This is a genomic window from Thiofilum flexile DSM 14609, assembly GCF_000380185.1.
GTDB classification, from domain to species: Bacteria; Pseudomonadota; Gammaproteobacteria; order Thiotrichales; family Thiotrichaceae; genus Thiofilum; species Thiofilum flexile.
This window is the reverse complement of sequence record NZ_KB904748.1, coordinates 1-57,671: the sequence shown is the minus strand read 5'-3', so window position 1 is coordinate 57,671 and position 57,671 is coordinate 1. Positions and strand designations below refer to the sequence as shown.

Sequence of the window (57,671 nt, the reverse complement as noted above, 5' to 3'; positions counted from 1 at the left end):
GCTGAAATGAAGCGCATTTTAGAGGCTAACTGTCCTGATTGCTTCACCCGATAGGCAAAATCTTCGGCTAAGGCTTTATTAAAGAAAATCACCGCCTCGCCAATGGGTAAACCATTCTTAGTCCCACCAAAACACAGTACATCCACCCCCGCTCGCCAAGTGATTTCTGAGGGATGTACGTTGAGCGAGGCCACCGCATTGGCAAAACGAGCGCCATCCATATGGATTTTCAGATGATGACGCTTTGCCATCGCCGCAATCGCCCGCAACTCTTCAACGGTATAAACCGTGCCTACTTCGGTGGATTGAGTGATGGACACCACTTTCGGGCGGGGATAATGAACATCACTACGTTTAGTGACCAACGCATCAATGATTTGTGGGGTTAGTTTGCCATTCTCGCCCTTACCGACCAAAAGTTTAGAGCCATTAGAAAAAAACTCCGGCCCGCCACATTCATCGGTTTCAATATGCGCCAATTCGTGGCAGAGCACAGAATGATAACTTTGACATAAGGACGCTAAAGCTAAGGAATTAGCGGCTGTACCATTAAAAACAAAAAACACTTCACAATCGGTTTGGAAGAGCTCACGCAATTGATTGCAGACTTGCGTGGTCCAACGATCCTCACCATAGGCTAACTCATGCCCGGAAGCATTAGCCTCTAGAAAATACTTTAAGGCTTCGGGACAAGTCCCCGCGTAATTATCCGAGGCGAATTGCTGCGTCATAATACCAATCCTATTGCTAAAAGAACCCCCTCTCAGTCTCCCCCTTGTCAGGGGAAGAAGCAACGCTAGCTCTCTCCACTACAACTAGATAAGTTAAAGAAAAACTAACTCCCTCTCCTGCCAAGGGGAGGGTCGGGGAGGGGTTATTTCTATATGAAAAGAGCAGATCTTTTGAGCAAATACCCTACATTATAGCTTAAGCGGGCAAATAACCCAGCGCTCTTAACATCGGAGTTACCAGTGCCTTGACCTCTGCGACACTTAAGCGACTAGTATCAATGACTTGGGCATCGGCGGCAGCTTTCAAAGGAGCCACCGCACGATTGGCATCACGGTAATCACGCTCGCTAATATCTTTTACCAATTGAGCTAAATCAGCCTCAAGCCCCTGACGCTTTAATTGCTTTAAACGTCGCTCCGCTCGTACCTCTGCACTTGCTGTGAGAAATAACTTCAAGGGTGCATGGGCAAATACGACCGTACCCATATCACGCCCGTCTGCTACCAGTCCGGGCAATTGTTGGAAGGACTGCTGCAAGGCTAATAAGGCTTGACGTACTTGTGGGAGTGCTGCAATTTTGGAGGTAGCACTCGCACAGGTTTCATTGCGTATCGCCTCGCTCACATTTTCACCATTGAGCAAAATCAGCGCTTGCTGGCAATCAATATCCAGGGTGCGAATGGCATCCACCAACGCATCCTCATTATCGAGCGGGATCGCGTGGCGCAACGCATACAGCGCCGCCACCCGATAAATAGCCCCACTATCTAAAAACGCCCAGCCCAAATCGGCTGCTAGCTGGTGGGCAAGAGTTCCCTTACCGACTCCAGCAGGACCATCAATGGTAATAACGGGCGCATTTAGATTGGGTTTATTCATGGCTAGTAATCCTGACACCTGCTTTAGCAGCTAATGACACAAATCCGGGGAATGAGGTATTAACTGTAGCACAATTCGTAATGGTCATGGGAGCACTCGCACGTAATCCAGCCATTGAAAATGCCATTGCAATACGATGATCATGATGACTTTCAATCGTAGCGCTACCTAATTGACCACCTTGGATGATAATTCCATCAGGTGTCGGTTTTGCATCAATACCACAGGCGATTAAACCATCGGCCATCACTTGAATACGATCACTTTCTTTAACTCGTAATTCTTCAGCACCTGTCAATACGGTTTGTCCGGTTGCACAGGAGGCGGCTACGAATAACACAGGGAACTCATCAATGGCTAATGGCACTAGCTCCTCAGGAATCGTGATCCCTTTTAAGGGCGCATAACGCACACGAATATCAGCCACCGGCTCGCCCCCGACTTCGCGCTCATTGAGTAGGGTTAAATCCCCGCCCATTAAACGTAAAATATCAATCACACCCGTACGGGTAGGATTTAAGCCCACATGCTCAATAATCAAATCCGAACCCGGTGCAATGCTGGCTCCGACCATGAAAAAGGCTGCCGAGGAAATATCAGAAGGGACATCAATGGTGGTAGCCGTGAGCTTGCCACCGCCTTGCAGGGTAATCTTATTACCCTCGGTTTGCACCGCATAACCAAAACCGCGCAGCATACGTTCGGTATGATCACGCGTCGGTGCAGGCTCAGTGACCGAGGTTGTGCCTTGGGCATAAAGGCCTGCTAATAAAATCGAGGATTTCACCTGAGCGCTCGCCATTGGCATATCATAGTGAATACCTTTGAGGGTTTGACCGCCTTTGACTTGTAAAGGTGGGGTTCCGGCTGCGGTGGTTTCAATCACAGCCCCCATTTGGCTTAAAGGTACTGTGACCCGTTTCATCGGGCGCTTGGATAAGGACACATCACCAATCATCCTAACATCAAACGCCTGCCCTGCCATCAGACCTGACATTAAACGCATAGACGTACCGGAATTACCCATATCTAAAGCATGCGCAGGGGCTTGCAAACCGTGTAAACCGACACCTTGAATGGTAAGTTCACCTTGAGCATTCGGGCCTTGAATCTCCACACCCATAGCACGAAAGGCATTGAGGGTACAAAGGCAATCTTCGCCTTGTAAAAAGCCACTGACATAGGTCGTCCCTTCGGCTAAAGAGCCGAGCATAATGGAGCGGTGCGAAATGGATTTATCGCCGGGCACGCGAATACGTCCGGTTAATGCGCCACCAGGTTGTACCACAAATTGCATAGAGTCACTCATATCTAAAGTCCTGTATTAGTGGGTGCTAAAAGTGGCGCATACGTTAACGGGTATTAGGTGGCTAGTCTAGTCACCCATTCAGGAACTTTCCTTACTGCATTTGGATGACAACCTTACCCTTTGCCCGACCAGAATCAATATAAGCTAGAGCATCATTCGTCGATTCAAACGGAAATACCCGATCCACCACCGGCTTAATGTGACCAGCCTCAACCAACTCGGTAATGGCTTGTAGTTGTGTACCCTCTGCACGCATAAATAGAAAGCTATATTCCACTCCCCGTTTTTTGGCCTGAGAGCGGACACTCGCACTCAAAAATCTTAAAATCCAGCGTATAAAAAAGGAGGCATGGCTACTCTTGCCAAAGGCTGGGTCAGGTGGACCTGAAATCGAAATCAATCGACCACCGCGTCGCAATACACGTAATGATTTTGCGAGTATCTTTTCATTCTGACTATGGAGTACAACATCATAGTCATGCAGCATAGACTCGATATCCTGAGTCTTGTAGTCAATGACCACATCAGCCCCAAGCTGCTTCACCCAATCTATATTGCTACTGCTGGTGGTCGTTGCAACGCTTGCACCTAAATATTTTGCTAGTTGTATTGCTACCGTCCCAACCCCGCCAGAACCAGCTTGTATGAAGATATGCTGACCTTTTGTAAGTTGAGCACGCTCCTTAAGTGCTTGCCATGCTGTTAAAGTAACCAATGGCAAAGAGGCAGCCTCCACCATTGAAATATTCGCAGGTTTATGAGCAAGCGAGTGTTCTTTGACCGCAATCGACTGAGCGAATGTGCCAATATGAAAATCGTCCACACGGGCATAGACCTCATCGCCCACCTTAAAACGACTCACGCGGGATCCGAGTTTTGTCACTACCCCTGCCACATCATGCCCCAGCACCAGTGGCAAGCGGTAGGGCAGAATGAATTTGAACGCGCCATCACGAATCTTGGCATCTAACACATTGACACTAGCTGCATGAATCTGAATGACAACTTCATCATCCTGAGGCTCAGGTTCGGCAATGTCGGTCAGCAGCAATGTGCGCTGTTTGCCGTAACGTTCAAGGATAAAAGCTTGCATATTAGTTATCCATTACTGATTAAAGGTTAGGAGGGTATCCATTCCATTACTCTTCCAAGAACTGGATGGCGTGTTTTAGGAAGCGTTCGGGGTATTGGAATTGTGCGCCGTGTCCTGCATCTGGATAAATTAACAACTGTGCGTTGGGAATATTTTGTGCCAAATGCCACGAATTAATGGTTGGAATCATAATATCGTTCACGCCATTAAGTATGAGTGTTGGTTGTGTCATTGCATTCAAGAAGGCATAGAGGTTTTCACCTGACAAGGGTTGTAGGTAAATAGCAAACGCCTCCATTTGTGCTTGGGCGACCGCAGCAGAGCTTGGTGGATCTTGATCAATGCGTTGATGACGACGCTCCCAAAAGGCGCGACCCGCCTGTTTGGCGTTTTCAGATCGACCAAAAAATAAGTATAGGAAATCGTCTATAGTAGGTACCGGATGGGATGCAACCTCTAATACCTTCGGCTCCATTCTTGGATCCCCCCCGCGCAACCCCGTACCAAGCAGCAATAACTTACGTACAAGCTGCGGATGGCGTAATGCTACCTCTTGCACCTGAACACCACCAATAGAGAAGCCCAACAAATCCACCTGTTGCAAACCCAGCGCTTGGATTACCAATGCAATATCATCCGCCATGTCCTCAATACGATTACGCGGGACACCACTGGATGAGGCAATACCACGGCCGTTATACAGGATAACCTCACGCCCTTCAGCCAGTCCGTCCGTTAGCTGTGGATCCCAATGATCCATACCTGCTCGAAAATGCGGCACTAAAAATAATGGAGGCTGATTGCTCAGGGTATTACCCCAACGACGATAAGCAAATTTGTCGCCACCTACTTCAATAAAGTGTGTAGGAACGGTCAGGTGAGTGTAAGTCATGATCAAAATCCTTATAATTGAGAATAGTCAATTATGATGATGATCATCATCTAAATTGTCAATATGTTATATTATGATCATCATCAATAGAGATGAATAACCAAGTAAGCGACTATGAAAGTTACCAAAGCACAGGCTCAAGCAAACCGGACACGTATCGTCGAAACTGCCTCTACCCTCTTTCGTGAGCATGGGTATGATGGTGTTGGTGTGGCTGATTTAATGGCGGCAGCAGGTCTCACCCACGGCGGATTCTATAAGCACTTTCAATCCAAGACTGATTTAATGGCAGAGGCCGCAACCTGTGGTATATCACAAACGGTGGCCATGACCAAAAACGCTAATCCAGCTACGGTTGTAGAGCAGTATTTATCCAGATTGCACCGTGATACCCCCAGCCAAGGCTGCACAATGGCAGCATTGTGCTCAGACGCAGCGCGTCAACCAGCAGTAGTCAAAGCAGCTTTTGCCTCTGGACTAGAGGACTTGCTTGCGGTACTGACTCCTGATATCACGATGGATGAGGTAGCATTACAAGAGGCTCGCGCTAAAAGTATCAACACATTTGCACATGCACTGGGTGCACTCATATTGTCGCGTTCCTGTCCCGACGACTCACCACTGGCTGATGAAATACTAGAGGTCTGCCGCTCGGCAATTCAGTCAAACTTAGCAGCCTCATCGGAACAATAGTTACTTTCAAAATTTAGGGAGGGATCCAGTTTTCTACGTAATACTCATAGGCTTCAAGAGGATTTTTTATCAAAAAGCCTCTTAGTCAATCACTACACTAGCAATTTAAAAGTAGCAGTATGAGCCGCTTTACGATCAAAGGTAATCGTGTAATCTGCACCTAACTGTTGATGTGTGCGGGCTAATAGATAATCTGAGAAATCCGCATTGCCTTGTACATAATCGTGCCATGCTAAAATGGCAAGATCAGCACATTCAACCTGAAACTCTTGACAGGTTAATAGGGCATGTAAGGCTTGTGCTACTTGCTCGCGTGGGTAGTGATAAGCCCGACTCAGTACCCAAGCCACTTCACACAATACAATCTGACTAATAACACCTAGATTGTTAGTAGACAGTTGTTGCTCAATAAAGGTACTCGCTAAGGGTGATTGTATCGGGTCATCTTGGGTGAGATAGCGCACTATGACATTCGTATCTAAACCAATCATGTACGGGTAGCCTGTGCAATAGCCTCATCCATAGCCTCTAGACTGACGGGCTTTTCAGGTCTAGGTAACATGCCTTTAAGAGTCTTTACGGGACGAGTGACAGGTAGTAGAAACAATCTACCATCATCTCCAAATATAAATTCAATACGATCCCCAGGGCTGAGCTTTAAGGTTTCGCGTGCAGCTTTGGGGATGGTAATTTGCCCTTTAGCGGTGAGCGTGGCTAACATAATCTTACCTACTATAATAATCCTTACTATTTCTTATAGTAGCATAGGTAAGAATGGCAAAGCATCCTGTGCTCAGCCACCCTGTACTACCTCATGCTTACCCTATTCCTTCACCGCACTAGAACGCCATTCGCTGATCCAGTCCTTACGATGCTTAGCAATCTCTTCATTGCTAAAGCCAATTCGTTGCGGTTGAATCAACTCACTAAATACCGGCGGTAACTCAATACCCTCAATTACAGGCAACATCCAATTCGTGACCGGAATAATAGTTTGCGCGTCTTTTGAGACTAAAAAGTTTAAAAACTGGCGGGCTAACTCAGGTTGCTGAGTGGTTTTAGTCATAGCAGCGACTTCGATCTGGGGTACATGCCCCTCGGCAAAAGGTGCGGCTTTATACTGGGTTTTATTTTCACTAATCACATGATAGGCAGGCGAGGTGCTATAGCTTAATACATAATCCGCCCCATCTTTTAAGAAGATACTATACGCATCCCACCACCCCTTAGTTACTGTCGTGGTATGTTGTGCTAATGCCTTCCATGCCTCAGGCGCTTTATCGCCATATACGGCCTTGACCCATAGCATTAAGCCTTGTCCGGGGGTACTCGTGCGCGGGTCTTGATAGATCACACTGGCTTTAGAATCGATTAGCTCTTTTAAGGATTTAACCGGCTCTTTGATCTTGTCGCTATTATAAATAAACGCAAAATAGCCATAGTTATAGGGTACAAAGGTTTTATCTTCCCACTTTAATTCGGGTTTAAAAGCGGGCAAGGTCAGACCATGCTCTTGTAAAATGCCAGTAGCACGAGCCTCCTCGACTAAACCATTATCTAAACCCAATACCACATCGGCTTTCGTACTATCCCCTTCAATCCGTAGGCGATTGAGGATGCTCACGCCATCCTCGACTGCTACAAATTTCAGATCACACTGACATTGTTTTTCAAACTCAGCTTCTAGTTTGGGACCAGGTCCCCATTCTGAAATAAAGGAATCATAGGTATAAACCGTAAGATCTGCCGCTTGAGCGCTAAAGGCCATTAAACTAACAGCCAGAGGAGCAAGAATTTTCATAGGATTTTAACCTTTTACCTATTTTTAGTTACTATAGGCGGATGACTCCACCCCCATCTATTTGGCTGCATACTTGGTTGCAAGCCACACTCTCGGCTCCTTATGTACTACACTCCCTCAGTGGCGGTAGTAGCAATACGCTCTATCGTGTTGAATGTCCCACGCAGTCTTATGTGTTACGGGTCAATGCGCCGAGTACTTTGGCCTTTAGCGTGAATCGCCTGTGTGAGGCTAAAGTACTCGAACTCATTCAGCCCTATCCGTGGGCCGTGCAGATTATTCGTAACGATGTGCCACAGGGGTTATGCCTGATGCAGGCCTATGAGCCAGTCCCTCAAGCGTTGAGTCAAACCGCTCTCCTATCCCTACCCCAGACCTTAGCCGAGCTGCAATCCATCACGATCCCAATCGCTGATGTCACTCTGCTCACAATCGACTACACCCAGCTAACGGCACAATATCAAACCCTGCTAGAACGCTTCCCCTCTCCCCTCGCTCAAGCACTACTTACAGAATGGCGTGAAAAGCTAAGCACTTTACCGCGACTGCCTCCGGTATTAGTCCATCATGATTTACATCTAGGTAATGTCTGCCAAAACACAACACGCGCTCATCCGTTTGTTCTCATTGATTGGGAATATGCAGGGTTAGGTAATGCGTGGTTTGATGCAGTGGCGTTAGTCACCTGGGGTTTAGATCCCCAACACCTTCGCACCCTACCGGCCTTTCAACACGTAACGGCTCAACAATGGCAAGCAGGCTTACAGAGTGCAAAACGGCTGAATCAGGTACTGGCGGAATTATGGTATTGGGCAAGAGGCCATGCGCAGGAGCAATGAGACACGAAAGGGGCGGGTTTCACTCTTTCCTACGCCAGTACTAACTGGATCAGGTTCTACGGGTCTGTCAACACATCTCAGCCAAAGGCTCCCCGAGAGTGGGGGTACTATAGCACCTTAATTGATGATTAGGCACTTATCCACGTAGCAATCGTTTGAAATTTCCCCTATTCAGTGCTCTATCGGTTTCTTGGGTTCCTATAGTTTGATGGCTACCTTGAATCAGAACGCGGCTACACTGCTAATCTGTAGTGATGTCCGCTACAATACAACCATAGACGATGAATAGGATAAACCCATGTTTCCCGTTGAAAACACCATCAGCCGTGAGCAATATCTACTCCAAGAGTCCTACCACACCCAGCGTCATGAGTATTTTCAAGGGCAGATTACTGCTATGGCAGGGGGTACATTTAACCATGCCCAAGTAGCGGGTAATGTTTACGCGCTCTTACGCCAAAAATTGACTGGTAAGTCCTGCCACCCCATGAATAGCGATATGCGTGTTCATACACCCTCTGGATTAGATACCTATCCTGATATTTCAGTTTATTGTGGTCAGCCGGAATTAAGTGATAATAACACCACTTTATTAAACCCTATTATCATTATTGAAGTACTTTCGCCCAGTACACGTGACTATGACCGTGGTGGTAAATTTGCCCACTATCGCTCTATAGCCTCATTACAAGATTATATTCTGATTGATCCTGAACAAGTCATGTTAGAGCATTTTCTTGACATCCTCCCCGACCTAAAGGACGGGGATTCCTGCTGCCAGACGCTCATGTCCGAGCGCGAGAATATTCTTAGCTGCATTGACATCTCTATCATGCGTTGCCCCACACTCAGGGCAAGACCATTCTCTTATTCGTAAGCCTATTCTACCTTTCGGACTGTTGGGGCTAATACAGCCACAACATGAACAAGCTTGGGTAGTGTACGATTCATTGACTTCTAAACACACCCCTGACCGCGCACTCGCTTTGTATTTCAGTTGTGTCTTGAGCATGTACCATCCTGCATCTAATACAGACTTTGCCATTTTAGTTTTAACTAAAGCAGAACTGCTCACATTGCCAATGACGATTAAGCTGTTATCTTTAACGACTTGGGTCGTGAATTGATGGATAGCATCTAAACGACGATTCTTGATTTTGGCATGAATCGCTTTCACCCGTTTTTTCTGTTTAGCTCTTTGAGCTATACCCAGTTTAGATTCCAGTTCTCGATAGAATTGTTTGGATTCAAGCTTTAAGCCATTGCTACAGGTAGCCGTATCTTTAAAACCTAAATCAATGCCCACTTGTCCTTGAGCTATCGACTCTATAACTGGGACTTCTACAACCACATTGAAATACCAACGTCCTCTAGCATCTTGAGAGAATGAACCAGAACGAAACTCATATTGAGCTAATCCATAGCTATCCCATACCTTGAAATAGTGACCTGCATAGCGAACTTGTCCATTCTTCCAAATGGCTGCGCCTTTTTTAAAGGGTATCCAACCTAAGGAACGTTTAGAACCACTCGATATTCTCCAGCGCAATTTGCTTTTCTTGAATTGCTTGCGGGCTTTCTCGTGGGCTTCCGTCACTTCTTGAACTGTTTGAGAGTGAATGAGAAACCCCCGTTCTTTACGTAGAGCTGCTTGAGATTTAGCAAGATCATAAGCGCTCAGGTATACATGAAGCCAACCCATCTCAGGAATCGGTAAATGTGCATAATAGGCCGTTTCTTCATTGGCAGCATTCCAGACCTGATTCACCTCAAAAGCCATACGTTCAAGAATAGGCTTGTGCTTATCCTTGACTCGTACTTTTAGCGTTTTGAGAACCGTCACTAGGGGGGATGTCATGCTACTATTCTAACTCAAGTGAACGACCGAATCATCGGTTTCCAACCGATTCGCCTGATATCCCCGCCGTGAACGGACGGGGTTTTACGGCGAAACTGATAAAATTAACCGTGATGAATGGTACTTTCATATTCATACCCCAATAGACGCTAGAGTGAAATTAGTAACACTAGGTATCGAGCTAGAAATGCTGTTACTTTATAACGGAGTGATGTTTAAAGAGTAGAGCTATGCCAATACTTCAAGTAAAAATTTAATTGACAAAAAGGCTTGCTCCTGCGAATATGTATTTAACAATCAATTGATTTTTATAGTTATGTTGGTATTTCGCTAAATATTTTAGTTGGAAGCATACTTAGTATACAAGCAAGATTGAAATTAGTGTTATTACTCAGCCTATCAAATACAACCCCGTTTTTTTAGGTAACATTTATGAAAAAGATATTTATTATACTTTTATTGTTTTTTTCCTCTAATGCTATAGCAGTTAATTTAATTGAAAATAGAGATATGCAGATTTGTTCTAGTAGTAAAACTCAATCTGCTACACTCTCAGAAAAAACAACCTCAATATATAGCACCTTTGCTTCAGATGAGTTAGTACAAATAATGCATGAATCCCATGTGGGCTGGTGGGAAGTGAGTCCAGAAGTTCTTGGGGATAACTGTGTAAAAAAAGAAGATTGGTACAGACCCAGTTCTGTATCACCACCAGGCAGCATAAGGGTTTTTGCATTAGTCGTTGATAATTGTACATTTAAAAAACCAAAAAACTTTGATCCTCAAAAACCAGTTGCTCAATTTACTTATAGACTTGCATATAAAAAAGAGTTAGGAATAGAAGAACCTCAAAAAATTACTACTACATTTAAATATGGCTATTCTTATGTAATGCCGAATACCGATGGCAAGCGAATAAAAATACCTGATCAAAGAAAAAGACAATGGGGTAAGCTTGAATTAGAGAGGGAACCCTTCTGTTATAATATCTATTTAAAATAATAAGGTAACTCTTGCAATCAATGCAGCACCCTTGTTGAGCCTCAACCATTAAAAAAGCCTCTTGATGGTTAGTGATATCCATTAAGAGGCTTTTTTATGCGTACAGAATTTAGATACATAGAACTGTTGTTCGGTCGATAGTTCAGTTAATCAGCCCCACTTCTTTTTTCACGCGCCGATAAATCTGCTTAACCATTGCCGTTAACCCTATCGACTCTAGGGTAAACGTATCATCTGCATAAAAAGACTCCGCTTGCCAATGGGTACGGCGGCGAAAAATGCGTAAATAGGGCGTATCTTGTGAAACTACCACATACTCTAATAAACTAGTGATCTGGGTATAACCATCAAACTTTTCTTTTAAATCAATGCGTTGAGTTGAGGGTGAAAGTACCTCAATAATTAAGCAGGGGTTATCACGAATATAAGGGTTATCGCCTTTATTCACCTCGCAAGACGCCATAATATCGGGATAATACGCAAAGTGCTCACCTTGTGTTTTACCCACGACTTTCATATCCGACTGCCAAGAACGGCAATGATCAGGTAAGGCATTTTCAATCATGCCATGAAAGGTAGCGGCAACCGTATTATGTAACTCACTGCCGCCAGCCATAGCATAGACTTGACCTGCTATATACTCATAACGCACATCACTCACAGGCTCACCGGCAAGATATTCTTCAAAGGTTAAATACTCTAATTTAGATACCTGTTGCATAGTGAAAATCCCAAAATCTAAAGGGTAATAACGCCCAGTGTAGCATAGCTACCTAGGGTCTAAGCCTTTTTATCCACGAGCCTACGTCTAAAATTTAATCCACTAGTCGCACGCGCAATTCTCTGGCAGGCTTAGCCCCTTCTTCATTTCTATAGGTTGACCTCATGCGTTCTTTGATCATTGGCAGCAGCGGTATTTTAGCACTACTCATGAGCTTAAATGTTTCGGCTCAAGTTTTAATGAGTGGTGAACTCACTGCCACTAAGGTATGCCCAGCGACCCCCTCTATTCGCCAAGCGAATAACCCCGGTAATATTCAACTAGCGGTAGGCTCATCCTATACCGTGATAGCCAAAAATCGCGCGGATAATCCCACGCATTACCTCCTTAAAATAACAGAGTCTACCCCCAATCAGCGTTGGGTCGCTATGGACTGCGGCACGCTAGCGGGTGCTAACCCTTCACCCACGGCACCCGTCCTATCCTCTGCGGCTACCCCCAATACGTCTGCAACGGCAGCCGTATCCGGTCAATATGTTCTAGCCATTAGCTGGCAACCGGCCTTTTGCGAAACCGCCCCCGGCAAAAAAGAATGCAAAAGCCAAACCACCTCACGCTTTGATGCCACCCATTTTACTCTACATGGGCTATGGCCTGATCGTGCGTCTTACTGCAATGTCCCAAAAGACCAGCAGTCAAAAGATAAACAAGGCGATTGGGGCGCACTCACAGCACCCGCATTATCCAGCACACTCAAAACTCAACTCAATCAAGTCATGCCCGGCACACAATCCCTACTCGAAAACCACGAATGGATTAAACACGGTACATGCTATGGTGCTCCAGCGGAGCAGTATTTCACGGACTCGATTAAAGTATTATCCGATATTAACCAAAGCACGGTACAAGCGTTATTTGCCAACAATATTGGGAAAACCGTCACTAGCAGTCAAATCCGCAGCGCATTTGATCAGGCTTTTGGTCAGGGTGTAGGTGAGCGAGTCAAAATTGCCTGTAAAGACGATGGTGGCAGACGCTTAATTACCGAACTCACCCTAGGCTTAAAAGGCTCAATTGTCAGTAGTAATCTAAACACCTTAGCCCTTGCTTCACGCCCAGTGGAGGTCGGTTGCCCTGCAGGGATCGTTGATCCGGTAGGATTACAATGAAATGATTTTAGATAAGGACCTGTAATGTACCAAACACTGATTTCTGTACCCACTTTAGTTGAAAACTTATCCAACCCCGATTGGTTGATACTTGACTGCCGTTTTAGCCTTGCTGATACCGAGCTAGGACGCTTTATGTATGAAGGCAGTCATATTCAAGGGGCTTATTATCTACATTTAGATCATGATTTATCCTCCCCGATTACCCCACTTACTGGGCGTCACCCTATGCCGGATGCCGAGCAATTGAGTGCTAAATTACGGGCTTGTGGCCTGAATAATGACACTCAGGTCGTGGTCTATGATGACAATATTGGAGCCATGGCAGCACGTGCGTGGTGGCTCCTACGTTGGTTAGGTCATGATCAGGTGGCGGTACTCGATGGTGGTTTTGACGCTTGGCAAAAAGCTCAAGCCCCTGTAACGAGCGAGTTACCCGCTCCACGCCAAGGCCATTTTACCGCGCATAGCCGCGCTGATTATAGTGTGGAGGCTAATGCATTAATGCAGCCTAATCATGCTTGGCAATTAGTGGATGCACGCGCCGCCGAACGTTTTCGCGGTGAAAAAGAGCCGATTGATCCCATCGCAGGCCATATTCCTAATGCTTGGAATCGCCCCCTCACGGACAATGTAGCGGGTATCTATTTCAAAGCCCCTGAGGTCTTACGTGCTGAGTGGGAAGCTTTATTAAAAGATACTCCCGTGGAGCAGGTTGTGCATATGTGTGGCTCTGGTGTGACGGCGTGTCATAATCAACTGGCTATGGAGCATGCAGGGCTTACAGGCTCTAAACTCTATCCTGGTTCATGGAGTGAGTGGATTCGTGACCCTGAGCGCCCGATTGCTTTAGGCACAAGTTAACTCTTGTCAAGCTCCCTTACGCTATAGACAATACACTCTTATTCATTGAATGAGGGTGTATCATGTCCTTACGCGATCAACTGCTGAAAAGCGGTCTGGCTAATCAAAAACAAGCCAAAAAAGCTGAAAAAGAAGTCAGCAAACAAAAATACCAAGAAGCCAAAGGCAGCGCTCAGGCTGATGATGAAGTCAAGCGCCTCGCCGAACAAGCCCGTATTGAACAAGCTGAGCGCTCGCGTGAGCTCAATCGCCAACAGCGCGAACAAGCCGAAGCGAAAGCTATTCAAGCTCAAATTCGCCAATTAATTGACCTGAATAAAATCAATACCACAGGTGCTAGCATTTCCTATCAATTTGCCGATAACAATAAAGTCAAAAATATTTATGTCACCCCAACCCTACAAGACCAGCTCATTCATGGCGTGATTGCCATAGTCCGTGCAGGTGAGAGTTATGTACTGATACCCAAACAAGTAAGCGATAAAATCTCCCAGCGTGATCCTTCACATATTGTCTTGCTCAATACCAAAACCCAAAGCCCGATTGCTGAGGAAGAAGATCCCTATGCGGCCTATCAAGTACCGGATGATTTAATGTGGTAACACCTATTACTAAGTTTGCTAAATACCTCAGTACCGTCTTAATCGGTATGAGCCTAGTCGGTTGCGATTGGTGGAGTACGCCCCCTAAATCCGATAATAATACCCAACCTAAAGTCGTCACTTGGTCAGACCTACCGGGCTGGGAGCGCGATGCTTATGAACAAGCATGGCCTGCATTGCTGAATAATTGCCAAGCCATGCAAAAAAGAAAGGTAACGGCTTGGCTCACTATTTGCCAACAAGCGCAAACGCTAAATCCTGATCGAGCCAGTGCTAAAGCCTTTTTTGAGCAGCACTTTCAACCGCAGCAAATAATGAGTAGTGAGGGAAAAACCACCGGATTTATGACCGGATATTATGAGCCATTATTAATGGCGAGCTATATAGCCGATGAACGTTTTAAATACCCTATTTATAAAACGCCAGCTAATTTACTCACCATTGATTTGGGCGAACTTTATCCAGAGCTTAAAGATAAACGCGTGCGCGGGCGCTTAGAGGGTAGCCGTGTTGTACCTTATTATGACCGGGCGGCTATTGAGGGTGACACGAAACCTTTAGCGGGTAATGAAATTCTATGGGCTGATAATCGGGATGATGTTTTTTTCCTCCATATTCAAGGTTCGGGACGAGCGCAATTACCCGATGGTTCGATTATAGGCGTGGGTTATGATAATCAAAATGGGCGTAGTTACTTACCCATTGGCAAAGTATTAATCGAACGTAAATTAGTCGAACGTGAGCATATGAATATGTTTACTTTACGCGCTTGGCTCGATAGCCACCCGGATCAAGCCCAAGAAATTCTTAATCAAAATCCTAGCTATGTGTTTTTTAAACTACGCGAAAATGTAACCCAAGGCCCTATAGGTGCATTAAATGTACCCTTAGTAGCAGAGCGTAGTATCGCCGTTGATCCTAAAACCATTCCTCTGGGCACTTTATTATGGGTGGATAGCCATTACCCCGATAGTAAAACCCCTTTACAAAAACTGGTATTTGCTCAAGATACCGGCGGTGCTATTCGGGGTGAATTACGTGCTGACTTTTTTTACGGTACAGGCGAGCAGGCCGAGCAATGGGCAGGTCGCATGAAACAAAACACCCAATTCTATCAATTAACCCCCCTCCCTATAAAATAATTTAAAACAAAACTATTTTATACCAAAACCATACCATGTTAGCATATTAGCCTATTAAATATTGAGTTTAATAGGTTTGTTGTTTTTATTATTCAGATAACCACATTATCCTTGCTATTTAAATAAGTAAATTAGGCTAATTAATAGCCATAAAACCAATTAATTATTGTCTTAATTAATAAATTAAACATATTATTAATATCATTAAAGCGTAGGTTCCTGCCGAGAGCCTAGGGGGTTATAGAGAGGTTAATTACTATTGACTATCTAACTGATTACAAGGCTATTGATCAAATATTGCGCCTAAGCAAAATTTACTAAAAATTAAAATTATACTCATGTGGAGCAAAAATAATGAGCATAAAAAAAAGCCACTTTGTGAGCTTTCTCTTATTTAAATACTCACAGATCATCATTCTATTGCTATTATTATTTTGTACTCAACTAGCGCAGGCCGCGCTCACATCCAATGTGACCACGCCTTGGGTACAAAGCACATACAATGTGACCGCCTCTAGTGCTCGCTCACCTAATATACTCTGTACCCCATTAACCTGTCCTACCATCAGTAACTTAACCAATGTTACCGATGCTAATTTAACCAACTATGCCAGTATTGATTTTCCCGTACTCGGTGTGCTGGCCTATGCCGAAATAGGGGTTAAAGAGGCCAGCATTTCGTATCCTGCGGGCACATTCGCTGGCTTTAGGATTGAAAAAGTTGGGGGATTATTAGATGCCGGTCTATTCGATAATATAACGGTGACAACCTATTTAGGGGGGGTAGCACGTCAAACCGTGAGTGGCAGTAGCCTAGTAGATGCCTCACTTTTAGGTCTGATTGGGAGTGGTAGTTCTGGGCCTTTTAATATTGGTTTTTGGACGGCTCAATCTTTTGATGAGGTGCGCTTTAAGATCTCGCAACCTGTAGGCTTAAGTCTAGGGGGTGAAACACGCGTTTACTCGGCCTTATTAGAGCAAGCGGGTGCAGGGCCTGCTCTTGCTTGTAATGCCGATCAAGGTACGAGCTGGACTAAGCCTGCCTATCCGGTTCGGATCAACAGTACCCGCACGGGGCTGTCAGGTGTATGCGTGGGCTGTGAGGTTACGGGTGCGTCTAATATTATTGATAGCGATGGCAGTAATTATGCCACTATTAATATCCTAGCAGGGTTACTTGCCACTGGCAGTATTTCAGTCGAAGACCCGATTACTACCTCTTATCCTGCGGGTTCATTTGCTGGATTCTCCGTGGAGGATACCGGCGGCTTAGGGTTGGGTTTATTGAATGCGTTAACACTCACCACGTATTTAAATGGCATCCAACAAGAGTCAAAAGGTGGTGGTGATTTATTAGATTTACCCCTGTTTGTTGGTAAGCATGTGGTCAGTTTTCAAACCTCCTTGCCCTTTAATGAGGTTAGACTTACTGCGGCATCGCTCCTAGGGGTGAATACTCATATACGGGTTTATGAGACCGTATTAGCTCCATCCGGTTGTTTTGATACCTATCTCAACCAGCCTCCGATTATCACCAGCCTAGCAGGAGGTGCTACCGCTACCCTAAACCTACCAGAATACACCACTGCCGCCACCACTGTAGTAGCCATTGATGCAGATGGCGACCCGCTCACCTATTCCATTTCAGGTGGGGCTGATGCTGCACTTTTCACTATTGATGCCTCAACGGGTGCTTTAAGTTTTAATACCGCCCCGCAATTTGCTAGCCCTGCCGATGCCAATAGTGATAATAACTATGAGGTACAGGTACAAGTGACTGATGGTTCACTAACCGATACCCAAGATCTTACCCTATCGGTTACGAATGTGAATGATGCTCCAACCATTACCAGCCAAAGCGGAGGCAGTACAGCTATCATTAGCCAACCAGAGGGAAATACTGCTGCTACCACTATTACAGCTAGTGATATTGATGGCGATGCACTCACTTATTCCATTTCCGGTGGGGCGGATGCTGCGCTCTTTACTATTGATGCCTCAACGGGTGCTTTAAGCTTTAATACCGCCCCGCAATTTGCTAGCCCTGCCGATGCCGATAGTAATAATAACTATGAGGTACAGGTACAAGTGACTGATGGTTCACTAACCGATACGCAAGACCTTACGGTTACGATTACCAATGTAAATGATGCGCCCACCATTACCAGTACTGCTTCTATTAGTCAGCCTGAGGGAAGTACTGCTGTTACTACTATTACAGCTAGCGATATTGATGGCGACCCGCTCACCTATTCTATTTCCGGTGGAGCTGATGCCACACTCTTTACAATTGATCCTTCAACGGGGGCTTTAAGTTTTAATACCGCTCCACAATTCGCTAACCCTGCCGATGCCAATAGTGATAATAACTATGAGGTGCAAGTACAGGTTAGTGATGGTTCATTAATGGATATGCAAGACCTTACGGTTACGATTACCAATGTAAATGATGCTCCAACCATTACCAGCCAAGGTGGAAGTAGTACAGCTACTCTCAGCCTGCCAGAAAATAGCACCGCAGTGACTACGGTTACGGCTAGCGATATTGATGGTGATACCCTCACCTACTCTATTTCCGGTGGAGCTGATGCTGCACTTTTCACTATTGATGCATCAACGGGGGCTTTAAGTTTTAATACCGCTCCACAATTCGCTAGCCCTGCCGATGCCAATAGTGATAATAACTATGAGGTACAAGTACAAGTGACTGATGGTTCACTAACCGATACCCAAGATCTCACCCTATCGGTTACGAATGTGAATGATGCGCCCACCATTACCAGCCAAAGCGGAGGCAGTACAGCTACTCTCAGCCTGCCAGAAAATAGCACAACGGTTACTACAGTTACGGCTAGTGATATTGATGGCGACCCGCTCACTTACTCTATTTCCGGTGGTGCGGATGCCGCACTCTTTACGATTGATCCTTCAACGGGTGCTTTAAGCTTTAATACCGCTCCACAATTCGCCACTCCTGCCGATGCCAATAGTGATAATAGCTATGAGGTACAGGTACAAGTGAGTGATGGCTCATTGATGGATACGCAAGATCTCACCATCACCATTACTAAGCTACCGGAAAAGGTTTTAGAATACTCGATCGAACGGGATCTGAGTGGGCGTTATCATGTATTTATGCGCCCTATCCGCACGCCTAGTACCGACCTCAGTCTCACCGGACAAATTACCCTCACTGTCCCTACCGGAACTGGATCGAATCGCTTTTTAGTGAGCGATTTACAGTCTGCAGTGGCGAATGTGTCTTGGGTATTGGATTCTCGTGTGGATGCTCCGGTGGAAAATAATACAACCGATTATTTATCCTTTACCTTTAATCCGTCTGGGCATGCCTATTTTAATTGGCAAGCGGGTGTCGCACAGGAGGTATTTAGCTTTATTAATCCAAGTGTGTGTAGCGGTTCGGTTGCAATTATTGAGGATAGCGATCCCTTTAATATCCCAACGAACTCCATGAATACGGTGCCAGCCAATCAATTTACCAATCTTGGCTGGGGCTCTATGACCGATAATAACTATCTGGATAACTATGGTAGCGCGGTGGATTGTCTGAATACCAATACTGCTCCTGCCTTCCCTACACCTAGTGCTTCATTCGATGTGTCCGAGGGTTCGACTACGGTAACCACGATTAGCGCAACCGATGTTAATAATGACCCATTGACCTATGGCATTAGTGGGGGAACCGATGCTGCACAATTTACCATTGACCCTAGCACTGGAGCACTCAGCTTTGTAGATCCTGCCTATTACGGTATGGATGCAACACTAGATCCTGCCCTCGATAGTAATAGCGATAATATCTATGAAGTGATGGTGAGCGCGAGTGATACTCAAGGGGCGGTAGACACTCAAATGCTCAGCATTAGCGTCATGCCCACCTCATTAGGTATACAAGTCAAAGCTTGGTTGCAAGGGGCTTATAATAGCTCTACGGACTTAATGGACAATGCCTTAGCCACCCTTGGTCTCATCCCTACCACCCAACCCTATACTCAACTCGTAGGTAGCTCCGGCATGGAAACGGTAGACTCTGGCGTTTTGGGGCTAACGGGTAATGATGCGCCTGTTGATTGGGTATTATTAGAAGTGCGCTCGGCAGCAACTCCTGCCACCGTGGTTTTAAGTATTCCCAGTATCCTACAGCGCGATGGGGATGTGGTGGATGCGAGTACCGGAAGCGCTATACTCAAACCTACTGGCTTAGCAGCGGGTGATTATTATATCGCTGTGCGCCATCGTAATCATTTAGGCATTATTACAGCTACCCCTATCACACTAACATTAGGCAGCAGTATTTTAGTGGATTTTTCACTCAGCTCGGTGGGCTTAGGGAGTAATACACGCCTCACTAGCGCTAGCAACAAGACCCTGCTATGGGCGGGTGATGTCAATACTGATGATCAAATAATTGCCAATGGGCCGGATAATGAGGTGAACTTGGTCTTAAGCAGCGTTTTATTATGGCCTGCCAATACCAGTTTAAATGCTAACTATGTCAAACCCGGCTATGCTAAAACCGATATTAATATGGATGGTCAAACGATTTTCGCAGGCCCTGATAATGATATAAATCTCTTGGCGGGCAATGTATTACTCCATCCGAGTAATACTACTTCATCAGCCAATTATGTTATTCAGGGGTCTATTCCGAAATAAACAATACCCGTACTTTTTCAGAGTGGGATAACTCTCTGGGGTAAACGCATTTTAATGTGTTTACCCCTTATCCACTATTACATCACTACTATTACCCTATGCTCGCTTTAATAGCTGCGTCAGGGCTGCTCTTTGAGGCTAGCTCACTTTCTTGCAGTAGCATCTGCTCTACATTCTGGTGGCTAAACGCTTCAAACGCGATCACCGTTACCCAAGGGGCTAACATAATCACCCCCAAACTCCAACTCAAACCAGCGCCTATTGCAGCTAGTAGCACACCCGCCAGCAATACTAGAAAACTCACTAGCATAAGTAACAGGTGATAACGCTGAAAACGGACACCTGACAGTAACGGCCCTAGTAGATAAACCGTAGAAATAAAGATACCCGTCGGTAATGCAACCGAAAATACCATACCTGTAATGCCAATATGAGCCGTGCCCTGAACATAATAGGCTGCTACATGCAGACCCGCTCCGATAGCAGCAATAGACATATAGACCAGCAAATGGCTATATCCGAATAAATAGGCTCGCCGCCGCTGATAGGCCAGCAGATTGCCAAAGGGAGTATTGAAGTAAACCCACCAGCAGCCCATAGTCAGCATTAACCCTGCTGTCAGCACCGACACAGCTTCACCACTCCAACCTTCCTTACTAATCAAGGCTTCTAGTGCTGAAACGGTACCGATAATACCCTCACCCAAAGCAATAATCGCCAATAGCCCATAACGCTCAGCAATATGATGGGGATGCCACGGTGTACCCCCAAAGCGAGTCTCCACTAGATAAGGAATCACAAACTCCAAGCAAAGAATCAGTATTGCCAATACCAGCAGCACCCCAAATGGTAAAGATGAAGAGCAGAGCGCCAGTACCACCCACCCCACCTGAGCCAGAGCAATCGATACCGCATACCCCAGACAAACCTTGCGCCGAGGCGGGTCACTGAGTGCTGCCCGCAACCAGAGCGCTACCAGTGCTAGACGCATTACCACATAGCCACCGACCATCACTTGATTATGAAATGTGCCGGCTTCCAGACCATGGAACAGATCAGGAACACCCAGTGCTAATACCATGACTCCCGCCATCTGCATCATCACTGCCAAACGCATAAACCAGTCATCGGTATCATAAGCGGAGGCAAACCAAGTAAAGTTAACCCAAGCCCATACCGCTGCAAACATGGTAAAGATAAATCCAGCTACTCCAACCCAAATATGTCCCTCAGCCAACGCATGCGCCATCTGGCTACCCGCCACCCCAAAGGCCACCACGAGAGTAAGGTCATATAACAGCTCTAGTGGTGTGGCTGCACGATGATGCTCATGCTGATTACGCCCAGTCATGCGCCGCAAATGATGATCAAGCCGCAACCTTGAATGTTGCGGTGGATTCCCTTCTGTTGTATCCATACTGCTTTCCTATACCGAAAAGCGTCCATCATAACCTAGCCACTACCCTGTGGCACAAGGCCAGACTTTTTAATATTGTTGCCAGCAAAGACCTGATCATCATTCATCAGGTCTTTGCTATGCTTTCAGATAAGGCTGTAATAAATAGGTGAATCAACCACTAAAATGATTTTGAGCAATGGGTCAAATCTGTGATTAATAAGAGACTCTAAAAATGATTGCTGTAATGAATATCATGGACAAATTTGAACTCTCAAGCGGCATTACCGTATTAGCCTGCAAAAATTATGACTCGACGATTAATGTAATAGGTAAGCAACTCCTTTTGGTTCGAAGTGATGAAGTAAGACAAGTTTTGACGATATTTGGTGAGCGAAAAATGCTGAATCAGCAATTAAATAAGGATCAAAGAGCCTTTGAGACTAGAGATGCTATTTTGCTATCTGTTGATGAAGCTCGCAGTGGAAACTGGCAACTAATGAAAAATTAATAAATTTTCACAAAAATTTACTCTTACACTCCAAATAAAAGTGGACAACAAAGCCCTTGATCTTTTTAACTGTAAAAGTCAAGATTTAATTTGACGACAGATTAGTTGCCATGCAACTAACCTCTAATTAAATGACATCCCCACCTACCCCACCATGTTATACTTACCCTAGTTTATCCCTAACAGGACACACCCATGAAAGAAGTAGCCTCGCTCCGTTATGGGGTCATATTCAAAAAAGCCTTTTCCCCCGTCGATACCTTCAAAGCCTTCGTGCGCGATATTTTAGGTATTGAGCTACAAATTGACAAAGTAGAAACCGAGAAATCCTTCGATAAGCCCATAGGCCCTGTCGATGTACGCTTTGATCTATTCGCTGAAGATAAAATCAATCGGGTGATCGTGGATATTCAGCACCGTCGTTATAGTGACCACTATGACCGCTTTTTACACTATCATTGCGCGGCATTGTTGGAACAAGTGACCAGCTCCAAAAATTACCATCCCGATCTCAAGGTCTATACCATCGTCGTGCTCACAGGCACAGACAAACACCAAGAAGATGTACTAGAAATCGATTTTGATCCTAAAAACCGCCGTGGCAAAGGTGTTGGCGAAATTCCTCATAAAATCCTCTACCTCTGCCCTAAATACGTCAACGCTGAAACGCCAGAACCGTGGCGTGAATGGATGTTAGCGATTGAGGATAGTCTGGATGGAAAAATAGAAGAAGGTAACTACCTACGCCCTGATATTCAGAAAATTATCTCCACGATTAAAGTAGATGGCATTACCCCTGCCGAATATGCACGGATGAAAGATGAATATTCTGAGGAAGAGCTTCGTGCTAAAGAGCGAGAAGAGGCTGAAGAGCGAGCATTACTAGAGGGGTTAGAAAAGGGTGAGCAGATCGGTCTGGAGAAAGGAAAACTATTAGAGAAAAAAGAAACAGCCCTACGCTTATTGGCTAAAGGTATGAGCGCTGAACTAGTGGCGGATGCAGTCGATTTACCGCTTGAAGTAGTACAAGCACTCACCTAGAAAATTACAGTACTCCAATGTAGTAGTATTTCATTTCTCAGTTAACAATCAATGTTAAAATAAGTTTATCTAGCTATTGGAGATTATTTCCATGTGGAAATTTGTTGGGATTATTAGCATTACACTACTTCCCTATTTCGCGCAGGCTCAAAGCCTTACGCTCGCGAATGGGACACAAGAGCCGTTGATTAGTCAGCTCATTATTAAGCTCAAACCCACGAGTGCTGGTATGCGTCCGGCTATGACCTCAACTACCTTGACGACTTTAGCGGCTAATACGGCGTCGAATTTACGCTATAAGCGCCCTATGTCAGGTAGTGCTCATGTGCTCTATTTGCCCTACCCCATGACCCGCGAGCAGGCCGAGAGCTATGCTAAAACGGTGAGCCTACAAAGTAATATTGAATATGCTCAACCCGATTACCTAAAATACCTCGCCACTATCCCCAGCGACACTTACTACTCTGGTTCACAATGGAATCTACAATCCCCCGCCACCTATCCGGGTGCGATTAATGCGGTACAAGCTTGGGATGAAACCACCGGCTCCTCAGCCGTCACGATTGCCGTGGTCGATGCGGGTATTACCCCTAGCCATCCTGATCTCACGGGACGCGGTGTACCGGAGCTGGCCTATGGTGGCTATGATATGGTGATTAATAATACCTCAGTCGAGAGTGGTGATGGGGATGACCGGGATACTAATCCAACTGAAACCGACACTTCATGGCATGGTACGCATGTGACAGGGATTATTGGGGCTAAAACCAATAATAGCCTCGGAATCAGTGGTATTGATTGGAATGCTTATTTATTATATGTGCGCGTATTTGGTTCCTCTGATGCAGCGAATACCTCGGATGTGATTGATGGGATTCGTTGGGCGGCGGGTGATCCACAAGTCAGCAATGGAACCAGTACGGGAGGCTATCTACCGGTTAATCCGCGCCCGGCTAAGGTGATTAATCTCAGCCTAGGGGGATTAGGTCTTTGTAATAAAAGCGAACAAGAGGCCATTGATTATGCCTATGGGCGGGGTGCTAATGTCGTAGTCGCCGCTGGCAATGGTTGCTCGATGGTAGGCTTATGTTCGGCTCAATATAGCAATGTTGAAACCGGATTGAATTTAGATACTGTGCCTCATAGTCCAGCTAACTGTAATAATGTCATTACGGTAGCTGCTGTGGCCTCCAATGGGCAAAAAGCGACTTTTAGTAATTATGGCTCACCGATTACGGTTGCCGCTCCGGGTATGTATGCCATCGGCAGTACCCAAGGTATTCTCTCCACGGTTGGAGGTACAACTCAGTACGGTTATATCGCCGGAACTAGCCAAGCCGCCCCCCATGTATCAGGGGTGATTGGCCTGATGCTAACTGCAAACTCCACCCTAACGCCTGCCCAAATTAAAGCCGCCTTAAAAGCCTCCGCGCGTCCTTACCCTTATGCAGACCGCTGGCAAACCCAGCTAGGTGCTGGACTCTTAGATGCCTGCCGTGCCGTGCGTTATGTGAAAGGTTTAAGTATGGATAGCTGTGCTAATACCGGAGCCGGTACTTTAGTCGCCACTACCGATTGGAACGCCACCCCAACTACACCCACAACAACAATCGGTAGCTCTGGCGGTGGTGGAGGGGGTAATGTAGATAGCTTACTCCTTGCCCTACTTGCGAGTCTCGCTGGCTTTAGATTCGTTAAGCGCCGCTCATTGGCCTAACTTCACAGGATTCATACTATGATCAAAGCATGCTTACTCAGCTTAATAGCGGTTCTCTTACTGGCTTGTGCCCCAAGCCCCAATAACACAGCCGCACCTAACAAGCCTCAGCCCGTTGCCGACCAGAATGCTGTCGCGCAGATTATTATTAAATTCAAACCCAGCTATCAAGACAGCCATCAGCCTCTATCCGCACAGCAAATGGCACAACTCTCTCAAGCCGCTGGAGTAAACTTAAACTATGTGCGCCCCATGTCAGGTAATGCACATATTATTACCACCGCTCAACCCATTCCCTTAGCACAAGCCGAAGCATTGAGTGCCAAATTACAAGCTCAACCATTTGTCGAATACGCCGAACCGGATCGGATTATGCGGATTCAATAACAAACCCGCCTAGTACGGGCTAAAGGTAGGTATACCAAAGTACTTACTCGTACTAGGCGCTTTCGTCGTTATCCCCAACCATTAACTCTAAAAAACGACTGCACTTTCTACATATTTTTAACCACCAATTAGATACTCCTTTGAATACTGAATACCACCGCCCTATTCCTATTGTAACTTACACGCTCATCGCATTATGTGTGTTGGCTTTTGTTCTGGATACCAACCAACTATTACCCACACCTCAGGCTTATGCGCTGTATCTACCCGCCAATCCCAATTTTCAGACTTGGCAATACCTCAGCAGTATGTTTATGCATGGTAGCTGGATGCACTTAGGGTTTAATATGCTAGCGCTGTGGATGTTTGGCAGAAACTTAGAATCTCTTTGGGGTTCTACGCGCTTTTTGATTTTTTATTTACTGTGTGGCTTAGGTGCTGGGTATATTTATAATATAATTAATACCTATCAATTTAATGAGCTAGCCACTCAGTTTCAGAACTTAGGATTAAATAGCACGGATCTTACTCGTATTCTAGAGGAAGGTTTATATCCGGCTAATTTAGCAGGCCTAACGAATCAACTAGTGGGAGAGTATTATAGTTTCTATCATACGCCCACGGTGGGAGCCTCTGGAGCGATTTATGGTATTTTAGCGGCCTATGCGTTTTGCTTTCCTAATCATAAACTAGTATTTATCTTCATCCCTTATCCGATTGCCGCTAAGTATTTCGTACCGGTTTTATTTCTAATTGACCTACTTTCAGGTGTCACCGGATTCTCTATTTTTGGAGATGGCATTGCTCATTTTGCCCATGTCGGTGGGGCTATCGTGGGGACATTATTAATACTCGTATTTGGACGCGGCTCTAAACGTTAGTTCAGCCCAATTTGCCCATAGCGGGTCTTTTAGACCTGCTGCGGCAAACTCTTTAGCTTGCAATACACACGAATCACAGCAAGTACAGGTGAGCGAATCCTCCACCTATAAGATTATTTTTAACAACGCATTGACTTTGCAAGCCCTTTTGAGATCATGAAAAAAACTTAAACACACTAATTTAAAAAACCTATATATATGAATGAAGAAGTATTATATGGAATTTAAAGACTATATAATCATAAACCATATCACAGGGTTGAGGTATAATAATCTATTATGATGCTGTTAGATCATATAGCTATCTCTGCTATAGCCACGAAAATTCTTTATCAGAAAGCAAATACCAAGTTAATTTTACTAGCTTGCTTTGCTGGATTTATCCCCGATATATTAGCAATCTTTTATCACCCTGGCAGTATAGAATATTTAGCACATCGACGCTATACTAATTCCCTGCTAATTTCTCCTTTTTATACATTACTCATTAGCTTACTTTTTAAATCTTTTAATAAAGAGTATAATTTTCTACTGATCTATACAATAACCACTTTAAACTATATTTTACACATATGGCTAGATCATATTAACGAATATGGGGCACCTTTATTTTATCCACTCTCTGATAAAATCTATGCTTTAGATATTATTCATTCCTTTGATCCTATATTTCTAACAATATCGTCTGCTTTCTTTATATACGTAGCCTATATTTATTTCAAAAAACAAGCCTTAGCCATTCGTATACTAAAAATATTTATGGCTACATATATAACTTACTTTTCACTAATGTTTATCTATAAAACCTATTTTACTCAAACTAGTATTGCTACTCTCAATAAGGAAAACATTAGCTATTCAGCCTTAACCACCACACCCAAGACTTTTTGGAGATGGAAGAGCATAGCTACTCAAAATAATGGCTCTTTTGCTGTCATAGAAAGCGATAAAGCAGGAGTAATACTTCATAAATCTCTTGATCTTAATGCTTTACCGTCAGCAATTACTCAAGATAGCTACCTAGTAGAATTTTTAAAATATGCTAGATTTCCAGCCTATAAAATAATTAATGATCAAATTTATATCTATAATGTTATTTACTCTGATAACACCTATGCTCTTATCTATACCATGAAAAACAACGCTGTAATTTCAAAAGAAATTACTACTTTTGATTTTGAGTATCCATTATGAGTTGCTTAGCCTCTTGACCGACTAGTCTTATAGCATCACGTATCTTTTCATCTAATGCGGCACGGCTATAATTTATTCGAGTGCAATTGCGATATTTACCTGACGCTGAAAATACACTACCAGCGGGGATTTTAATATGATGCTGCATCATACGTTTGTCTAATTGCACCGTATCAAAATCATTGGGAAACTCTATCCAAATAACAAAGCCTCCCTCTGGGAAGCTCACCCGCACACTCTCTGGAAAACTTTCCTCAATCAGACGAATAATACTATCCCGTCCAATTTGATATTGCTGGCGAATCTTACGCAAATGGCGCTCATAATAACCTTGCTCAATAAAATCAGCCAGAACTAATTGCGTAATAGAAACTGCCGAGGCGGTACTAATATATTTTAAATGTAAAATCCGATTCCGATAACGTCCGGGTACTATCCATCCCACGCGTAAACCTACTGCAACCGTTTTAGTAAAGGAGCTGCATAAAATCACTCGGCCTTCTTGGTCAAAGGATTGAATCGTGCGTGGGCGTGGCTGTTTATAGGCTAGCTCACCATAAATATCATCCTCAATAATGGGTACATCATAGTGCTGAGCGAGTTGTAATAGGCGTTGCTTATTAGCATCAGGCATGCAGCTACCGAGGGGATTACTAAAGGCCGGAATCACCATAATGGCACGAATAGGCCATTGATCTAGCGCCATTTCTAAGGCTTCTATACTCATGCCATGGGTTGGGTGCGAGGGTATCTCTAATGCTTTGATTCCATGTGCATTGAGGATTTGCATCACGCCATAAAAACAGGGTGACTCGATAGCAATAATATCCCCCGGTTTAGTCACCGCTTGAATACTAATCGATAAAGCCTCTTGGCAGCCGGTGGTAATAATCAGATCTTGAGCCTGAACGTGAGTACCGGAAGCAACTCCTAAACGAGCAATCTGCTCCCGTAACGCTATTTGTCCTGCCAAGGAGTCATAGGCTAATAGTTGTTGCCCTCGGCTTTTAATACTATCACTCAATAAACGCAGTATAGGTTTTAAGGTTGGTGCGGTGACATCACATAAACCCCGTCCTAGATTGAGTATATTACGCTCACGGCAAGATAATAAATCCAGCACTTCATCCCATTGTGACACCTCTAAAGGGTACTGTGTCAGACGGCTAATTTGTGGAATAGGTGGCGCACTTTGCCGCGCTTTGACATAGAAACCTGATTTAGCTTTCACCTCAACCCAATGTTGTTGCTCTAACAACCATAAAGCCTGTTGAGCCGTCGCAAGACTGACTTTATGTTCTGCACTGAGCCGCCGCACAGAGGGCAATTTATCCCCCACCTGATAAAAACCTTGCTCAATATGCTCACGTAATGTCTCCGCCAGAGACTCGTACAGTTTCATAAAATCACCTAAATATAGCTTTATACCATGACAGATCCGTATTAAAGCTAACATGACAGTACTCAATAAGCCAATCTGTCATAGTAAAATATTTAAAATTCTGAATCTGTAATAAATCAGGAGCATACCCTAAGCTAATAGCATCAAGAATAAGAGATTACATCATGAAAACATTACTACTCCCTAAAATGCTCGATACCAGAGTGGAGCAAACACCTAGCACACAAAAACGCAGCGTAATACCTCCTTTATTACAAGAACAAGGTGACAATAAGCTGTGGCAAATATTTAGTATCACTTGGTATGTCCTGATACATTGGCGTCAATTACGGATCAGACAACGTACCCGCCAAGAGCTATTAGATTTAACTAAAGAACAATTATGGGATATTGGTTTGACCCGTGCTGAGGTGGAACGCGAAGCACATAAGCGGTTTTGGGAATAGTGGGTTTGAGCAAAGCACGAGGTATAGCTCACGCTTTGCCCTGTGAAATTATATATACTAAAGCCGGAACAACCGTAGCGCGGTATTTTTTACGTTACAAGGTAGCATCCTTGCCGCCAAGACTGCGGAAGAAATACCGCACTACGGTTACGTGATTAATGACTCTCTTGCGCCATCAACACTCACAGCATTTTCTTTAAAAACCCGCCGGTAAACGAGCGCTCCACCTTTGCCACCTGCTCAGGTGTACCCGTAGCAATAATCTCGCCCCCACGACTACCCCCCTCTGGCCCTAAATCAATAATCCAGTCGGCTGTTTTAATCACATCTAGATTATGTTCAATGACCACAACCGTATTGCCGCCATCGCGTAAACGATGCAGCACTTGTAACAATTGATCGACATCATGGAAGTGTAAACCCGTGGTAGGTTCATCGAGAATATAGAGGGTTTTTCCGGTACTGCGTTTGGATAACTCTTTAGCTAATTTCACCCGCTGTGCTTCACCGCCGGAGAGCGTAGTAGCATTTTGTCCTAAGGTAATATAGGACAGCCCTACCTCCATCAGGGTGCTGAGCTTGCTATAAATGGCAGGTACGGCTTTGAAAAATTCGCACGACTCTTCCACTGTCATTTCTAACACTTCGTGAATATTTTTACCTTTATAGCGTACATCTAAGGTTTCACGATTATACCGTTGTCCGTGGCACACCTCACACTTCACATACACATCGGGCAAAAAATGCATTTCGACTTTAATCACCCCATCCCCCGTACACGCCTCACAACGCCCCCCTTTCACATTAAAGGAAAAGCGTCCCGGTTCATAACCCCGTGAACGGGCTTCTTGAGTCGCCGCAAATAGCTCCCGAATCGCGGTGAAAACGCCGGTATAGGTCGCAGGATTTGAGCGTGGAGTACGTCCAATCGGGCTTTGGTCAATATCAATAATCTTATCAATCTGCTCCGTCCCCTCTACCGCTTTAACCGGCGCGATTTCCACACTACTATCGTGTAAGTGCCGTGCGAGATACGGGTATAAGGTGCGATTAATCAAAGTGGATTTTCCCGAACCCGAAACCCCGGTCACACAGGTCAATAACCCTAAGGGTATGTCCACACTGACATTAGTTAGATTATTACCGCTCGCCCCCACGAGACGCAGTACACGTTCGGGATTAAACGGGGTGCGTTGTGCAGGTTGAGTAATCAGGCGTTTACCGGATAAAAACTGCCCGGTGACGGACTCAGGATGGGTAGCGACCTGTTCGGGTGTGCCTTGTGCTACAATATACCCGCCATGCACACCGGCACCGGGGCCTATATCCAGTACAAAATCAGCGGCTCGGATGGCATCTTCATCATGCTCCACCACAATCACCGTATTACCCAGATCACGCAAACGAAATAAGGTTTTGAGTAGGCGCTCATTATCCCGCTGATGTAACCCAATCGAAGGCTCATCCAAGACATACATCACGCCGACTAAACCGGCTCCAATTTGTGAGGCTAAACGAATCCGTTGTGCCTCCCCACCGGATAAGGTTTCCGCACTACGGCTTAGGGTTAAATAATCTAAGCCCACATTGACCAAGAACTCTAAACGCTGGCTAATCTCGCGCAAAATTTGCCGTGCAATTTGAGCTTGTTTACCTTCTAGTTCTAAGGTCGTAAAAAATTGATACGACTCACCAATGGGTAGATCACTAAGACTCGGTAAATTACGCCCCGCGATGAGTACATGGCGAGCTTGTTCATTCAGACGAGCACCCTTACAGGTCGGGCAAGGACGCGAAGCAAGGTATTTACTTAATTCATCACGCACTGAATTAGAATCTGTTTCTTTATAACGGCGCTCTAAATTATTGAGAATCCCTTCAAAGGTATCGAGACGTTGATATAACTGCCCCTTAGCGCCTTGATAGGTAAAATCAATGGTGCGCTCACCACTGCCATTGAGTAATACCTCTTTGACTTTATCCGGTAATTGTTTCCACGGGGTATCGACACTGAACTGATACGCTTTAGCTAGCGAGGTCAGCATTTGATAGTAATACGCATTGCGCCTATCCCACGAGCGAATCGCCCCATCTGCGAGGCTTAAGTCGGGATTAGAGATCACCCGCGCTGGATCGAAATACTGCTTTACCCCTAAACCATCACAACTAGGACAAGCCCCTTGCGGCGCATTAAACGAAAACAAACGTGGCTCTAATTCCGTCAGTGCCCAACCACAATGCGGACAAGCATAATTGGCTGAAAACAGTAATTCTTCACCCTCTTGTCCGTCCATAGGGGCAATAACTACCAAGCCATTCGAGAGTTTAAGCGCGGTTTCGATGGACTCAGCTAAGCGCAAAGCAATATCACTGCGCACCTTAAAGCGATCAATCACCACTTCAATGGTATGTTTTTTGCGTAATTCTAAGGTGGGCGGTGCCTCTAAATCATAGACATCCCCATTAACCCGTACCCGCAGAAAACCTTGCACTTTTAAGGATTCAAAGAGCTGAATATGCTCCCCCTTGCGCTCTCGGATCACTGGGGCAAGCAGCATATAGCGCCCCCCTTCGGGCAGGGCTAATACTTTATCGACCATCTGACTCACAGTTTGCAGTGCTAAATCGACGTGATGCGTAGGGCAACGCGGCACTCCGGCACGTGCAAATAAAAGCCGCAAATAATCATGAATTTCGGTAATAGTGCCGACGGTAGAGCGGGGGTTATGGGAGGTGGTCTTTTGCTCAATCGAAATAGCCGGCGATAAGCCTTCAATATGATCAAGGTCGGGCTTATCCATCATGGATAAAAATTGCCGCGCATAGGCTGAAAGTGATTCGACATAGCGGCGCTGCCCTTCGGCAAAGATGGTGTCGAAAGCGAGCGAGGATTTACCAGAGCCTGACAAGCCCGTAATCACAATCAGTCGATCACGAGGCAAATCTAAATCAATATTTTTCAGATTATGAGTGCGAGCGCCACGCACACGGATGAAAGTATCCATAGGGGTTTGTTAGCCTAAAACCGTACAAAAACCGAATATTACCAACTTTCGACGCTCACACCAACCTTATCTCAATGAATAAGGAATAACAGCACTGTTATTAATAGGTAGACCAAAGTAAGCGGGTATTTCTGGAGCAGTCTTGGCGGCAGGGACGCCGCCTTGTAGCGTACAAGGACGTATTGACAGCAGCTGCGGAGGAAAGACTCGATTACTTTGGCTTAAGTACTTAACGGCAAGGGCCTAGGGTATAGGATACCACCTTGGTTTGACTGCAAGCTAAGCATTTACTGGTATAGGTCAAACGTCTAAAGCGCTTGTTCCCGGTCTTAATTAAGGCACAGACTGGCTTAAACTCACGTTCACACATTGGCTCACCTGCCCCTGCCATACTAGCCATACTATTAAAGTTATCAAAAGGGCAAGGGATTTCCGTAGCCACTTTCCTCAGCTGTTCTGCTTGCAGAGGCAAAGTGATTAAACTTAATAGCAGTGCTATAAAAAATATTTTATATTTCATATATATACTCCTTTATTTGTCACTCTTCACACCTCTAGCGTAGTCACAAACTGGGTAAATTACCTGATATTTCTATCCTAAAGGTAGCTAATTATCCAACAGTCTGCCGAACTATGATGGCCTCTATAACCCTAACACTAGTAGTGGGTCTCAGGGGGAGTATGCTAAGGTTGGCGCAAAGATTTAGTGTAAAATAAATGAGGATAGAATGAGTTACGTATTTCCACGCCATTGCCATGCTCAGCTACCTACGGCGGTAGCAGGGGATGGATGTTATATTATTGACAGCACCGGAAAACGTTATTTAGATGGCTCAGGAGGGGCTGCCGTTTCGTGTTTAGGCCATAGTAACCCTACGATACGTAATGCGATTAAGCAGCAAATCGATCAACTAGCCTTTGCCCACACGGGATTTTTTACCTCCGCTCCAGCAGAACAATTAGCCGAGCAGTTAATTCAAGCGGCTCCTCAAGGATTAGAACGGGTTTATTTTGTATCGGGTGGCTCGGAAGCCGTGGAAACCGCCCTAAAATTAGCCCGCCAATATTTTGTGGAAAAAAACCAGCTCCAACGCACCCGTCTGATTGCACGGCGACAAAGCTATCATGGTAATACCCTAGGTGCCTTAGCCACGGGGGGCAATGAATGGCGCAGACGGCAGTTCGCCCCGTTATTAATTGAAACCACGCATATTGCCCCTTGTTATGCCTATCGGGGACAAGAGGCCGGAGAAAGTGAGTTTGAGTATGGGCAACGGGTTGCGAATGAATTAGAAACAGAAATTTTGCGAGTCGGCTCTGATACGGTGATTGCGTTTTTAGCTGAACCCGTGGTGGGTGCAACCTTAGGGGCTGTACCCGCCGTTCAAGGCTATTTCCAACGTATTCGCCAGATTTGTGATCAATATGGGGTGTTATTGATACTTGATGAAGTGATGTGTGGCATGGGGCGCACGGGTACTTTATTTGCCTGTGAACAAGACGGTATTGCACCGGATATAGTCACCATTGCTAAAGGCTTGGGTGCTGGCTATCAGCCCATTGGTGCGACTCTCTGTAGTGGTGAAATTTATAATACTATTGCCAATGGTTCGGGGTTTTTCCAACATGGTCATACTTATCAAGGGCATCCGACCGCGTGTGCCGCAGGGGTTGCGGTATTAAACACCATTAAAGAGCAAAACTTATTGCCGCAAGTGATAGCTCAGGGGCAACGTTTAGATCAGGCACTGCGCACAGAATTTGCTAATCATCCTCATATCGGCGATATACGCGGGCGGGGGTTATTTAGAGGTTTAGAGCTAGTCCAAGATCGTGCTAGTAAACAAGCTTTTGATCCTAAGCGTGGGGTGAATAAAGCGATAAAAGCCGCCGCGTTTGAAGCGGGTTTAATTTGCTACCCTATGGGCGGTACGATTGATGGAGTTCAGGGCGATCATGTGTTATTAGCGCCCCCGTTTATTATTAGTGATGCGCAAATCGACGAATTAGTCACGAAGTTAAGCGTGGCAGTACGTAAAGTGTTGGGTTCCTAATATGCTTGTGTTACCCAACATTATGGTAGCACCCAATGGTGCCAGACGTACTAAAGCCGACCATCCTGAATTACCCATGACCATTCCTGAAATAGTGGCCTGTGCTAAGGCTTGTTATCAGGCCGGGGCGGGAGGCATACACGCTCATGTGCGTGATGCTCAAGGTCGGCATGTATTAGATGTGGGTCGCTATCAAGAACTACTCACTGAATTAACCGTGCAAGTGCCTGATTTAGTGGTACAGGTCACATCTGAAGCAGCGGGCATCTATCAAGCGGTGGAGCAACAAACGATTATGCGAGCCTTAGCACCTGCCTATATGTCGGTAGCATGGCGTGAGATGGTGCCTAATCAAGCACCGAATACCTTAAAGGCCGCGCGTGATTTTTATGCGTGGGCGGCGGATAATACGGTGACTATCCAGCATATTTTATACTCGGCGGATGATTTACTGGCTTGGTTACAGGCCATAGATATGCAGCTCATTCCGTGGCAAACGCAAACTCAAGTCTTATTTGTACTCGGACGCTATACACAAAATCAACAAAGTAGCCCGCAAGATTTAATACCCTTTTTACAACTCCTCGATCAACTGCAATTACGCTCTGAACTGCAATGGGCGGTTTGTGCGTTTGGGGTGAGTGAAACTGAGTGTTTGTTAGCTGCTGCAAAACAAGGAGGTTGTATGCGGGTGGGATTTGAAAATAGCCTATGGCAGGCTGATGGTAGCTTAGCGGCTAATAATCAAGAGCGTGTAACCGCACTTAAACAAGCCTTGCAAGCATTAGAATAATAAGACTCTGATACCGAAAAACAGTACCAAGCACCATTACAGTGCTCGGTACTCAATGCCGCCTTAAGGCAGCTAAGGGCTAAAAAAGACTAGTTAGTAACAGCAGGTTCTGCAGCTTGTACAGCTCGCATCACCAATACCGAACAATGCGCCCGCTCAGCAACACGTTGAGCGACTGACCCCACTAAATGATTCACCGTGGCTTTCACTCGACTAGGGATGAGGATTAAATCCGCACCCCATGCTTCCGCTTCTGCCAAAATTTCCTCATGAGGACGCCCTACTCGTACTTTACGGCTAATACTCAGGTTAGCATCTAGCTTATCCTGAATCAGCGTACTGAGTGCTGCTTTAGCATCTACCATGGCTTTTTGGATCATATCGGCAGGGAAATAACTCGCCACAATCGGCATGCTATATCCGGGTAATACCGATACTAGCCGCAGCTCTGCCCCTAATATTTTGACAAGCGCCTGAGCTTCCAATAGAGAGGGACTAATCTGCTCTAAGTCTTGTAAATCAATAGGGAAAACGATTTTTTTATACATGTTTAGCCTCTCGGTCACGACGTCTGATTTGTAACCAACCAATAAAACCTAAGAGGGCAAGCGCTGGAAGATAGAACCAATATTTGCTAGGTTGATCATTCGGTTGCAGTACTTCGGTAATTCTAAAGCCCATTTCAATCTCTTGCTTTTGAGCTGCAGAACCCCAAGTCACTGTATCGACTTCTAACGATTTGTCCTCTTTCTCAACGAGGTCTACACCACTAGCCGCTAAGCGATCTTTACCCGTTGCACCTTCACCAACTGGGAAATCAATGTAACGAATAAAGGGATCACCGACCGTATCTTTACCCTCTATCTTAAGACGTATAGCTTGCCCTGGATTAACCTGCTCGGCAACTTTATACACCTCACTAGCTGATAACTCATTATACGGAGGCGAGACACGATCCATCCAAAAGCCCGGACGGAATAAGGTAAAGGCAATTAATATCAGAGCGACCGATTCCCATAGTCGACTACGCGCTAACCACCAACCTTGTGTGCCTGCGGTAAAGAGCAAGATCGCCGCCGTCGCTACGACAAAGATCGCAATCCCACTAAACCAGTTAATATGGTCACCCCACAGGATAATATCCGTATTGAAAATGAAGAGGAAAGGCAATATAGCAGTACGAATACTGTATACAAACGCCACCACTCCCGTTTTCATCGGATCACCTTGTGAAATACCTGCAGCAGCAAAGGACGCTAAACCAACCGGAGGAGTCACATCCGCCATAATACCAAAGTAGAATACGAATAGATGAACCGCAATCAGAGGCACAATTAAGCCATTGGCTTGACCTAGTTCTACCACAACATCCGCTAAGAGCGCAGAGACTACAATGTAGTTAGCAGTGGTAGGTAAACCCATCCCTAGAATTAAGCTTAAAATCGCGGTCAGAATTAAGATGCCGAGAATATGCCCACCTGATAGGACTTCGACCACATCTGCTAGGGCAGCACCCACTTGAGTTTGATTCACAGCGCCTACGATAATGCCGGCGGTAGCCGTCGCAATCGCAATACCGATCATATTACGGCTGCCTGCAATCAGGCCGCTGATGAACTCATTCCAACCACGTTTGAACGCACCACTATCACGCTGACCGGATAATAAGGCACGTAGTGGATGTTGGGTAAGTAACACCACCATTAATGAAAGGGATGCCCAAAAGGCAGACAGTCCGGCTGACATAAACTCAACCATCAAGCACCAAATCAGAACCACCATCGGCAGAATATAATATAAACCCGCCCAGATGGTCGGTTTAGGCTCTGGTAAATCCACTACAGGCTTATTAGGATCATCCATGACTAAAGGTGGATACTTCAGTGACAGTTTCATCAGCACCACATAAGCAATAAATAACCCGGCTGCAACGACCCAACCAGAATAGCCACCCATAATCGGTTTTAGCCAGCCCAGACCGTAATACACGGCAAAACTTAAGATCCCAACCATGACAAAACCAGTGAGGAATCCAATGACGCGTTGTAATAACGGTGGTGGTGTCCAACTACGAGGTAAGCCCAGCAGATTGGCTTTCATAGCCTCTAAATGCACGATATAGACTAACGCGATATAAGAAATAGCAGCGGGAACAAAGGCATGCTTCACTACATCAAAGTAAGGCATATTCAGACGCTCAGCCATTAAGAACGCAGCCGCACCCATGACAGGGGGCATGATTTGTCCATTGACTGAGGAGGCGACTTCTACAGCTCCGGCTTTCTCAGGTGAGAAACCAACCCGGCGCATTAAGGGAATGGTGAAGGTTCCGGTCGTGACCACATTCGCGATAGAGGAGCCAGAAATGAGTCCGGTGAGAGCAGAGGAAACTACTGCTGCTTTAGCAGGACCACCGCGCATATGTCCCATATACGCAAAGGCTACTTTAATAAACCAGTTACCCGCACCCGCTTTTTCCAGTAAGGAGCCAAACAGTACGAAGAGAAACACAACCGACGCCGAAACCCCTAAAGCCACACCGAATACGCCTTCTGAGCTTATCCATTGTTGGTTCACGATTTCTTGCAGTGAAAAACCCTTATGGTCTAATAGATCAGGCATCCAAGGGCCTGCCACACAGTAAGCCAAAAAGATCATCGCAATAATCATTAAAGGTGGGCCTAAAGCGCGGCGAGTGGCTTCTAGTAGTACGGCTATCCCTATGACCCCGACTATAATATCAATGGTATTAGGTGCGCCAATGCGAATGGTTAAAGCTTTTTCAAAAGCAATAAGATAGAGTGTGCAGAGCACCCCTAGAATGGCAATAATCCAATCATAACGCGGCACATGATCACGGGGTGCGCGGCTATTGAATGGGTAGCATAAAAAGACCAGCATTAAGGCAAATGCTAAGTGGATGGCGCGTGACTTCCCAGAATTAAACACCATCCAAGAAAAATCCATTCCCGTCGCTTCCCGTAAGGAGAGCGGAATGGCAGACATTAAGGGGGAAGCAACCCATAGCTGAAATAAGACCCAGGCGATAGCAAGCCCACTAATAAGCAAGGCGACCTTGCCACTAGGGTTTCGAGCACCACTATCCGTTGCAGCTACGAGTTCTTCTAATTCCTCCGCCGTCATGGCTGAGTTTTTAGGAGTAGAACTCATTATTAATCCTTCGCTAGCATAAAGAAAAAGGGGGCGACTTGTCCCCCTTTCTTAACTAGCAAACTACATGCCAATAACAGCCGTAGTTGCTAGTGTTTTGGTAATTACATCCAACCTTTTTCTTTATAGTACTTTTCAGCACCAGGATGCAAAGGAGCACTGAGCATATTTTTGGTCATGTCAGCCTCTTTCAGATTGGCAAAGGCAGGGTGCAGTTTTTTGAATTTTTCAAAGTCATCAAACACGGCTTTGGTGAGTTGATAGACTTCATCATCACTCACTTTAGCTGAGGTGACGAGGGTCGCGCCCACACCGAAGGTTTCAGTATCAGCATCAGTACCTTTATACATTTTGCCCGGAATAGTGGCTTTGGTGTAATAGGTGTTATCCGCTACTAATTTATCAATTTCAGCACCAGTAACAGGGATGAGTTTGGTATCGCAAGAGGTGGTGGCTTCAGTGATAGAACCATTAGGGTGGCCTACCGTGAAGATAATTGCATCATACTGATTGTCACAGAGGGCTTGAGATTGCTCAGCAGATTTTAAATCACCGGCTAGACCTAGATCAGCCATTTTCCAGCCTTTCGCTTCCATGACACGTTCCATGGTTGAGCGTTGACCAGAACCGGCATTACCGATATTGACCCGTTTACCTTTTAGATCATCAAAGGTATTGATGTTGGCTTCGCTACGTGCCACAACGGTAAAAGGCTCAGGGTGTAAGGAGAAAACGGCGCGTAGATCCGCATCTGCACCGGCTGTTTCAAACTGGCCTTCACCTTTAGCCGCTTGGTATTGCACGTCTGATTGTGCGACCCCAAACTGAATTTGCCCAGCTTTTATAGAGTTAATATTATCGACTGATCCCCCAGTAGAAGGAGCTTTACACTCAATATTGTGTTTATCTTTACCTGCATTGATGAGCTTACATACTGCCAAACCCACTTGATAGTAAACACCCGTTTGGCCACCTGTTCCAATGGTAATAAAATTAGCTGACATTACCGGAGCAGTACTTAATGCACTGGCTAAAGCGGCAATCAAGGTTAGTTTTTTCATTAACAGTTCCTTTGGTTAGTGGTAGAAGTAGAGTCACAAAATAGTACGACCCTAAAGTAGTAAAGCCTAAATAGCAAAAGTCAAAGCGCTTTAGTGTCGACTACATTCTACCTCGCACTCTTGAAAAAAAACCAGTTATTAATTCAGCTTATTTTAAGTTTTTCTTGGGCGATACCTTAGTTTTCGTAGTGCTTTCAATAGCCTTTATTTCTTACCCCCCCTCGCATATTCAACTAGCTGTGGAAGAATTGAGCGGCACTGTCGCCATCCGCTTGTTGCAGCCAGCGACGGATTAACAGTGGGGTCAATTCGGGGTGTTTTGCCACTATCAAACGGGCGGCTTGTTGCACCTCCGCGAGCCAACGTTGATCACGAACTAGGTTCGCAATACGTAAGCGAGCCTCGCCGGTTTGCTTAGTGCCGAGTACCTCGCCAGGGCCGCGAATCTCTAGATCAATATCAGCAATTTTAAAACCATCTTGGCTTTGACGCAGAGCATCTAAACGCTTACGCGACGTCTTGCCTAAGGGAGCTTGATAGAGGAGCACGCAACTACTGGCTACACTTCCGCGCCCTACCCGCCCCCGTAATTGATGCAATTGCGATAAGCCTAAACGCTCGGCATTTTCAATAATCATCAAAGAGGCATTCGGTACATCCACCCCGACCTCAATCACCGTGGTTGCCACTAAAAGCTGTAGCTCATTCGCCTTAAAGGCCGCCATAATCTGCTCTTTTTCCGAGCCGTGTAGCTTGCCGTGAATCAGACCAATGGCAATATGCGGCAAACGCTCTTTCAGCATCTGCTCGGTTTTTTCCGCCGCCTCACATTGCAGCGCTTCCGATTCCTCAATCAAGGTACAGACCCAATACACTTGCCGTCCTTGTGAACAGGCTAGGGCAATACGGTCAATAATTTCCTCGCGCCGCTCATTACTAATGGCAACCGTGGTAATCGGTTGCCGTCCCGGAGGTAATTCATCAATTACGGAATAATCCAAATCCCCATAAGCGGTCATTGCTAGAGTGCGTGGTATAGGGGTCGCTGTCATCACCAACTGATGCGGGTAATGCTCGCCCTGTTTGCCCTTTTCACGTAGCTCAAAACGCTGATGCACCCCAAAACGGTGCTGCTCATCAATAATAATCAAGCCTAATTGCAAAAATTCCACCGTGCGCTGAAACAGTGCATGAGTGCCTATCGCTATCTGGCTAATACCGAGCAATAAATTCTCTACTTTACGCTTACGCTGGCGTGGGGTTTGTGAGCCGGAAATAAATTCGACCTCTAAACCCAACGGACTAAACCATTGGCTAAAGTTTTGGTAATGCTGCTCGGCGAGTAATTCGGTGGGAGCCATGAGAGCCACTTGATAGCCATTCGCGATAGCTTGTAAGGCTGCCGCCACTGCAACTAGCGTTTTACCAGAGCCGACATCGCCCTGCACTAAGCGATTCATGGGGCTGGTCGCACGCAAATCTTGCTCAATTTCACCCATCACGCGTTGCTGTGCGCCGGTAGGTTTAAACGGGAGTAGCGTGAGGAGTTGTTTAAAATAAGTATTCGGTGCCAGCATTTGTGGGGCTAATACTTGTTTTACTTTATGGCGGGCTTGTTGGACCCCTAATTGATGCGCGAGTAATTCCTCGAAAATCAGCCGCTGTTGTAGGGGATGCTTACCCTCTAATAAGGTGCGGGTGGCTAAGGTCGGTGGTGGATTATGTAACACCTGTAGGCAATCGGCTAAGGGGGGGAATTGATAGCGTTGTACCAGTGCGGGTGGTAATAGTTCTGGTAAATTTTGCGCTTGCTCTAGGGCGAGTTCAATCAAACGTCTGAGGGTGCGCTGTTGTAGTCCTTCGGTGCTGGGGTAGACGGGTGTTAAGGCGTCTGAGATGGGAGCCGGATCATTATTTTGTACAATGCGGTATTCTGGGTGCGCCATTTCTAAATGATTACCGGCTTGGCGTACTTCACCAAAACAACGCACCCATGCCCCGCGTGCTAGTCCACGCTGCTGGGAGGCATTAAAATGAAAAAAGCGTAAAATGAGCTGCCCAGAGCCATCACTGATTTTGCATACCATCATGCGGCGGTTGCGCATAATGACATCGGTTTGCTCGACCTCGCCTTCGACTAATACTTCTTGCCCGGCGCGTAAATTACCTAATGCATAGATTTGGGTGCGATCTTGATAGCGCATGGGTAAATGAAATAAGAGATCACCGACGGTCACGAGTCCTAGCTTGGCTAATTTTTCCCGTACTACTTCGGTAACCCCTTTTAGGTCAGTTACAGGTATTTCTAAAGCCGACGGAGAATGAGGTGTACTAGTCATGAATGTATTTATATAGGGATACCGCAGGGTACTTTATCATCTGAGGGGGTGGTTTGATAGACAGTGCCTTTAGTGATTTCCCTTATCGGTTCTCTTAAAACAAGGCTGTAGTAGTTGGGTTGCGGTATAGAGATATTGTCCTTATACTTATCAATGCTGTTTAACCCCTTTGGAGCATCGTATGGCTGCTGATCTTATTGCATGGCTTTATAACACTATTTCTGCGGGTGTCGTGGGGGGTGTTGCTGCTAATGCTACTTATGAGGCTATTAAATTCTATCTAGGCAAATCCTTTGGTAAATTAGAAAACTCAGTGAGGGAGGATAATAGGGCTAAGTTTAACGACTTAATCGAATTGGCTTTAGAGCAAAATGAAAAGCTACAGCAGCAACTAGAAGAGCTGAAAAGTGGCAAGCCCGCGAATCATCAATCCATTACCGGCAGTATCAGCACCGGAAATATAACCAGTACGAATGGTAGTGTTCACGTAGGTCACTCGATAAATAAATAAGCTATAGGAGTAGGGGCTATGGAGGGGCTGAGTAGTTTGACGGCGACGGCTGAGGGCAATATTCAAACAGGTAATATTGACGCCGATGGCAATGTAGATATTGGTCACAAAACCATTATCAATGTCTATCACTCCGCTGACTGGCAGAAGCTCAAGCAAGCCGAAGAAAAGCTACGCGCTAAAGTTGCTAAGTATCCTGATGACCCCGATTTTTATGAAGAACTACAGGAACTCCTACAACAACAAGAAAGCTTTAAAGCCGGTGTGATTAAGTTAGCTCAGGATTTTCAGCGTATTCCATTGAATACTGAGCGTTTACGGTTGGCTAAAGCTGCATTTGAGACCGGAGACTATGCTAAAGCACGGGCGATTTTAGACACGGAGGCGATGGTATCGGAGCAAGATAAGCTTATTGAGCGTAAAGAGCAGCTTGCAGAAGAACAATCCGAGGTTCAGTCCCACCTAGATGATAAAGCGAGCGAGTTTATGCTACTCGCTGACCTCACTAAAATTAATTTTGCATTAGGCGAGGAGCGGATACCCAAGACCTGTGAAGCGTTTGAAAAGGCATTACGATCTGGGCGCACACCGGAGCGGTTATTTAAATATGCTTATTTTTTACAACAAGAAAACCAATTTCAAGCAGCCGAATTACACTATCGAGAGGTATTAGGGCTTGAACGGACGCTTTCAGAGCGCGAGCCACAGGTCTATCAACCCGCTCTGGCGACTACCCTCAATAATCTCGCCCATTTAGTGAGTGGGGATCCCACCCGCCGTGTTGAGACAGAAACGCTTTATCAAGAGGCACTTGAGCTGCGGCACAAGCTTGCTGCGACGCAACCGCAGGTCTATCAACCCGATCTGGCTCAGACCCTCAATAATCTCGCCCATTTAGTGAGTAAGGATCCCACCCGCCGCGTTGAGGCTGAAGGGCTTTATCAAGAGGCACTTGAGCTGCGACGCAAGCTTGCTGTGATGCAACCACAGGTCTATCAACCCGACCTGGCGGATAGCCTCAATAATCTCGCCAATTTAGTGAGTGAGGATCCCGTCCGCCGTGTTGAGGCTGAAACGCTTTATCAAGAGGCACTTGAGCTGCAGCGCAAGCTTGCTGCGACGCAACCGCAGGTCTATCAACCCGCTCTGGCGGATAGCCTCAATAATCTCGCCAGTTTAGTGGGTGGGGATCCCACCCGATGGAGTGAGGCAGAAACGCTTTATCAAGAGGCTCTTGAGCTGCGTCGCAAGCTTGCTGCGACGCAACCGCAGGTCTATCAACCCGCTCTGGCGGATAGCCTCAATAATCTCGCCAGTTTAGTGGGTGGGGATCCCACCCGATGGAGTGAGGCAGAAACGCTTTATCAAGAGGCTCTTGAGCTGCGTCGCAAGCTTGCTGCGACGCAACCGCAGGTCTATCAACCCGCTCTGGCGGATAGCCTCAATAATCTCGCCAATTTAGTGAGTCATGATCCCACCCGCCGTGTTGAGGCAGAAAGGCTTTATCAAGAAGCTCTTGAGCTGCGTCGCAAGCTTGCTGCGACGCAACCGCAGGTCTATCACCCCGATCTGGCTCTGACCCTCACTAATCTCGCCAATTTAGTGAGTAAGGATCCCACCCGCCGTGTTGAGGCTGAAAGGCTTTATCAAGAAGCTCTTGATCTGCGTCGCAAGCTTGCTGCTACACAACCCCAAGTCTATCACCCCGCTCTGGCTCAGACCCTCACTAATCTCGCCCGTTTAGTGAGTCAGGATCCCCCCCGCCGTGTTGAGGCAGAAACGCTTTATCGTGAGGCTCTCAACCTGCAGCGTAAGCTTGCTGCGACGCAACCGCAGGTCTATCACCCCGATCTGGCTCTGACCCTCACTAATCTCGCCCTTTTAGTGAGTAAGAATCCCACCCGCCGCGATGAGGCTGAAGGGCTTTATCGTGAAGCTATTAGTCTTAGAGAGCAGCTAGTTACCCACTCCCCTCAGTACTTATTTGGCTTGGGTACGAGTTACCTAGGCTTAGGTTACAGTTTGCTCGAATGGGGGCAACCACAAGAGGCTAAACTCTATTTAGACAAGGCGCTCGCTATCTTTGACCCACTACATCAACAACATCCGACGATATTTGGAGATCAATATAAGCTCATACTGAAGCTGTTAGCTGATTGTTCCCAACCACATCACACTTGAAACTACATCATAAATAGCCCCACTCCGTGTCGCAAACTCTTTCCAAGCACAGAATCTGTACACTTTTTTACCCCCTAAACTACAATACTAATTGACGCAGCGCACAAAAAGACTAGCCTAAACATTTTAGAACCGTATTACCTTAGGATTCACCACATGAAATCACCACTCCTAGCCTCCATGCAAGAAACCATCAAGCTAGTGAAAGCGGGTCAATGGGGAGAAGCTACTCAGAGCCTTCAACGTGCTTTAGGCACTAAAACAACTGCTAGGAGCCAAACAGAACAGAGCGCGACACCCGACGAGACGCCACCTAGCGAATCCCCCTCGAACCTAGGTGCTCTTGGCTCCTTATTTAAAGCCTTTCAAGACTCGTTTAAACCCGTACCGCCCCCCCCCATCCCCTCCCAAGCCCAATTTATTACTAAAACCTTTAGCAATGAATACGGCAGTCGAGACTATAAACTCTATATTCCTAGCAGCTATAAAACCAAAGCACTCCCGCTCGTGGTCATGCTGCACGGCTGCACCCAATCGAGTGATGACTTTGCTAATGGCACCCAAATGAATGCCCTAGCCGAACAATATCAACTCCTGATTGCCTATCCCGAACAAAGTGCTCAGGCCAATGTCCAGCGCTGTTGGAATTGGTTTAAGCCCCAAGATCAAACCCATAATCAAGGCGAGCCCTCCCTGATTGCGGGGATTACGCAAGCCATTATGGCGGACTATCGAGTGGATAAAAAACGCGTCTATATTGCCGGCATTTCCGCCGGAGGTGCGATGTCTGCGATTATGGCGGCCTTATACCCTGATCTTTATAGCGCTGTCGGTATTCACTCTGGCCTAGCCTTTGGCAGCGCACAGAGCTTTTCCTCGGCTTTAATGGCAATGAATCTAGGCATTAAACCCATTCACCAACCGAGCCACTTTGTCCCGCTGATTATTTTTCAGGGCGATCAAGATAAAACGGTTGCGGCGCGAAATGCGGATATTTTATTCGAGCAGGCCAAAACCTTATATCAACAGCAACATGAAAATGCGTCCTTTAAACTCTGCACGCAGGAGCACTCTCCGACGGATAGCCACCCCTATACCTGCACCATTATTGAAAATAGCCAAGGGATTCATGAGATTGAATATTGGAAAATTCACGGTGCTGGACATGCGTGGTCTGGGGGGGATAGTAGCGGCTCCTACACCGATCCTAAAGGTCCTGATGCCTCGCAAGAAATAGTGCGTTTTTTCTTGCGTCATGCTCTTGCTAAATAGCAACGGAATAGCATAATCCACCTCGCGTTTTTTAGCGTGAGGCATTATCGTGGCGTCCAATCCTTGTCTAGCTTGTGGGGCTTGCTGTGCGAGTTTTCGGGTATCATTTTATTGGGGCGAAACTACGGCTAGCCCGTTTGGCACTGTACCAGCAGAACTGACAGAGCCTATTACTATCACTCGCGTTGCGATGCGGGGAACCAACCAAAATCACCCCCATTGTATTGCTTTGCAGGGCGTGGTGGGTCAAACAACGCAATGCGGTATCTATGAGCAACGCGCCTCCACCTGCCGCGAATTCACCGCCTCGTGGGAAGACGGCAAACCAAATGAAAGCTGTGATAAAGCACGCACAAAATATGGCTTGCCGCCCTTACCGTGTCCCGCTGATTTTTTGATTGCCGCTATCTAGAGAATACTATACAACCTAATAAAAAAGGGCAGAGTCTACCCTGCCCTTTCTAACCGCTTTATACCAAGCTCTTGGTCACAATCTCGCTCACATCGCTGGATAGATTCGGAGTATTTTGAATTCGCTCCAATTGTGCCCTCATCAACCCTGAACGCACTGGCTCATAATGCCGCCAATTCATCAGTGGGCGAACCATCCGTGAGGCAATCTGTGGATTAAAGGTATTGAGTTCTAATACCCGTCTGGTTAAGAACTCATACCCCGTCCCATCAAAGGCATGGAAATGCAGCGGATTACGCATCGCAAAAGCGCCAATTAATGCGCGTACTTTATTCGGATTGCGAATATCAAATTTCTCGTGATTGAGTAAGGCTTCAACCCGTTTTAAGGTATCCGGCAAGGAAGACGTTGCTTGCAGCGCAAACCATTTATCGAGCACCAAATTATTCTGCTTCCAACGCGCATAGAAATCCTCGATAGCCAGCTCGCGCTCCTCGCCCTCAATATGATTCAAAACGCTTAATGCGGCTAAGGTATCGGTCATATTATTGGCATGACGATATTGCTCGTCGACTAGCGCCACAATACCCTCATCTTGAATCCGTCCTAAATAGCTCAGGGCGATATTTTTTAAACTCCGCCGCCCCACGCTTTGACTATCAATCTCATAGGACGTCAACGTATTACGTTCGCTATACACCTGCTCTAAATCAAGACGTAACGCCTTGGCTAAATGCGTGAGCACAAACTCGCGCACCTCATGAATCGCTTGCGGGTCACTCGGACGAACAGCCTCGGCAATATCGGTCTCAGAGGGTAGCGCTAAGGCTTCGGCTTTAAACGCATCATCAAGAGCCGGATCAATGAGTAAGGTTTGGAAAGCATGCACCATATAGTGCTCTAAGCCAAAGGGTAAACCGTGATGCTTAGCCTCTAATAGCTCCTTAAAGGTTTGCATGGCTAAGCGTTGCCCCGCATCCCAGCGATTAAAGGCATCGCTATCATGCTGCATTAAAAACGCTAGCTCTTCGCCACTATAGGGGTAAGATAATTTCACTGGAGCAGAGAAATTACGCAGCAATGAGGGCAACGGTTTTTCCGCAATATTCACAAAGGTAAATGACTGCTCAGCCTCCGTAAAACGCAATACCCGTGTTGTTCCTACCGCCTTGTCTTCGCCTACTAATTGCAAAGGTAAATCACGACCTTGGCTATCTAATAAGCCTATTTCTAATGGAATGAGATAGGGTTGTTTATGCTCTGTTTCTGGCGTAGGTGGGCAGGATTGTTTAAAGGTTAAGGTGCAGGTTTTCGCCTTTGGATCATAATCCATGCTGGCCTCAATCACCGGCGTACCGGCTTGATCGTACCAGCGTTGGAACTGGCTTAAATCCACATCATTCGCATCCGCCATCGCTGCCAGAAAATCTTCTGTGGTCACGGCTTGACCATCATGGCGTTTAAAGTATAAATCCATGCCCTTACGGAAACCCTCACGCCCTAACAGGGTGAGATACATCCGTACTACTTCCGCACCTTTTTCATACACAGTCATAGTGTAGAAGTTATTGATTTCCATATAGGACGCCGGGCGAATCGGATGCGCCATAGGACTAGCATCTTCGGTAAATTGGAAAGTGCGTAAACCGCGCACATCCTCAATACGCTTCACCGGACGCGAATGTAAATCAGCGGTAAATTCCTGATCCCTAAAAACAGTTAAGCCCTCTTTTAAGGACAACTGAAACCAATCACGGCAAGTGACTCGATTACCTGTCCAATTATGGAAATACTCGTGTCCAATCACCGCTTCAATATCGAGATAATCCACATCGGTGGCGGTTTCAGGGCTGGCAAATACCAGTTTAGAGTTAAAGACATTTAAGCCCTTATTCTCCATCGCCCCCATATTAAAATCATCCACTGCGACAATCATATAAATATCGAGATCATATTCCAGCCCAAAACGCTCCTCATCCCATTTCATAGCACGTTTTAATGAGGCCATCGCATGACCACATTTATCAATATTATGCGCTTCGGTATAAATATAAAGATCGACATTACGCCCAGAGCTAGTGGTAAAGGAATCTTTCACATGCTGCAAATTACCCGCTACCAGCGCGAATAAATAGGACGGTTTTCTAAAGGGGTCATGCCATACGGCAAAATGCCGCCCATTACCTAACTCACCTTGCTCAACTAAATTACCATTCGAGAGTAATACCGGGTATTTAGCTTGATCCGCTTCTAAGCGGGTGGTGAACACGGTCATGACATCGGGGCGATCTAAATAATAGGTAATTTTACGAAAGCCCTGCGCTTCGCATTGGGTACAGAAATTGCCACTCGACTGATATAGCCCCTCTAATGCTTTGTTATTTTTGGGGTCTATTTGAGTCACTATGGTTAGCTCAAATTGTGCTGGTAAATTTGAAATACTCAGCGTCTCCTCATCCACCGTGTATTGACTAGCCTCTAATAGCTGCCCATTGACACTCACGCTAATCAGTTTCAGTAATTCCCCATTTAATACTAAATCATTTTGCGTATTATTAGTGCGAGAATACTGAGCGGTAGCCGTGACTTGGGTGTTGTGCTCATGCAAATCAAAATGGAGATGAAATGCTTCAATAGCAAAATCGGGAGCTTGATATTCTTTTAAATAAATAGTTTTAGGAGCTTGTTCAGTGCGCATAAGGAGGAATCCTTGAGTTCAGGTTTTGGTGAATCTTGTCATAATCGGGGTGCTGGGCGTTGATATACCCCAAGCGTAGTAGGAGATCGATATTAACAAGATTACAGTTATCTTTGAAATCAGTGGTCTGGGCTGTGAGATCTGCCATTTGCTCTAAGGTCATGAGTTCAAACTGAGTCACTTCGCCATCCGTATTCACTGGCTGAAAATCTTCGGGTAGCCATAGGTCAAATACAAAGATAGTCGAGCGATCTAAACCGCGCTCACTTTGTTGCTGATAGTCAATATTACGCACATGCTGCGCCGTTTGCGCTAGCTCTGCCGGTATAGCGGCCTCCTCGGCGGCTTCTTTGAGCATATTCTGGCGGACACTAATCCCAACGGGTTGTCCCCCTGCCACCATTTGATCGAGCTTACCCGGCCAGAGTGGCTTAGTGAGGGTACGCGTCCCCACCCAGACTTTAATACCGTCTGCTGTTTTAACTAAGCCATTGACGTGCAAGCCAAAGTTTTTAATCCCTAAATAGCTCGTCGCAGCACGTTCGACCTCAAACTCGGCATGACTGCCAAAATTATGGGTAATGGGATAATTCTCACCTACCCAGCTATCGAGTATTTTGTCATTATAAAGCTGGCACATGACCTCCATCACAGCCTCCGTGCGCTCTTTATAGTGAACTAATTTATTATCTAACCACACATCATTATGGGTCACGCTAAAAACGTGTGGAAAACACGCCAGACACTCAGCGAAGCTCGGTAATACATAACCATAAGGCTGTCCCGCTACTTTAAAGGTAGGAAACTGCCCTAGCTTGGCATTATTACAGGCTGCAATACGATCTAAATAACTCATATCCCACCCCCCACTAAAACGCATAGTTTAACGCTAGAACCCCAAAAAATGGAGATATTTTAAGCAAATCGATAGGGTTTACCAGAAGATTAGGGCACACTTGAGATGTGCCCTAAGAATGATTATAACTGTTAATATTGTAATTTGATCGAATGCACTAATAACGTGGGTGCACAGGACGTTGCGGACGCACAGGGCGATGTGGACGCACAGGGCGATGTGGACGCTGTAGTCTTGGGCAAGGATTAAAGGTGCAATTACGCGCAGGGTTACGGATCACAAAACCACCCCTTGGACACATACGCACATCCCTAGCACAAGACCGTGGTGGCCATGCATAATTCGGTCTCCCGCGTGGTGGGCAAGCATTAAAATTACACCCAAGTCTAGGATTCCGACTCACATAACTACCATCATGGCACTGTTTCACATCCGCAGCACAAGTCGGCGGCCTCATTCTAGCTTGTGCGGGCACACTCATCATGCCCACTATTAGCGCCATTAGCGCCAGTAAAGTAAGCCACGTTTTCATTACAAGACACCTCTCTATGTTGAATAAATAGGCCTGCTCACCTAATAGCCCTATTACGAGCCATGCAGGGGTTAAAAAACGAGTGCTTTAATACCAACAGGGTTAGTTAAACCCATTCTCAATTATTTTGTGCTAATTCTACTGCTAATTGACGAGACGCCGCAAAATCCGTTTTACCACTCCCTAATTTAGGTATTTGCTCAACCGCATAGTAATTAGTGGGCAGCATCAGTGGATTTATCTGCTTTTCAAGTAACTTAGTACGAATCGTTTTAGCTTCATAACCTCCTGCTATTAATAAAACCACTTTTTCGCCTTTTTTATCATCGGGCAAATTAACAGCTACTATATCCATATCAGGATTTTCCATAGCCTGACGAATTTCCATTTCAATCGCCGTTAGACTAATCATTTCCCCGCCTAATTTAACAAACCGCGAATAACGATCGACAATTGTTAAAAAGCCATCCTTATCCACATGGCCTTTATCTCCAGTTTTATACCAACGACTACCCTCTAATTCAACAATAGTATGCGCCGTTAATGTTGGATTATTCAAGTAACCCTTCATCACTTGTGGCCCACTAATTAAAATTAAACCATCTTGCCCAATTGGTAAGATTTCTAAATTATCGGGGTCAACAATCCTAAAACAAGTCCCCGGCAAAGGTAGACCGACACTGCCCGGCCTATCTCCTTGCTGCACAAACCAATAACGGGTATCTAATTCATCCGGTATATTAACGGCGGCTACCGGCGATAACTCCGTAGCACCATAACCTTCTAAAATCGTTTTACCAAAGCGCTCATAGAAGGCACGTCGAATTTCAGGCGTTAATTTCTCGGCCCCTGCAACAATTAGACGTAACGATTGAAACATGAGGGGATGAATTTTATTATTCCGCGCATAAAGACGTAAGAAAGTCGCCGTACCTAATAATATCGTCGCCTCATAACGTGCCACTCCTTTTGCAATATTAAATCCATCGGTAGGATCAGGGTGACAAATTAATGGAATACCCTCCGCTAAAGGTAATAAGGTGGTGGCTAAAAAGCCAAAGGCGTGAAAAGTAGGTAAGGTGCCCATAATGACGTCATTATCGCGTGTATTGAGCATATCGGCAATCTGTCTTACATTAGCTACTAGATTTCGATGTGAGAGCATAATAGCTTTTGGTAAATTCTCACTCCCACTACTAAATAAAATCGCTGCCGTATTCTCTAAATCTACCCTTTTAATATAGCGCCACTGTAACCATTTAGTCGGTAAAAAAGTCACGGCTAAAAGCGTCATAATCATTTTACGCTTAGGAATACTCGCTTTAATATCTTCTAAATAAACCAGCTCTAAATCTGCAAAAATGTCAGCGACGTGAATATTGCGCTCTTTCAGTTTTTCCACAAATTTTTGCGAGGTAAAGATACGCTTCATGCCAGTTTCAGCGGCGGCATGCTGTAAGGCGGCAGTACTAGCGGTGAAATTCAAATTCACCACTACCTTACCTAAACTCAGCACTGCCATATTGGCAATGGCACTCCCGACACTAGTCGGTAGTAATAGCCCCACATTAGGCTCTGGATTCAGATGACCTATGGCTTTAGCAAAACGGAAAACGCCGGTCATAAAACGGTGATAACTAATTTGATCACCCAATATATCCGCTGCGGCTAATCCCATGCCGCGCCGTTTAGCAATACGCAACCAGCTCAAAGCAATCGGATCAAGGCCATGAGAATACTCCTGCCACGAACTCATCGAAAGCTCGAAGATTTGCTGCTTTAGAGTGGTCGCTGCCGTTGTTTTAGGTAACGGTTTACCAAAGGACACAATAATGTCCCGCTTAAAACCAGACTGGCGATTAGCTCTTAAAAATCCACTCGAACGTGAAAAGCGACTTCCCCATAAACCATGTAAATAAAAAGGCACAATGACCGCATCGGTAGACTCCAGCGCTTTTTCATAACCTTGTTTAAACTCGCCTAATTGTCCCGTGCGACTAATCGTCCCCTCTGGAAATAGGCAGACCACTTCACCTTCGCTTAAGAGTTGAGTGACTCTTTTAAGCGCCTCATTACTTGCCACCCCACGAATAGGGACAACCTTAAATAAATCTAACACCCATTTAATATACCAGCGCTCGTAATAACCGCGCTCTATGACAAAATGCAGGCGGCGCGGGCTAGCCATTTGCACTAAAGCCCAATCGATCCAGCTAATATGATTACCTAGTAATAATACCCCACCGCGTGCGGGTAGGTTTTCAAACCCTAATACTTTCAGGCGATACCGTGCTCTAAATAAGCGTTTAGCCACAAACTGCAATAACGATTCTGGCAAATGATAGATAGTATAAATAGCGCCTATTGCCGCGATAATAGTTAAACCACTAAATAACCATAAACTACTCACCCCTAATAAGCTCAGTAGTACGCTCGCCACTAAAAACCCTAACATCACTAGATTTTGAATAAGATTATTAGTAGCTAATACTCGCCCTAATTGATTATTCTCGGCATGGTATTGCATTAAAGCATTCAGTGGGACTAAAAATAGCCCTCCCATAATACCCAAAACCAGAAAATTAAGTGCCTGTAATACCGGAGTAGACCACCAAGTAATCAAGCCAATAGCAAAAAAGATCCCTACTGCACTCAACGGGACTAAACCCGTTTCAATAAATTGCTTAGATAGACTACCGGCTAGCTGTGACCCAATTAAAGCACCAATCCCGGCAAATACCATTAAGCCTTGAATAATAGCGGTATTATGAATATTTAAAGTGCTTTCTATATAGCTAGGGTAAACGGCTAAAATAACCTGAGCTAATGATAAGAATATTGCCACACCGATAATAGATAGCCAGATAACCGGTTGATTACGCACATAGTTAATATCCTTAATACTAGACTTTGCCGTAATATACTCCTGCCAAGAATAGTGACGCTCGGAGATTGCAGTGGGTGTTTTTGGCAACTGATAAGCAAGCCCTGCTTCTATTAAAGACAAACCTACTAATAACCAACCCAAAGGCACCATCACCTGTATAATATCGGCTTCAGTAGTAAAAACTATTGGCTTTAATAGCAGCTCAAACAGAATAGAAATAAGCACAATACTCACTAAAATAGCAATCATAGTGGTAGACTGCACAAAAGCATTACCCTGTGCTAATTGCTTCTCGCCTAATAGCTCTTTGATATAGCCATATTTAGCCGGAGAATAAAAAGCACTTTGTAAGGCTAATAAAAAAGTCATGGCAAAAGCAAACCAAAACCACCCTTGATAATAGCTCACTGTTATAAGCAACGTCAGTGCGACGGCTGCCCATGCGCTATAGCGCATAACCTGCACTTTAGGGTATTTATCTGCTAGAAAACCAGCGGGATTAAACGCTAAAATAAAAGGTAATAAAATAAGAGCATTAACCACTGCGGTCAAAATAACCTGCTCAGAACCCTCATAGATTTTGAACAGGGTATTTTGAATAATGATTTTATGACCTAAATCAACAAAGGCATTCAAAAAAGCCAGACTTAAAAACGCTAAAAAACCCGGAATACGGATTACTGATAACATGAAATGCTCTCCTCAACGGGCGGGGTAATCGTGCTAGACACCTTACAGAGTTCGCGGCTTAAACCCAATAGTTATAGGCGGTGGTAGCATGCCATAATGCTTGAGGGAGTGGATAGTGCGATTAATGCTTAAATTAAACCGCGTTCAGCCATAGAAATCACCTGCTCTCCCACCACAAAGTGGTCTAATACCCGCACCTCGATTAAACCGAGTGCTTCTTTTAGCTTTTGGGTAATACGCTCGTCTGCCGTACTTGGCTCTGCAATACCGGAGGGATGGTTATGGGCGAAAATGACGGCGGCCGCATTGTAGTGTAAGGCTCGTTTCACCACTTCGCGGGGATAGACATTCGCACTATCGATAGTGCCTTGAAATAGTTCATCAAACTGAATCACGCGATGACGGGTATCTAAAAATAAACAGCAAAAGACTTCATGGCGATAATCCCGTAAGCGTGCTTTGAGGTAAAAACGTACTGCATTAGGATCGGAGAGTGGTTCGCCACGCTCTAAACTTTCATAGAGATAGCGTTTAGACATTTCCAACACGGCTTGCAATTGCACATATTTTGCATCGCCCAAACCATGGGCTTGGCAAAAATGAGCCTGTGAGGCTTCAAATAACCCGCGCAAACTGCCAAAGGTTTGAATTAATTCACGTGCTAGATCCACTGCCGTCTTGCCTCGCACTCCAGTACGAAGGAAAATCGCCAGCAACTCAGCATCGGATAATGCCGACGCCCCCCGTTGGAGTAATTTTTCGCGGGGTCGTTCATCGATAGGCCAGTCAGTAATTGCCATGCTGTTTGTTTTCATTAGCTATTAACTCGGATTGAATTATGCCCACACTGGCGCAACAACATATTCTTTTAGGGATTAGCGGCGGCATTGCTGCTTATAAAGCGGCTGAGCTGACCCGTCTCTTGATTAAAGCAGGCGCTGAGGTCAGAGTCTGTATGACAGAGGGTGCAACCCACTTTGTAACCCCCCTGACCTTTCAAGCGTTATCTGGGCATCCCGTGCATACCACTTTACTAGACCCCGAAGCCGAGGCCGGTATGGGGCATATTGAATTAGCACGTTGGGCGGATCAGATTGTGATTGCTCCGGCGAGTGCCAATTGCATTGCGCGTTTAACACATGGTTTTGCAGATGATTTACTCACCACACTCTGTTTAGCGAGTAAGGCTCCACTCGCTATTGCCCCCGCAATGAATCAGCAAATGTGGGCCAATGCCGCGACTCAGGCCAATATTGCTACCTTACAGTCTCGCAAAGTCAAACTATTAGGCCCTGCGAGTGGTGAGCAAGCCTGTGGTGATATTGGGTTTGGGCGCATGTTAGAACCCGAACAGATCGTGCAACTACTCCAAGCCGATAGCGCTCCTTTACAACTGACGGGTGTTAAGGTCATTTTGACTGCAGGCCCTACCCGCGAAGCGATTGATCCAGTGCGCTTTATCTCTAATCGCAGCTCTGGAAAAATGGGCTATGCTCTGGCTGAAGCCGCTCAAGCTTTAGGTGCTGAGGTCACATTAATTTCAGGCCCTGTAGCCTTAACACCACCGCAAGGGGTGCAACACCTTAAAGTCGAATCCGCCCAGCAAATGCTAGAGGCCACCCTAGCCCATATGCCTGGACAGGATATTTTTATTGCGACCGCCGCCGTAGCCGACTACACCCCGGCTGAAGTCGCCGAGCAAAAAATTAAAAAGTCAGCCTCTGAATTAAGCCTTGAGCTAAAACGTACTCAAGACATTTTAGCGACCGTCACGAGCCAATTCCCAGCGCTATTTAGTGTGGGCTTTGCCGCTGAAACGCATGATTTAATGACCTATGCCCGCAGTAAATTAGAGCGTAAGCAGCTACAAATGGTAGCGGCTAATTCAGTCGCCGGTGGCAAAGTGTTTGATCAGGATACGAATGCACTAGAAGTGGTGTGGCGGGATGGTCAACACTCTTTCCCTGAAATGACCAAACAAGCCCTTGCCGTAGAACTCATGCAATTGATTGCCAAACGTTATCAGCATTATAAGGATACCCCCGATGCGCCCTAACCTTGAATATAAAATTTTAGACCCTCGTATTGGAGAAACTATTCCCCTCCCCGCCTACGCAACCGATGGCTCAGCAGGGATGGATTTACGCGCTTGTCTTGATCAGGCTTTAACCCTAAAACCAGGTGACACGGTGTTAATTCCGACTGGCTTGGCGATTCATATCGGTGATCCGAGTCTGGCGGCGGTAATTTTACCGCGCTCTGGTTTAGGGCATAAACACGGGATTGTGCTGGGCAATTTAGTCGGTCTTATTGATTCGGACTATCAAGGGCAACTGATGATTTCATGCTGGAATCGAGGACAAAGCGAATTCACCATTGAGGTAGGTGAGCGCATTGCGCAGTTAGTGATTGTTCCGGTGGTGCAGGTGGAATTAAAGGCGGTGACTGAGTTTACTCAAAGCGAACGCGGCGCGGGTGGGTTTGGTCATTCGGGACGGCATTAGAACTAAAACCCCCTCTCAATCTCCCCCTTGGCAGGGGAAGAGGCAAAACCGCCCCCTCAACTGCCAAGGGTAGAAGCAAACCGCCTCCTCAACTGCCAAGGGTAGAGACAAATCCGGCTCCCTCACCTGCCAAGGGGAGGGTTGGGGTGGGGTTATACAATCTATTAACCAAAATCCCCCCTATCTATTAAACTCTGATAAACTCTTCAGCATCCGCTTTTTAGTTTTATCAGGATACCCCTATGTCTGATACGCATGATGATGTTCCAGTGGTGAATGCTGGCACTATTCCAGTACGCCCGTCTAAATACCAAGAGAGTCTACAAGATAGCTTTGCCAAAGATGTGGCGAATCAAGCTGGACGCATGGAGGATTTAGCTAAGATTTTGATTAATCTGAATCTTGCCATTCCTGCCCTGTATGGTGCTGTGCTGAAACTAACCCAAGATGAGACTAGCACTATTTCAGGTGTATTGATTTTAATTGCCTTTACTAGTTGGCTAGTCGCATTGGGGCTAGCTTTTTTAGTGTTATTGCCGGTTAAAACCAAGGTAAACCCGAATAGTATACCTGCTCTCGAAACCTATTTTGCGACCCAAGCATTACGTAAACAAAAGCTGGTGATGAGTGCGAGCTTGACTACCTTTTTTGGTATTTGCTTAGTAATTTTTGGCTTGGTGTTATGAGGAGAGTGTTATGGCTGCTGTTAACAATACGGTGGTGGAGTGCCCACACTGTAAGAAAACCTTTGATTATCCTATTCCACAAGAGATACCGGCTCAGGGTGATGAGCTGATTAAATCCACGACCTGTCCCATTTGCGAAGGTAAGATCAAAGTACGCTTTGAAATTTCCCGCGAGGTTGAGGTGATGCGCGGTGGCTCAACCGACAAACGTGTCATTAAAGCCATGCCGCTGATTAAAGCCGAAAAGGGAGAATAACCATGCTTGCCTCGCCCTATGTGATGACCTTTGCACCTGATTTTTTAGCTAACAACCCACATTTGCCCCAACAAGCTAAAGTACTAGAGCTGGCCTATACCCGAAATGCAGTGGATAGTGAACGCTTGCAAGGTATGGGCGAGGTATTATGGCAAGCTTTAGATGCCGATACACAGACCACACTCAAGGCTCGCAAACAAGCAGCGGGCTTAAATCCCCTACCCTTGATTATTGAATCAGGGCAATCGCTTGAACCCTGCTATATAAATAGAGGATAAGTAAGGCTTTTACTCCGAGAGCCGTCAAGATGCCAAACACTCCTCCTATCCCCCCTACCCAATGCCCACCTCCTGCCAATGCCGTAAGCCGTCTGATGGAACATCTGGCAAGCCTACGCGATCCGCGCCAACTCGCCAAAGTGATCTATCCGCTGCCCGAGATCCTATTACTGGGTCTAGCGGCCACCTTGGCAGGGGCAGATGATGGGGTAGAAATGGTGCGCTGGGGTCGACTAC

The 57,671-nt window shown here is 45.8% G+C and carries 50 protein-coding genes, 1 pseudogene and 1 riboswitch (1 of these 52 running past the window's edge); of the genes and pseudogenes, 28 read left to right on the top strand and 23 right to left on the bottom strand.

Annotation, left to right across the window (positions count from 1 at the left end):
• The 5 genes from A3IK_RS0102660 to A3IK_RS0102640 all read right to left on the bottom strand — a co-directional run.
• Positions 1–731 carry the 5' portion of a threonine aldolase family protein gene (locus A3IK_RS0102660; RefSeq protein ID WP_020558420.1) on the bottom strand. 307 nt of this gene lie to the left of the window's left edge, so 731 of the gene's 1,038 nt are visible here — the first part of the coding sequence; its start codon is at positions 729–731; the stop codon falls past the left edge of the window.
• Between the two features lie 196 nt (positions 732–927).
• Positions 928–1,611 carry a (d)CMP kinase gene (gene cmk, locus A3IK_RS0102655; RefSeq protein ID WP_020558419.1) on the bottom strand — a complete coding sequence of 228 codons (684 nt, stop codon included), beginning with the start codon at positions 1,609–1,611 and terminating at the stop codon, positions 928–930.
• Positions 1,604–2,920, bottom strand: coding sequence for a 3-phosphoshikimate 1-carboxyvinyltransferase (aroA, locus tag A3IK_RS0102650; protein WP_026220780.1), 1,317 nt, complete (start codon positions 2,918–2,920; stop codon positions 1,604–1,606). Before aroA ends, cmk begins: the two co-directional genes overlap by 8 nt.
• Before the next feature lie 91 nt (positions 2,921–3,011).
• Entirely contained in the window at positions 3,012–4,013 is a 1,002-nt protein-coding gene (locus A3IK_RS0102645; protein WP_020558417.1) for an NADP-dependent oxidoreductase, read from the bottom strand.
• Between the two features lie 46 nt (positions 4,014–4,059).
• The gene (locus tag A3IK_RS0102640) at positions 4,060–4,905 is read right to left on the bottom strand and encodes an alpha/beta fold hydrolase (RefSeq protein WP_020558416.1); all 846 of its coding nucleotides are present in this window, start codon (positions 4,903–4,905) and stop codon (positions 4,060–4,062) included.
• Between the two features lie 114 nt (positions 4,906–5,019).
• Here A3IK_RS0102640 and A3IK_RS0102635 point away from each other — a divergent pair, with 114 nt between their 5' ends.
• Entirely contained in the window at positions 5,020–5,598 is a 579-nt protein-coding gene (locus A3IK_RS0102635) for a TetR/AcrR family transcriptional regulator (protein ID WP_020558415.1), read from the top strand.
• A gap of 92 nt (positions 5,599–5,690) precedes the next feature.
• Here A3IK_RS0102635 and A3IK_RS0102630 read toward each other — a convergent pair whose 3' ends face one another.
• From A3IK_RS0102630 to thiB, 3 genes are all read right to left on the bottom strand, one after another.
• Positions 5,691–6,089 carry a type II toxin-antitoxin system VapC family toxin gene (locus A3IK_RS0102630; protein ID WP_020558414.1) on the bottom strand — a complete coding sequence of 133 codons (399 nt, stop codon included), beginning with the start codon at positions 6,087–6,089 and terminating at the stop codon, positions 5,691–5,693.
• Complete coding sequence (locus A3IK_RS0102625) at positions 6,086–6,319, bottom strand: AbrB/MazE/SpoVT family DNA-binding domain-containing protein (protein WP_020558413.1); 234 nt, start codon at positions 6,317–6,319, stop codon at positions 6,086–6,088. Before A3IK_RS0102625 ends, A3IK_RS0102630 begins: the two co-directional genes overlap by 4 nt.
• Positions 6,320–6,421: 102 nt before the next feature.
• On the bottom strand, positions 6,422–7,399 hold the full coding sequence (thiB, locus tag A3IK_RS0102620; RefSeq protein ID WP_020558412.1) for a thiamine ABC transporter substrate binding subunit: 978 nt from the start codon (positions 7,397–7,399) through the stop codon (positions 6,422–6,424).
• Between the two features lie 41 nt (positions 7,400–7,440).
• On the opposite strand from thiB, the gene A3IK_RS0102615 reads away from it, so the two are divergent.
• Positions 7,441–8,238: a phosphotransferase family protein gene (locus tag A3IK_RS0102615; protein WP_020558411.1), complete on the top strand. Its 798-nt coding sequence runs from the start codon at positions 7,441–7,443 to the stop codon at positions 8,236–8,238.
• A gap of 9 nt (positions 8,239–8,247) precedes the next feature.
• Positions 8,248–8,343, bottom strand: a riboswitch (TPP riboswitch).
• A 193-nt stretch (positions 8,344–8,536) separates the two neighbouring features.
• Positions 8,537–8,962 (top strand): annotated as a pseudogene (locus tag A3IK_RS21635) (Uma2 family endonuclease); the annotation flags it as partial.
• A 30-nt stretch (positions 8,963–8,992) separates the two neighbouring features.
• On the opposite strand, the gene A3IK_RS0102610 reads toward A3IK_RS21635, so the two are convergent.
• The gene (locus tag A3IK_RS0102610) at positions 8,993–10,096 is read right to left on the bottom strand and encodes an RNA-guided endonuclease InsQ/TnpB family protein (protein ID WP_020558410.1); all 1,104 of its coding nucleotides are present in this window, start codon (positions 10,094–10,096) and stop codon (positions 8,993–8,995) included.
• Positions 10,097–10,528: 432 nt separating this feature from the next.
• Between A3IK_RS0102610 and A3IK_RS0102605 the strand changes: the two genes are divergently transcribed.
• Positions 10,529–11,098: a hypothetical protein gene (locus tag A3IK_RS0102605; RefSeq protein ID WP_020558409.1), complete on the top strand. Its 570-nt coding sequence runs from the start codon at positions 10,529–10,531 to the stop codon at positions 11,096–11,098.
• 142 nt (positions 11,099–11,240) lie between these two features.
• On the opposite strand, the gene A3IK_RS0102600 is transcribed toward A3IK_RS0102605, so the two are convergent.
• Positions 11,241–11,819, bottom strand: coding sequence for a Uma2 family endonuclease (locus A3IK_RS0102600; protein WP_020558408.1), 579 nt, complete (start codon positions 11,817–11,819; stop codon positions 11,241–11,243).
• 164 nt (positions 11,820–11,983) lie between these two features.
• On the opposite strand from A3IK_RS0102600, the gene A3IK_RS0102595 reads away from it, so the two are divergent.
• The 5 genes from A3IK_RS0102595 to A3IK_RS20050 all read left to right on the top strand — a co-directional run bounded on the left by A3IK_RS0102595 (position 11,984) and on the right by A3IK_RS20050 (position 20,273).
• Positions 11,984–12,988: a ribonuclease T2 family protein gene (locus A3IK_RS0102595; protein WP_020558407.1), complete on the top strand. Its 1,005-nt coding sequence runs from the start codon at positions 11,984–11,986 to the stop codon at positions 12,986–12,988.
• A gap of 24 nt (positions 12,989–13,012) precedes the next feature.
• Entirely contained in the window at positions 13,013–13,852 is an 840-nt protein-coding gene (locus tag A3IK_RS0102590; protein WP_020558406.1) for a sulfurtransferase, read from the top strand.
• 62 nt (positions 13,853–13,914) lie between these two features.
• Positions 13,915–14,454 carry a DUF2058 domain-containing protein gene (locus A3IK_RS0102585; RefSeq protein ID WP_020558405.1) on the top strand — a complete coding sequence of 180 codons (540 nt, stop codon included), beginning with the start codon at positions 13,915–13,917 and terminating at the stop codon, positions 14,452–14,454.
• The gene (mltA, locus tag A3IK_RS0102580) at positions 14,448–15,596 is read left to right on the top strand and encodes a murein transglycosylase A (protein ID WP_020558404.1); all 1,149 of its coding nucleotides are present in this window, start codon (positions 14,448–14,450) and stop codon (positions 15,594–15,596) included. Before A3IK_RS0102585 ends, mltA begins: the two co-directional genes overlap by 7 nt.
• Positions 15,597–15,950: 354 nt before the next feature.
• Positions 15,951–20,273: an Ig-like domain-containing protein gene (locus tag A3IK_RS20050; protein ID WP_020558403.1), complete on the top strand. Its 4,323-nt coding sequence runs from the start codon at positions 15,951–15,953 to the stop codon at positions 20,271–20,273.
• Positions 20,274–20,364: 91 nt separating this feature from the next.
• Here the strand turns inward: A3IK_RS20050 and A3IK_RS0102570 are convergent, their stop codons facing one another.
• On the bottom strand, positions 20,365–21,690 hold the full coding sequence (locus A3IK_RS0102570) for a low temperature requirement protein A (protein WP_020558402.1): 1,326 nt from the start codon (positions 21,688–21,690) through the stop codon (positions 20,365–20,367).
• Positions 21,691–21,904: 214 nt separating this feature from the next.
• Between A3IK_RS0102570 and A3IK_RS0102565 the strand changes: the two genes are divergently transcribed.
• From A3IK_RS0102565 to A3IK_RS0102540, 6 genes are all read left to right on the top strand, one after another.
• Entirely contained in the window at positions 21,905–22,180 is a 276-nt protein-coding gene (locus A3IK_RS0102565; RefSeq protein WP_020558401.1) for a hypothetical protein, read from the top strand.
• Between the two features lie 195 nt (positions 22,181–22,375).
• The gene (locus A3IK_RS0102560; RefSeq protein WP_020558400.1) at positions 22,376–23,221 is read left to right on the top strand and encodes a hypothetical protein; all 846 of its coding nucleotides are present in this window, start codon (positions 22,376–22,378) and stop codon (positions 23,219–23,221) included.
• A gap of 91 nt (positions 23,222–23,312) precedes the next feature.
• Positions 23,313–24,938: a S8 family serine peptidase gene (locus A3IK_RS18270; protein WP_020558399.1), complete on the top strand. Its 1,626-nt coding sequence runs from the start codon at positions 23,313–23,315 to the stop codon at positions 24,936–24,938.
• 18 nt (positions 24,939–24,956) lie between these two features.
• Positions 24,957–25,325, top strand: coding sequence for a hypothetical protein (locus A3IK_RS0102550; RefSeq protein ID WP_020558398.1), 369 nt, complete (start codon positions 24,957–24,959; stop codon positions 25,323–25,325).
• A gap of 140 nt (positions 25,326–25,465) precedes the next feature.
• Positions 25,466–26,206, top strand: a complete 741-nt coding sequence (locus A3IK_RS0102545; protein WP_020558397.1) for a rhomboid family intramembrane serine protease — start codon at positions 25,466–25,468, stop codon at positions 26,204–26,206.
• 279 nt (positions 26,207–26,485) lie between these two features.
• Entirely contained in the window at positions 26,486–27,400 is a 915-nt protein-coding gene (locus tag A3IK_RS0102540; protein ID WP_020558396.1) for a metal-dependent hydrolase, read from the top strand.
• On the opposite strand, the gene A3IK_RS0102535 is transcribed toward A3IK_RS0102540, so the two are convergent.
• Positions 27,372–28,802, bottom strand: a complete 1,431-nt coding sequence (locus A3IK_RS0102535) for an aminotransferase-like domain-containing protein (protein WP_020558395.1) — start codon at positions 28,800–28,802, stop codon at positions 27,372–27,374. The two genes, A3IK_RS0102540 and A3IK_RS0102535, sit on opposite strands and share 29 nt — an antisense overlap.
• 164 nt (positions 28,803–28,966) lie before the next feature.
• Here A3IK_RS0102535 and A3IK_RS18265 point away from each other — a divergent pair, with 164 nt between their 5' ends.
• Complete coding sequence (locus A3IK_RS18265) at positions 28,967–29,248, top strand: DUF1127 domain-containing protein (protein WP_020558394.1); 282 nt, start codon at positions 28,967–28,969, stop codon at positions 29,246–29,248.
• Between the two features lie 182 nt (positions 29,249–29,430).
• On the opposite strand, the gene uvrA is transcribed toward A3IK_RS18265, so the two are convergent.
• Together uvrA and A3IK_RS0102520 are read right to left on the bottom strand one after the other, a co-directional pair.
• Positions 29,431–32,253, bottom strand: a complete 2,823-nt coding sequence (gene uvrA, locus A3IK_RS0102525; protein WP_020558393.1) for an excinuclease ABC subunit UvrA — start codon at positions 32,251–32,253, stop codon at positions 29,431–29,433.
• A gap of 229 nt (positions 32,254–32,482) precedes the next feature.
• Positions 32,483–32,773, bottom strand: coding sequence for a hypothetical protein (locus A3IK_RS0102520; RefSeq protein WP_020558392.1), 291 nt, complete (start codon positions 32,771–32,773; stop codon positions 32,483–32,485).
• A gap of 208 nt (positions 32,774–32,981) precedes the next feature.
• On the opposite strand from A3IK_RS0102520, the gene A3IK_RS0102515 reads away from it, so the two are divergent.
• Together A3IK_RS0102515 and A3IK_RS0102510 are read left to right on the top strand one after the other, a co-directional pair.
• Positions 32,982–34,307, top strand: coding sequence for an aspartate aminotransferase family protein (locus A3IK_RS0102515; RefSeq protein WP_020558391.1), 1,326 nt, complete (start codon positions 32,982–32,984; stop codon positions 34,305–34,307).
• Between the two features lies 1 nt (position 34,308).
• A complete protein-coding gene (locus A3IK_RS0102510; protein ID WP_020558390.1) occupies positions 34,309–35,100 on the top strand; it encodes a beta-keto acid cleavage family enzyme in 792 nt (263 codons plus the stop codon).
• An 89-nt stretch (positions 35,101–35,189) separates the two neighbouring features.
• Here A3IK_RS0102510 and A3IK_RS18260 read toward each other — a convergent pair whose 3' ends face one another.
• The 4 genes from A3IK_RS18260 to recG form a co-directional block, all read right to left on the bottom strand.
• Positions 35,190–35,648 (bottom strand): universal stress protein, encoded by a 459-nt coding sequence (locus tag A3IK_RS18260; RefSeq protein ID WP_020558389.1) that lies wholly within the window; start codon positions 35,646–35,648, stop codon positions 35,190–35,192.
• Positions 35,641–38,271 (bottom strand): TRAP transporter permease, encoded by a 2,631-nt coding sequence (locus A3IK_RS0102500; RefSeq protein WP_020558388.1) that lies wholly within the window; start codon positions 38,269–38,271, stop codon positions 35,641–35,643. The genes A3IK_RS18260 and A3IK_RS0102500 overlap by 8 nt, the downstream gene beginning before the upstream one ends.
• Positions 38,272–38,375: 104 nt before the next feature.
• On the bottom strand, positions 38,376–39,332 hold the full coding sequence (locus A3IK_RS0102495) for a TAXI family TRAP transporter solute-binding subunit (RefSeq protein ID WP_020558387.1): 957 nt from the start codon (positions 39,330–39,332) through the stop codon (positions 38,376–38,378).
• Between the two features lie 233 nt (positions 39,333–39,565).
• Entirely contained in the window at positions 39,566–41,671 is a 2,106-nt protein-coding gene (recG, locus tag A3IK_RS0102490) for an ATP-dependent DNA helicase RecG (RefSeq protein WP_020558386.1), read from the bottom strand.
• Between the two features lie 181 nt (positions 41,672–41,852).
• On the opposite strand from recG, the gene A3IK_RS0102485 reads away from it, so the two are divergent.
• The 4 genes from A3IK_RS0102485 to A3IK_RS0102470 all read left to right on the top strand — a co-directional run bounded on the left by A3IK_RS0102485 (position 41,853) and on the right by A3IK_RS0102470 (position 46,047).
• Complete coding sequence (locus tag A3IK_RS0102485; protein WP_020558385.1) at positions 41,853–42,182, top strand: hypothetical protein; 330 nt, start codon at positions 41,853–41,855, stop codon at positions 42,180–42,182.
• Positions 42,183–42,200: 18 nt separating this feature from the next.
• Complete coding sequence (locus A3IK_RS20045; protein ID WP_020558384.1) at positions 42,201–44,363, top strand: tetratricopeptide repeat protein; 2,163 nt, start codon at positions 42,201–42,203, stop codon at positions 44,361–44,363.
• Positions 44,364–44,519: 156 nt separating this feature from the next.
• On the top strand, positions 44,520–45,635 hold the full coding sequence (locus A3IK_RS0102475) for an extracellular catalytic domain type 1 short-chain-length polyhydroxyalkanoate depolymerase (RefSeq protein WP_020558383.1): 1,116 nt from the start codon (positions 44,520–44,522) through the stop codon (positions 45,633–45,635).
• A 49-nt stretch (positions 45,636–45,684) separates the two neighbouring features.
• A complete protein-coding gene (locus tag A3IK_RS0102470) occupies positions 45,685–46,047 on the top strand; it encodes a YkgJ family cysteine cluster protein (protein WP_020558382.1) in 363 nt (120 codons plus the stop codon).
• Positions 46,048–46,105: 58 nt separating this feature from the next.
• Here the strand turns inward: A3IK_RS0102470 and pepN are convergent, their stop codons facing one another.
• From pepN to radC, 5 genes are all read right to left on the bottom strand, one after another.
• The gene (gene pepN, locus A3IK_RS0102465) at positions 46,106–48,745 is read right to left on the bottom strand and encodes an aminopeptidase N (RefSeq protein ID WP_020558381.1); all 2,640 of its coding nucleotides are present in this window, start codon (positions 48,743–48,745) and stop codon (positions 46,106–46,108) included.
• Positions 48,735–49,601 carry a DUF4743 domain-containing protein gene (locus A3IK_RS0102460; protein ID WP_026220778.1) on the bottom strand — a complete coding sequence of 289 codons (867 nt, stop codon included), beginning with the start codon at positions 49,599–49,601 and terminating at the stop codon, positions 48,735–48,737. The genes pepN and A3IK_RS0102460 overlap by 11 nt, the downstream gene beginning before the upstream one ends.
• A gap of 157 nt (positions 49,602–49,758) precedes the next feature.
• Positions 49,759–50,133, bottom strand: coding sequence for a hypothetical protein (locus A3IK_RS21250; protein ID WP_162596607.1), 375 nt, complete (start codon positions 50,131–50,133; stop codon positions 49,759–49,761).
• 118 nt (positions 50,134–50,251) lie between these two features.
• On the bottom strand, positions 50,252–53,710 hold the full coding sequence (locus tag A3IK_RS0102455; protein WP_020558379.1) for an acyl-[ACP]--phospholipid O-acyltransferase: 3,459 nt from the start codon (positions 53,708–53,710) through the stop codon (positions 50,252–50,254).
• 128 nt (positions 53,711–53,838) lie between these two features.
• Positions 53,839–54,510 carry a RadC family protein gene (radC, locus tag A3IK_RS0102450; RefSeq protein ID WP_020558378.1) on the bottom strand — a complete coding sequence of 224 codons (672 nt, stop codon included), beginning with the start codon at positions 54,508–54,510 and terminating at the stop codon, positions 53,839–53,841.
• Between the two features lie 38 nt (positions 54,511–54,548).
• On the opposite strand from radC, the gene coaBC reads away from it, so the two are divergent.
• The 6 genes from coaBC to A3IK_RS18250 all read left to right on the top strand — a co-directional run.
• The gene (coaBC, locus tag A3IK_RS0102445; RefSeq protein ID WP_020558377.1) at positions 54,549–55,766 is read left to right on the top strand and encodes a bifunctional phosphopantothenoylcysteine decarboxylase/phosphopantothenate--cysteine ligase CoaBC; all 1,218 of its coding nucleotides are present in this window, start codon (positions 54,549–54,551) and stop codon (positions 55,764–55,766) included.
• Positions 55,756–56,214, top strand: a complete 459-nt coding sequence (dut, locus tag A3IK_RS0102440) for a dUTP diphosphatase (RefSeq protein WP_020558376.1) — start codon at positions 55,756–55,758, stop codon at positions 56,212–56,214. The genes coaBC and dut overlap by 11 nt, the downstream gene beginning before the upstream one ends.
• 242 nt (positions 56,215–56,456) lie before the next feature.
• Complete coding sequence (locus A3IK_RS0102435; protein WP_020558375.1) at positions 56,457–56,900, top strand: hypothetical protein; 444 nt, start codon at positions 56,457–56,459, stop codon at positions 56,898–56,900.
• Positions 56,901–56,910: 10 nt separating this feature from the next.
• Positions 56,911–57,156, top strand: a complete 246-nt coding sequence (locus A3IK_RS0102430) for a hypothetical protein (protein ID WP_020558374.1) — start codon at positions 56,911–56,913, stop codon at positions 57,154–57,156.
• A gap of 2 nt (positions 57,157–57,158) precedes the next feature.
• The gene (locus A3IK_RS0102425) at positions 57,159–57,434 is read left to right on the top strand and encodes a hypothetical protein (protein ID WP_020558373.1); all 276 of its coding nucleotides are present in this window, start codon (positions 57,159–57,161) and stop codon (positions 57,432–57,434) included.
• 95 nt (positions 57,435–57,529) lie between these two features.
• A partial coding sequence (locus A3IK_RS18250; RefSeq protein WP_245539450.1) for a transposase family protein occupies positions 57,530–57,671 on the top strand: 142 nt, incomplete at its 3' end.

Coding starts and splice junctions, on each gene's coding strand:
- A3IK_RS0102435 (WP_020558375.1), top strand. CDS start 56,457: ATGTCTGATACGCATGATGATGTTCCAGTGGTGAATGCTGGCACTATT.
- cmk (WP_020558419.1), bottom strand. CDS start 1,611: ATGAATAAACCCAATCTAAATGCGCCCGTTATTACCATTGATGGTCCT.
- aroA (WP_026220780.1), bottom strand. CDS start 2,920: ATGAGTGACTCTATGCAATTTGTGGTACAACCTGGTGGCGCATTAACC.
- recG (WP_020558386.1), bottom strand. CDS start 41,671: ATGACTAGTACACCTCATTCTCCGTCGGCTTTAGAAATACCTGTAACT.
- A3IK_RS18265 (WP_020558394.1), top strand. CDS start 28,967: ATGAAAACATTACTACTCCCTAAAATGCTCGATACCAGAGTGGAGCAA.
- A3IK_RS0102540 (WP_020558396.1), top strand. CDS start 26,486: ATGATGCTGTTAGATCATATAGCTATCTCTGCTATAGCCACGAAAATT.
- A3IK_RS0102475 (WP_020558383.1), top strand. CDS start 44,520: ATGAAATCACCACTCCTAGCCTCCATGCAAGAAACCATCAAGCTAGTG.
- A3IK_RS0102630 (WP_020558414.1), bottom strand. CDS start 6,089: ATGATTGGTTTAGATACGAATGTCATAGTGCGCTATCTCACCCAAGAT.
- A3IK_RS0102645 (WP_020558417.1), bottom strand. CDS start 4,013: ATGCAAGCTTTTATCCTTGAACGTTACGGCAAACAGCGCACATTGCTG.
- A3IK_RS0102585 (WP_020558405.1), top strand. CDS start 13,915: ATGTCCTTACGCGATCAACTGCTGAAAAGCGGTCTGGCTAATCAAAAA.
- A3IK_RS0102615 (WP_020558411.1), top strand. CDS start 7,441: ATGACTCCACCCCCATCTATTTGGCTGCATACTTGGTTGCAAGCCACA.
- A3IK_RS0102485 (WP_020558385.1), top strand. CDS start 41,853: ATGGCTGCTGATCTTATTGCATGGCTTTATAACACTATTTCTGCGGGT.
- A3IK_RS0102560 (WP_020558400.1), top strand. CDS start 22,376: ATGAAAGAAGTAGCCTCGCTCCGTTATGGGGTCATATTCAAAAAAGCC.
- A3IK_RS0102635 (WP_020558415.1), top strand. CDS start 5,020: ATGAAAGTTACCAAAGCACAGGCTCAAGCAAACCGGACACGTATCGTC.
- A3IK_RS0102430 (WP_020558374.1), top strand. CDS start 56,911: ATGGCTGCTGTTAACAATACGGTGGTGGAGTGCCCACACTGTAAGAAA.
- A3IK_RS0102515 (WP_020558391.1), top strand. CDS start 32,982: ATGAGTTACGTATTTCCACGCCATTGCCATGCTCAGCTACCTACGGCG.
- A3IK_RS18260 (WP_020558389.1), bottom strand. CDS start 35,648: ATGTATAAAAAAATCGTTTTCCCTATTGATTTACAAGACTTAGAGCAG.
- A3IK_RS20050 (WP_020558403.1), top strand. CDS start 15,951: ATGAGCATAAAAAAAAGCCACTTTGTGAGCTTTCTCTTATTTAAATAC.
- pepN (WP_020558381.1), bottom strand. CDS start 48,745: ATGCGCACTGAACAAGCTCCTAAAACTATTTATTTAAAAGAATATCAA.
- A3IK_RS0102640 (WP_020558416.1), bottom strand. CDS start 4,905: ATGACTTACACTCACCTGACCGTTCCTACACACTTTATTGAAGTAGGT.
- uvrA (WP_020558393.1), bottom strand. CDS start 32,253: ATGGATACTTTCATCCGTGTGCGTGGCGCTCGCACTCATAATCTGAAA.
- A3IK_RS0102605 (WP_020558409.1), top strand. CDS start 10,529: ATGAAAAAGATATTTATTATACTTTTATTGTTTTTTTCCTCTAATGCT.
- dut (WP_020558376.1), top strand. CDS start 55,756: ATGCGCCCTAACCTTGAATATAAAATTTTAGACCCTCGTATTGGAGAA.
- A3IK_RS20045 (WP_020558384.1), top strand. CDS start 42,201: ATGGAGGGGCTGAGTAGTTTGACGGCGACGGCTGAGGGCAATATTCAA.
- thiB (WP_020558412.1), bottom strand. CDS start 7,399: ATGAAAATTCTTGCTCCTCTGGCTGTTAGTTTAATGGCCTTTAGCGCT.
- A3IK_RS0102520 (WP_020558392.1), bottom strand. CDS start 32,773: ATGAAATATAAAATATTTTTTATAGCACTGCTATTAAGTTTAATCACT.
- radC (WP_020558378.1), bottom strand. CDS start 54,510: ATGGCAATTACTGACTGGCCTATCGATGAACGACCCCGCGAAAAATTA.
- coaBC (WP_020558377.1), top strand. CDS start 54,549: ATGCCCACACTGGCGCAACAACATATTCTTTTAGGGATTAGCGGCGGC.
- A3IK_RS0102590 (WP_020558406.1), top strand. CDS start 13,013: ATGTACCAAACACTGATTTCTGTACCCACTTTAGTTGAAAACTTATCC.
- A3IK_RS0102595 (WP_020558407.1), top strand. CDS start 11,984: ATGCGTTCTTTGATCATTGGCAGCAGCGGTATTTTAGCACTACTCATG.
- A3IK_RS18270 (WP_020558399.1), top strand. CDS start 23,313: ATGTGGAAATTTGTTGGGATTATTAGCATTACACTACTTCCCTATTTC.
- A3IK_RS0102455 (WP_020558379.1), bottom strand. CDS start 53,710: ATGTTATCAGTAATCCGTATTCCGGGTTTTTTAGCGTTTTTAAGTCTG.
- A3IK_RS0102610 (WP_020558410.1), bottom strand. CDS start 10,096: ATGACATCCCCCCTAGTGACGGTTCTCAAAACGCTAAAAGTACGAGTC.
- A3IK_RS0102500 (WP_020558388.1), bottom strand. CDS start 38,271: ATGAGTTCTACTCCTAAAAACTCAGCCATGACGGCGGAGGAATTAGAA.
- A3IK_RS0102535 (WP_020558395.1), bottom strand. CDS start 28,802: ATGAAACTGTACGAGTCTCTGGCGGAGACATTACGTGAGCATATTGAG.
- A3IK_RS0102600 (WP_020558408.1), bottom strand. CDS start 11,819: ATGCAACAGGTATCTAAATTAGAGTATTTAACCTTTGAAGAATATCTT.
- A3IK_RS21250 (WP_162596607.1), bottom strand. CDS start 50,133: ATGAAAACGTGGCTTACTTTACTGGCGCTAATGGCGCTAATAGTGGGC.
- A3IK_RS0102460 (WP_026220778.1), bottom strand. CDS start 49,601: ATGAGTTATTTAGATCGTATTGCAGCCTGTAATAATGCCAAGCTAGGG.
- A3IK_RS0102550 (WP_020558398.1), top strand. CDS start 24,957: ATGATCAAAGCATGCTTACTCAGCTTAATAGCGGTTCTCTTACTGGCT.
- A3IK_RS0102565 (WP_020558401.1), top strand. CDS start 21,905: ATGATTGCTGTAATGAATATCATGGACAAATTTGAACTCTCAAGCGGC.
- A3IK_RS0102495 (WP_020558387.1), bottom strand. CDS start 39,332: ATGAAAAAACTAACCTTGATTGCCGCTTTAGCCAGTGCATTAAGTACT.
- A3IK_RS0102570 (WP_020558402.1), bottom strand. CDS start 21,690: ATGGATACAACAGAAGGGAATCCACCGCAACATTCAAGGTTGCGGCTT.
- A3IK_RS0102510 (WP_020558390.1), top strand. CDS start 34,309: ATGCTTGTGTTACCCAACATTATGGTAGCACCCAATGGTGCCAGACGT.
- A3IK_RS0102625 (WP_020558413.1), bottom strand. CDS start 6,319: ATGTTAGCCACGCTCACCGCTAAAGGGCAAATTACCATCCCCAAAGCT.
- A3IK_RS0102425 (WP_020558373.1), top strand. CDS start 57,159: ATGCTTGCCTCGCCCTATGTGATGACCTTTGCACCTGATTTTTTAGCT.